General features: G+C 35.9%; 45 protein-coding genes and 2 pseudogenes (1 of these 47 running past the window's edge). 37 read left to right on the forward strand and 10 right to left on the reverse strand.

Translation table 11 applies throughout. The features are described 5' to 3' along the window. Positions 1-180: pseudogene (locus tag G577_RS10860) on the forward strand (ISLre2-like element ISTeha1 family transposase); the annotation flags it as partial. A 202-nt stretch (positions 181-382) separates the two neighbouring features. Then, the gene (locus G577_RS0101685) at positions 383-1,024 is read left to right on the forward strand and encodes a hypothetical protein (protein ID WP_028789664.1); all 642 of its coding nucleotides are present in this window, start codon (positions 383-385) and stop codon (positions 1,022-1,024) included. Positions 1,025-1,073: 49 nt separating this feature from the next. Here G577_RS0101685 and helD read toward each other — a convergent pair whose 3' ends face one another. Continuing rightward, on the reverse strand, positions 1,074-3,365 hold the full coding sequence (gene helD, locus G577_RS0101690; RefSeq protein ID WP_028789665.1) for an RNA polymerase recycling motor HelD: 2,292 nt from the start codon (positions 3,363-3,365) through the stop codon (positions 1,074-1,076). A 203-nt stretch (positions 3,366-3,568) separates the two neighbouring features. On the opposite strand from helD, the gene G577_RS0101695 reads away from it, so the two are divergent. Beyond that, positions 3,569-4,834: a carboxylate--amine ligase gene (locus G577_RS0101695; RefSeq protein ID WP_038023040.1), complete on the forward strand. Its 1,266-nt coding sequence runs from the start codon at positions 3,569-3,571 to the stop codon at positions 4,832-4,834. Between the two features lie 6 nt (positions 4,835-4,840). Further along, positions 4,841-5,560: an aspartate/glutamate racemase family protein gene (locus tag G577_RS0101700; RefSeq protein ID WP_028789667.1), complete on the forward strand. Its 720-nt coding sequence runs from the start codon at positions 4,841-4,843 to the stop codon at positions 5,558-5,560. Between the two features lie 33 nt (positions 5,561-5,593). On the opposite strand, the gene G577_RS11695 is transcribed toward G577_RS0101700, so the two are convergent. Next, a complete protein-coding gene (locus G577_RS11695) occupies positions 5,594-6,619 on the reverse strand; it encodes a GNAT family N-acetyltransferase (protein WP_081675711.1) in 1,026 nt (341 codons plus the stop codon). A 16-nt stretch (positions 6,620-6,635) separates the two neighbouring features. After that, positions 6,636-7,234 (reverse strand): annotated as a pseudogene (locus tag G577_RS10870) (NUDIX hydrolase N-terminal domain-containing protein). Between the two features lie 82 nt (positions 7,235-7,316). Between G577_RS10870 and G577_RS0101715 the strand changes: the two are divergent. The 10 genes from G577_RS0101715 to ribF all read left to right on the forward strand — a co-directional run bounded on the left by G577_RS0101715 (position 7,317) and on the right by ribF (position 17,576). Then, positions 7,317-7,691 carry a DUF488 domain-containing protein gene (locus G577_RS0101715; protein WP_028789668.1) on the forward strand — a complete coding sequence of 125 codons (375 nt, stop codon included), beginning with the start codon at positions 7,317-7,319 and terminating at the stop codon, positions 7,689-7,691. Between the two features lie 472 nt (positions 7,692-8,163). After that, on the forward strand, positions 8,164-10,101 hold the full coding sequence (gene thrS, locus G577_RS0101720) for a threonine--tRNA ligase (protein WP_038023044.1): 1,938 nt from the start codon (positions 8,164-8,166) through the stop codon (positions 10,099-10,101). Between the two features lie 238 nt (positions 10,102-10,339). Continuing rightward, on the forward strand, positions 10,340-10,813 hold the full coding sequence (gene rimP, locus G577_RS0101725; protein WP_028789670.1) for a ribosome maturation factor RimP: 474 nt from the start codon (positions 10,340-10,342) through the stop codon (positions 10,811-10,813). Between the two features lie 20 nt (positions 10,814-10,833). Continuing rightward, positions 10,834-12,021: a transcription termination factor NusA gene (nusA, locus tag G577_RS0101730; protein ID WP_028789671.1), complete on the forward strand. Its 1,188-nt coding sequence runs from the start codon at positions 10,834-10,836 to the stop codon at positions 12,019-12,021. Positions 12,022-12,033: 12 nt separating this feature from the next. Then, on the forward strand, positions 12,034-12,330 hold the full coding sequence (gene rnpM / locus G577_RS0101735; protein ID WP_028789672.1) for an RNase P modulator RnpM: 297 nt from the start codon (positions 12,034-12,036) through the stop codon (positions 12,328-12,330). Beyond that, positions 12,323-12,625 carry a L7Ae/L30e/S12e/Gadd45 family ribosomal protein gene (locus G577_RS0101740; protein ID WP_028789673.1) on the forward strand — a complete coding sequence of 101 codons (303 nt, stop codon included), beginning with the start codon at positions 12,323-12,325 and terminating at the stop codon, positions 12,623-12,625. The genes rnpM and G577_RS0101740 overlap by 8 nt, the downstream gene beginning before the upstream one ends. 12 nt (positions 12,626-12,637) lie before the next feature. Continuing rightward, positions 12,638-15,148 (forward strand): translation initiation factor IF-2, encoded by a 2,511-nt coding sequence (infB, locus tag G577_RS0101745; protein ID WP_028789674.1) that lies wholly within the window; start codon positions 12,638-12,640, stop codon positions 15,146-15,148. Between the two features lie 31 nt (positions 15,149-15,179). Further along, positions 15,180-15,533 (forward strand): 30S ribosome-binding factor RbfA, encoded by a 354-nt coding sequence (gene rbfA / locus G577_RS0101750; protein WP_028789675.1) that lies wholly within the window; start codon positions 15,180-15,182, stop codon positions 15,531-15,533. Between the two features lie 154 nt (positions 15,534-15,687). Beyond that, on the forward strand, positions 15,688-16,614 hold the full coding sequence (gene truB, locus G577_RS0101755) for a tRNA pseudouridine(55) synthase TruB (RefSeq protein ID WP_028789676.1): 927 nt from the start codon (positions 15,688-15,690) through the stop codon (positions 16,612-16,614). 14 nt (positions 16,615-16,628) lie between these two features. Further along, positions 16,629-17,576: a riboflavin biosynthesis protein RibF gene (ribF, locus tag G577_RS0101760; RefSeq protein WP_028789677.1), complete on the forward strand. Its 948-nt coding sequence runs from the start codon at positions 16,629-16,631 to the stop codon at positions 17,574-17,576. A 216-nt stretch (positions 17,577-17,792) separates the two neighbouring features. Here the strand turns inward: ribF and G577_RS0101765 are convergent, their stop codons facing one another. Continuing rightward, a complete protein-coding gene (locus G577_RS0101765; protein ID WP_028789678.1) occupies positions 17,793-18,035 on the reverse strand; it encodes a hypothetical protein in 243 nt (80 codons plus the stop codon). Positions 18,036-18,388: 353 nt separating this feature from the next. On the opposite strand from G577_RS0101765, the gene hrcA reads away from it, so the two are divergent. From hrcA to dnaJ, 4 genes are all read left to right on the forward strand, one after another. Beyond that, positions 18,389-19,429: a heat-inducible transcriptional repressor HrcA gene (gene hrcA, locus G577_RS0101770; protein ID WP_028789679.1), complete on the forward strand. Its 1,041-nt coding sequence runs from the start codon at positions 18,389-18,391 to the stop codon at positions 19,427-19,429. 45 nt (positions 19,430-19,474) lie between these two features. Further along, positions 19,475-20,050 (forward strand): nucleotide exchange factor GrpE, encoded by a 576-nt coding sequence (gene grpE, locus G577_RS0101775; RefSeq protein ID WP_028789680.1) that lies wholly within the window; start codon positions 19,475-19,477, stop codon positions 20,048-20,050. Positions 20,051-20,102: 52 nt separating this feature from the next. Continuing rightward, on the forward strand, positions 20,103-21,944 hold the full coding sequence (gene dnaK / locus G577_RS0101780; RefSeq protein ID WP_028789681.1) for a molecular chaperone DnaK: 1,842 nt from the start codon (positions 20,103-20,105) through the stop codon (positions 21,942-21,944). 168 nt (positions 21,945-22,112) lie between these two features. Then, entirely contained in the window at positions 22,113-23,276 is a 1,164-nt protein-coding gene (dnaJ, locus tag G577_RS0101785) for a molecular chaperone DnaJ (RefSeq protein ID WP_028789682.1), read from the forward strand. A 144-nt stretch (positions 23,277-23,420) separates the two neighbouring features. Here the strand turns inward: dnaJ and G577_RS0101790 are convergent, their stop codons facing one another. Beyond that, positions 23,421-24,158, reverse strand: coding sequence for an amino acid ABC transporter ATP-binding protein (locus tag G577_RS0101790; protein WP_028789683.1), 738 nt, complete (start codon positions 24,156-24,158; stop codon positions 23,421-23,423). Between the two features lies 1 nt (position 24,159). Continuing rightward, positions 24,160-26,295, reverse strand: coding sequence for an amino acid ABC transporter substrate-binding protein/permease (locus G577_RS0101795; RefSeq protein WP_231556770.1), 2,136 nt, complete (start codon positions 26,293-26,295; stop codon positions 24,160-24,162). 349 nt (positions 26,296-26,644) lie between these two features. Between G577_RS0101795 and uvrB the strand changes: the two genes are divergently transcribed. Together uvrB and uvrA are read left to right on the forward strand one after the other, a co-directional pair. Beyond that, positions 26,645-28,636 (forward strand): excinuclease ABC subunit UvrB, encoded by a 1,992-nt coding sequence (gene uvrB, locus G577_RS0101800; protein WP_028789685.1) that lies wholly within the window; start codon positions 26,645-26,647, stop codon positions 28,634-28,636. Between the two features lie 17 nt (positions 28,637-28,653). Further along, a complete protein-coding gene (uvrA, locus tag G577_RS0101805) occupies positions 28,654-31,470 on the forward strand; it encodes an excinuclease ABC subunit UvrA (protein ID WP_028789686.1) in 2,817 nt (938 codons plus the stop codon). A gap of 98 nt (positions 31,471-31,568) precedes the next feature. On the opposite strand, the gene G577_RS0101810 is transcribed toward uvrA, so the two are convergent. Continuing rightward, positions 31,569-32,984, reverse strand: coding sequence for an SLC13 family permease (locus tag G577_RS0101810; RefSeq protein ID WP_028789687.1), 1,416 nt, complete (start codon positions 32,982-32,984; stop codon positions 31,569-31,571). Positions 32,985-33,444: 460 nt separating this feature from the next. Between G577_RS0101810 and rapZ the strand changes: the two genes are divergently transcribed. Genes rapZ through whiA form a run of 3 tightly spaced genes read left to right on the forward strand, consistent with a single transcriptional unit; the run spans position 33,445 to position 36,284 of the window. Next, positions 33,445-34,329 (forward strand): RNase adapter RapZ, encoded by an 885-nt coding sequence (rapZ, locus tag G577_RS0101815; protein WP_028789688.1) that lies wholly within the window; start codon positions 33,445-33,447, stop codon positions 34,327-34,329. Then, positions 34,326-35,327 carry a gluconeogenesis factor YvcK family protein gene (locus G577_RS0101820; protein WP_028789689.1) on the forward strand — a complete coding sequence of 334 codons (1,002 nt, stop codon included), beginning with the start codon at positions 34,326-34,328 and terminating at the stop codon, positions 35,325-35,327. The genes rapZ and G577_RS0101820 overlap by 4 nt, the downstream gene beginning before the upstream one ends. Before the next feature lie 21 nt (positions 35,328-35,348). Beyond that, entirely contained in the window at positions 35,349-36,284 is a 936-nt protein-coding gene (whiA, locus tag G577_RS0101825) for a DNA-binding protein WhiA (protein WP_028789690.1), read from the forward strand. Between the two features lie 33 nt (positions 36,285-36,317). On the opposite strand, the gene G577_RS0101830 is transcribed toward whiA, so the two are convergent. Continuing rightward, a complete protein-coding gene (locus G577_RS0101830) occupies positions 36,318-36,833 on the reverse strand; it encodes a thioredoxin domain-containing protein (RefSeq protein WP_028789691.1) in 516 nt (171 codons plus the stop codon). Between the two features lie 194 nt (positions 36,834-37,027). On the opposite strand from G577_RS0101830, the gene cdaA reads away from it, so the two are divergent. The 5 genes from cdaA (at position 37,028) to G577_RS0101855 (ending at position 41,765) form a co-directional block, all read left to right on the forward strand. Continuing rightward, positions 37,028-37,924, forward strand: a complete 897-nt coding sequence (cdaA, locus tag G577_RS0101835) for a diadenylate cyclase CdaA (RefSeq protein WP_028789692.1) — start codon at positions 37,028-37,030, stop codon at positions 37,922-37,924. Continuing rightward, entirely contained in the window at positions 37,924-39,138 is a 1,215-nt protein-coding gene (locus G577_RS10875; RefSeq protein ID WP_051176585.1) for a CdaR family protein, read from the forward strand. Before cdaA ends, G577_RS10875 begins: the two co-directional genes overlap by 1 nt. Before the next feature lie 7 nt (positions 39,139-39,145). Then, complete coding sequence (gene glmM / locus G577_RS0101845) at positions 39,146-40,504, forward strand: phosphoglucosamine mutase (RefSeq protein WP_028789693.1); 1,359 nt, start codon at positions 39,146-39,148, stop codon at positions 40,502-40,504. 104 nt (positions 40,505-40,608) lie between these two features. Further along, complete coding sequence (locus G577_RS0101850) at positions 40,609-41,133, forward strand: DUF308 domain-containing protein (protein ID WP_028789694.1); 525 nt, start codon at positions 40,609-40,611, stop codon at positions 41,131-41,133. Between the two features lie 149 nt (positions 41,134-41,282). Further along, positions 41,283-41,765, forward strand: coding sequence for a hypothetical protein (locus tag G577_RS0101855; protein WP_028789695.1), 483 nt, complete (start codon positions 41,283-41,285; stop codon positions 41,763-41,765). 55 nt (positions 41,766-41,820) lie between these two features. Here the strand turns inward: G577_RS0101855 and G577_RS0101860 are convergent, their stop codons facing one another. Then, on the reverse strand, positions 41,821-42,417 hold the full coding sequence (locus tag G577_RS0101860; RefSeq protein ID WP_028789696.1) for a nitroreductase family protein: 597 nt from the start codon (positions 42,415-42,417) through the stop codon (positions 41,821-41,823). Positions 42,418-42,605: 188 nt separating this feature from the next. Here G577_RS0101860 and G577_RS0101865 point away from each other — a divergent pair, with 188 nt between their 5' ends. The 5 genes from G577_RS0101865 to pheT all read left to right on the forward strand — a co-directional run bounded on the left by G577_RS0101865 (position 42,606) and on the right by pheT (position 54,006). After that, positions 42,606-46,163: a PD-(D/E)XK nuclease family protein gene (locus tag G577_RS0101865; RefSeq protein WP_028789697.1), complete on the forward strand. Its 3,558-nt coding sequence runs from the start codon at positions 42,606-42,608 to the stop codon at positions 46,161-46,163. Next, on the forward strand, positions 46,156-49,833 hold the full coding sequence (gene addA / locus G577_RS0101870) for a helicase-exonuclease AddAB subunit AddA (RefSeq protein ID WP_028789698.1): 3,678 nt from the start codon (positions 46,156-46,158) through the stop codon (positions 49,831-49,833). The genes G577_RS0101865 and addA overlap by 8 nt, the downstream gene beginning before the upstream one ends. A gap of 61 nt (positions 49,834-49,894) precedes the next feature. Continuing rightward, entirely contained in the window at positions 49,895-50,239 is a 345-nt protein-coding gene (locus G577_RS0101875; protein ID WP_028789699.1) for a winged helix-turn-helix transcriptional regulator, read from the forward strand. Between the two features lie 296 nt (positions 50,240-50,535). After that, a complete protein-coding gene (gene pheS, locus G577_RS0101880) occupies positions 50,536-51,579 on the forward strand; it encodes a phenylalanine--tRNA ligase subunit alpha (RefSeq protein WP_028789700.1) in 1,044 nt (347 codons plus the stop codon). Between the two features lie 3 nt (positions 51,580-51,582). Then, positions 51,583-54,006 (forward strand): phenylalanine--tRNA ligase subunit beta, encoded by a 2,424-nt coding sequence (gene pheT / locus G577_RS0101885; protein ID WP_028789701.1) that lies wholly within the window; start codon positions 51,583-51,585, stop codon positions 54,004-54,006. A gap of 71 nt (positions 54,007-54,077) precedes the next feature. On the opposite strand, the gene trpS is transcribed toward pheT, so the two are convergent. Further along, complete coding sequence (trpS, locus tag G577_RS0101890) at positions 54,078-55,085, reverse strand: tryptophan--tRNA ligase (RefSeq protein ID WP_028789702.1); 1,008 nt, start codon at positions 55,083-55,085, stop codon at positions 54,078-54,080. A gap of 251 nt (positions 55,086-55,336) precedes the next feature. On the opposite strand from trpS, the gene G577_RS0101895 reads away from it, so the two are divergent. The 4 genes from G577_RS0101895 to G577_RS0101910 form a co-directional block, all read left to right on the forward strand. After that, positions 55,337-56,074 carry an amino acid ABC transporter ATP-binding protein gene (locus tag G577_RS0101895; protein ID WP_028789703.1) on the forward strand — a complete coding sequence of 246 codons (738 nt, stop codon included), beginning with the start codon at positions 55,337-55,339 and terminating at the stop codon, positions 56,072-56,074. A gap of 69 nt (positions 56,075-56,143) precedes the next feature. After that, positions 56,144-56,959, forward strand: a complete 816-nt coding sequence (locus G577_RS0101900) for a transporter substrate-binding domain-containing protein (protein WP_028789704.1) — start codon at positions 56,144-56,146, stop codon at positions 56,957-56,959. An 11-nt stretch (positions 56,960-56,970) separates the two neighbouring features. Beyond that, a complete protein-coding gene (locus G577_RS0101905) occupies positions 56,971-57,612 on the forward strand; it encodes an amino acid ABC transporter permease (protein ID WP_028789705.1) in 642 nt (213 codons plus the stop codon). A gap of 23 nt (positions 57,613-57,635) precedes the next feature. Continuing rightward, positions 57,636-57,671: the 5' end (the start) of an amino acid ABC transporter permease gene (locus tag G577_RS0101910; RefSeq protein ID WP_028789706.1), read on the forward strand. The gene runs 621 nt beyond the window's last position; 36 of the gene's 657 nt are visible here — the first part of the coding sequence; its start codon is at positions 57,636-57,638; the stop codon falls past the right edge of the window.

Raw genomic sequence — 57,671 nt, forward strand, 5'->3', positions numbered from 1 at the left:
GTCGTCGCTCAAGAAAAGCGTTGGCAAGCTATGAAACGCTGGGTACAGAAAAAACCTCATTTTCAAGCTCATGAAGGTGCGTTTAAAGGGCAAATGGGCGAAGGAAAAGCGAAAAGTGCCCCTTTAGGCCAATTCGCCAAAGGATTAAACCAATTAATAATGACCCCGAATTATCTCTAATAAAAACTTGTTTTTGTTAGAGATAATGAGGGCAAACCGAACGAAAGTGAGGTTGAAAATAACTTCGTGTCTGCCCCAAAAGACGGTTTTTTTATTCAACCTCAATAAACTTGACACATACATATTTCATTTGTTATAAGCCAATTTTAAAAATTTGTGTTATGATTACTTCTAAGAAGTGTTTAAAATAGGGGGTTGAGTAGTGGATAAAGAAATAACTTTAAAGCCCTTTCAGCGAGTTTTAAGTGGATATGAAACTTTGTCCAAAACGGCATTGTCTATTTCGGATTGTTCTGAACTTGCTGAAAAGTATAAGTCACTTGGGGTAGATGGTTATCGTATTGGGGATTACAGTGGTCCTAGTTATTTAAATCGGTATTTGGAATGTTCGATTAAAAGTGCTCCGATGTTAGTGTATAAAAGAGATATCTTTATTCCGATGGTTTTTCGTAGCGCTAATGAATCACAAAAGTTATTTAGTGAATCAAGTCGCATGCCGGGATTTTTCGTCCTATTAGATTGGTTGATTAATAATCGTCCGGAAAAAGCGATCGTCAGTTATCGTGCACCAACCGAGACTTCTCCTGGCAAAATGTACGTGGATAGTGCTTATGTAGCTTTCCGTTTATCTGAAATTTTAGATGGCGGCGGCTTTCCTATTAGTCAGTTTAAAACTTTAGAAGAGTTTGTTGTATGGAATCGAATTTATCGTTTAATCGAAAGTGGACAAATTGGACGTCATAGTCGCATTTTTGATGAAGATAATCCGATCAACGTTTCTGAATTGCGGATGATCTTACAAGTAGTGCAATTGAAGTATCCCGAAACGACATTTTTTATTTAAAAAAGGCTGAAACGTTCGTAGAATTGACGAGCGTCTCAGCCTTTTTAAATTACGACCATTCTGTTGATAGATCTGTCTTTTGATAGGTGTCTGGTGAAAGTTTTTCCAATAATGGACTGCCTTGTTCATAAGTAATGACATTGAGTTCATGCATAGCACGGCTAGCGATCGTATAAAGAATAAGCTGGTCATTTACTGAAAAGTTTTCTGCGACATGCCAAGCATATACACGATCAAATTCTAGCCCTTTAGCTAAATAGGCAGGAATAATGATAATGGAACGTTTCATAAACTCATCTTCAGAAGTAATCAATTGAATTTGTTTTTTAGTAGAATCTGCCAGTAATTCATACAATGCTTCACACTCTTTTGTTGTTTTTCCAATAATAGCACTACGCCACTGTGTTTTTTGCTTAGAATGATCAAATAGATCTTTCATCAGCCAATCAACTGCTTGAGTTTGATTGGAAGCATTAACAATTAAAGGCTGTTTCCCATTTCTTGCCGTCGTTTGTACTTGATCTTCTTGGGATAAAAATTGATTGGCAAAAGCAGTAATTTCTTTTGTCGAGCGATAACTGGTTGTTAACTGGTAGCGAGTCACTTCTTCTTGATCAAATAGTTCATCAAGTGAATTGACAATCGTTTCATTACCAAAAACTTTCTGATTTAAGTCCCCGCACAATGTTATTGATGCTCTTGGGAAAAGTTGTTTTAAAAGAGCTGCTTGTGCAGGAGGAAAATCTTGCATTTCATCAATGAAAATAAAACGAACATTATGCTCAATGTTTACGGGATAGATATCCTTTAAAAGGGAAAAGTATAGCAGAGCATCCTCTTGCAGTATTTCTTTATTTTTCATTTGTTGACGAATCACTTGTATACTGTCTTCCCAATTCTTTGCCGAAATGTTGTATTTTTGTAAAATTTCGGACGGAAATTGTTTTAAAAAGTGGATATATTGTTTGGCAAAATTGATAAACCGATAATGATTGACTTGCTTAACTAATGGTCGAAATTTATTTTTGACTAGATCCTGTTTGACTTGTTTCGTAAGTTGCTTTTCTTTTTCCTCTGAGTCCTCTAGATCAGGATTATTTTCGTATATTTCATCGATTTTTTCTGACGCACGTTCTTTCACCCATTCTTTTTTTGCTTCCTCTTTTTGTAGCCCGCCGATTTTTTTCAATATCTTTGTTTGCAAAAGTTGTATCCGTTGATAAAGCGGCAGTATTGAATTTGTTTCTTTATACCATTTACGGATTTGTTTTTTTGGAATATAAACTTGATCATTTACCTTTAAATCACGGAAAATAGGACCGAAATCGGTAATAGAATCAATGTAAGATGGGATCTGATCTAAAGCAGTTAGACCATTTTTTAATTTTTGAATAGGATTGTTTTCTCCGTTTAGAAATTGCTCTTCTTCTTGCGCTACATTTCGAATGGTGTATCTAGGAACTAAAAGTTGTAAAAAATTGGTAAAGGTCTGAGTTGGTGCTTCACTTTCTCCTAGAGAAGGTAAAACCATGGAAATATAATCTGAAAATAAATGATTAGGAGAAAATAGTAGCACTTGATCAATATTTAACCAATTCCGGTGGTGGTACAATAAAAAGGCGACACGTTGTAGTAAAGCAGATGTTTTCCCACTCCCTGCAATCCCCTCAATCACCATATATTTACTTGAAGTATCTCGAATAATTTTATTTTGAGCTTTTTGGATGGTTGAGACGATATTTTTCATTTGTGGAGAAGACGTTTCGTCCAAAATATCTAGTAAGAAATCATCATTAATCATTTCTGAGGTATCTACCATCGAAAGGAGCTGTCCGTTTTGAATTTTAAATTGTCGTTTTAATAATAAATCAACATGAAACGTTTCTTTATTCGCCTTATAATAAGCCTCTCCTAATTCTCCTTCGTAATATAGATTAGCAATTGGAGCACGCCAGTCAATAATAATGGTATTATCATTTTTATCTCGTAACGAAGCAATCCCTAAGTATAATGTTTCTGTCGGTTCTTGATCTTCTCTAAAATCAATGCGTGCAAAATAAGGAGATTGTGCCATCGTTTGTAGTGTATTTAGGCGTTTAGCTTTTGCTTCTGCGCTTTGATAACGTAGTGTTAATTCATGTTCGTGTTGACGGTATTCAACCACGGATTCATAAAAAGATTCTTCTGTTGCGGTATTGATCGTATTTTCGGCAACTTCTTTTAGTTGACTTTGCATTGATTGTTGTAGTTCGTTTTGTTGCTCTTTTAATATTTGGTTTTCATTTTTAATTAAAGAAATGGTTTGTGCTAAATGTTTTTCTTCATATTGCCGTTCGTTCATGAACTTACCTCCAATGATAAGTTTGTCTTTTTCTCATAGAAATTCCATCATAAAATTATAGCATAAATCAAGGTGTTATGTGAAAGAATAGAACTACTTTCTATTTTCTTTTAAAGGAAAAATTAGTAAAACATTATAAAAATAATGGCTGCATTTGTTGTTTTATTTATGGTATACTTTCAAATAAATATAAATGGATGAAAATGTCTAGAAAGAAAGTGATTTTAGCTGTGGATACAAAAGTAAACGAGCAATTTTTACCTCTTTTATTAGGAAGCGACATTAATGTTTATGGAATGGCGCGTTCATTTCATGAAGCATATGGTACGGTTTCAGAAGCTCATGGTGCGGGTCAGCTTGCTCCTACAAAATATAGTAAAATTGTCAATGTGCATACACACCCTGGTTTTTCTGAACCAGAAGGCTTTATGAAAGTCATGCGAGAATTGATGGCACAGTATAAAGACGATCCTCGAAAGATTATCTTAGTACCTTGTGGCGATGGATATACTGAATTGATTACTCATAATAGAACAGAGCTAAGTCAACGCTTTATTTGTCCAACGGTAGATGCTAAGACCCAAGAAACTTTAGAAGATAAAGCGGCTTTTTATCGAACATGTGAAAAATATGGTCTGCCTTATCCAGATACGTTAATTATTACGAAAGAAATGGTAGAAAATCAATCCTCAGTTGAATTACCTTTTGGTTTTCCTGTTGCTTTAAAACCTTCAGACAGTGTTGAGTATTTGAATGTTGAGTTTGAAGGACGCAAAAAAGCTTTTATTCTATACTCTCAAGAAGAAGTTGATGACATTTTAAAAAAAGTCTATCAAGCTGGTTATACTTCAGAAATGATTTGCCAAAATTTTATTCCAGGCGATGATTCACGTATGCGTGTGTTAAACGCTTATGTGGACCAAAACCACAATGTACGAATGCTTTATTTAGGTCACCCATTATTAGAAGACCCGACGCCAGAAGCAGTAGGGAACTATGTAGCTATCATGCCAGATTATAATGAAAAAGTTTTTGATCAAATGAAAAACTTTTTAGAAAAAATCGAATATGTTGGTTTTGCTAACTTTGATATGAAATATGACGAAAGAGATGGCGAATATAAATTATTTGAAATTAATTTGCGCCAAGGAAGAAGTAGTTTTTGTGTGACATTAGGCGGTTATAATTTAGCCAAGTATTTAGTGGAGGATTATGTATTAGAAACGCCTTTTACTGAAACAACTTATGCTAGAGGAGATAAATTGTGGATTGGTGTCCCAGAAAAAATTCTAAAGGAATATATTGAAGAAGGACCAGATAAGGATCGCGCTTTACAGTATTTGACAGATAAAAAGTATGGGAATACGTTATATTACAAAGAAGACATGAGTCTAAAACGCTATATACTTGTCAAACGCATTTTTTATTTATATCATGATAGGTATAAAAAATACTTTAGAAAGAAATAGATAATAATGAAAAATTTTTTTACAATTTTAGGCGGTATGGGGACGTTAGCTACCGAAAGTTTTATCCACGTATTAAATGAACGAACGCCCATTCATGCGGATCAAGATTACTTGAATTATCTTTTAGTTAACCATGCGACTGTACCTGATCGAACCGACTATATTTTAGGAAATTCAGAAGATGATCCTTCCCTTGCTATAAAAGAAGATATTCAACAGTATAGCCGTTTCGAACCGGACTTTTTTGTGCTTACATGCAATACGGCGCATCATTTTTTTGATGAATTACAAGAAGAAACGGATATTCCGATCCTACACATGCCAAGACTTGCCGTAAAAACGGTAAATAAAACATTTGCCAAAAGTACTGGAAAGACTCGTGTAGGTTTATTAGCTACGGAGGGAACGATCCAAACAAAAGTTTATGAAAATGAATTAACGAAATTTGGTAATTTAGAAGTGGTTTTACCTGATGCTGCTTTACAACAAGATGTTACAAATTTGATTTATCGAGATGTTAAAGAAAATCACTTTTTCAATGAAGAGTTATTTTATCAAATTCTGCGTAAAATGTCTGAGGAATTTTCTTGTGATGTGATGGTTTTAGGATGTACTGAATTATCTTTGGTACAAGAATTTACACAAAATACAAAATATCCTGTTGTTGATGCTCAATCAGAATTAGCCAATGAAACAATTCGACGAGCTTTAGACAATCGGTCCTAAAAAAGAGAGCGAAATTTTTTGTTCGCTCTCTTTTTATATATCTATATATTTTGGTGTGTGATTAATTTGACTAAGAAAAAACAAGAAATCAGAAAAACTAAAAATGAATGTTTTATCATTTTGATTTGGATGAAAGCCAATATTTTCTCTTGGATCAATCTGACTGTCCATCATTAACTGGACTTGTTGTTTTGTATCAAACAATAAACCTAAAGGAGAGACCGCGCCTTGAGTTGAGTGTAAAATTTGACTCATTTCGTTATCAGAGGCGAAAGATAAATGATTTTCTTCTACTTCATGAGCGATTTTTTTCAGAGGTGCTCGTTGACCTTCTGGTAAAATAATGAAATAAAAAGATTTTTTTCCTTTTAAAAATAAATTTTTGACTTGAGTAGCAGGGAGCTCAAAATCAATTTCTTTTACTGTAGAAACGGCTTTGTGTCGTAGTAATTCATAGGAAATCGCTGATTGGTTTAAAAATCGACTAATTTGCTGTTCAGCTTTTTTGCTTGTATAGTCTCTTTTTAAAATAGCATAGCAAGACTCATCTACAACACCACGGTTATTCACAAGTCTTTGATGAAATGTTCCTTCATAGGACATGCCTGCTTTTTGCATGACTTTTCCTGAAGCAGGATTTTTTGTATCATAGAGACCTTCTATTCTTTCAAACCCGTTTTTTTCAAACAGATAAGCAATCACTTTTTCCAAACTTTCGCTAGTATATCCTTTATTCCACCAATGTTGACCAATACAATAGCCAACTTCTGCAGTTTTACTTGCTTTATTGGCGATACTTGCCGAAATGGTCCCGATGAGCTGTTGCGTTGATTTTTCTTCAATCCCCCATAAAAAATAATCGGGATCAATATAATTTTTTTGATACTCACTTAAATTATTTTCGACATCTTGAACTGTTTGATAAGGCTTCCATGAAAGAAACTTTGTCACTTTAGAATCGGCTCCCCAATGATTAAACATTTGATAGGCATCTCTAATGGTTAATAAGCGTAAGGTGAGTCGGTTTGTCTGCAACTGTATCGTGCCAATATTTTCCATTTTCTCATCTCCTCGACTATTCAAACTTGCTAAGCCCTTCTTGTTGCCTTAATTGTATGAGTTGTTCTTTGGTGGTTCGTTTTTTAGAGAGTACGGGAAGGTTGTCGAGGGAGAAGTAATCCATTTGACTTGTTTCCAGACTTTCAGTAAAAGAACCACTCAAGATTTCACAAGCAAATACGAATTTGTAGTATTGGAAAGCTTGTGGAATATCTTTGCGTAAGTTTGTATCGAAAATCGCTTTTAGCTGTTGAACATCCACATGAAGACCTGTTTCTTCATAGACTTCTTTGCGAATGTTTTCTTTAGGAGAATAACCGACATCTGCATAACCCCCGGGTAAAGACCATTTGTGGGTTTTATGATCTTGTACAAGCAATACCTTATTGTCTTGTATTATCCACGCTCGAACATCTACTTTAGGTGTTTGGTAACCCGTTTCATGAGAGAATAAATCATCTATTATTTCCTGTGGTTCACCTCCAAGACTTTGAATTAACCGTAAAGCCAAATCATTAGTTCCTGATAACGAACAAGATCAAATGAGTCATTGCCGTAGTGCAATCCTGCTTGTGCGATAGATAATAATTCTTTATAGGTCGCTAGATAATCCATGCATGCCATTCTTTTTTAATATTTGCTTTTCATTTTAGCATCAAGTTATAATAAAGAAAATGGGAAAAGGAGCCGGTTTTTTATGGGACAGTTACAAACAAAGCGTGCTTACGAGGATATTGAAACTTCAGATGGAAAACGAGTTTTGGTCGATCGGATGTGGCCACGAGGGGTAAAAAAAGAGAAGTTGCAGTTATCTTTATGGGAAAAAGAGGTGGCTCCGACTAATGAGTTACGCAAAACCTTTGGCCATGATCCCCAAAAATTTTCTTGGTTTAAAAATGAATATAAAAAAGAATTAGACAATAACGATAAAACACAAGCATTTGTGAATCAAATTGCCGAGTGGTTAAAAAAAGATAACGTGACACTTATTTATGGCGCTAAAGACAAAAAAGAGAATCAGGCGGTCGTTTTAAAGGACTATCTTTTACAAAAAATAGGAGACCATCAATGAAAGATTACGAATAAAAGACACAAAAATTTTACAGCTGAACCACTATTATATATATCCAGGACTTGTTGGTTTTACCTAGATAATTGGTTTTGTTTTGATTGATTCAAAAAAACGAATAAAATCCATCGATAAGCTTGCAAAATTTTTTAAGAAGTGGTTAAATGAAGCCATAATTGATTGATGAAAAAGACAACCGGACTTGTGCGTCCTTTTATCAGAGAGGAAAAGCTAGGCTGAAACTTTTCTAAAAGCAACCCAAGTACGGACCACTTTGGAAACTCTTGACAAAACAAGGGCGGGCGCTCCGTTACAGCAAATGAGGAATGCAGTAATGTATTCAAAATTAGGTGGAACCGCGAATAAACTCGTCCTAGTATCAGTATGATGCTAGGGCTTTTTTTATTACAAAATAAACAGGAATTTGTAATAAAACGACTTTTTTATCAACCAAATCATTAACAGGAGGAATAATATGTTAAAAATCACTTTTCCAGATGATTCTATAAAAGAATTAGAATCTGGTATTACACCTAAAGAAATTGCTGAAAGCATTAGTAATAGCTTGGCAAAAAAAGCACTAGCTGGGAAATTTAATGGACAATTAATCGATTTAGACCGTCCTATTACTGAAGATGGGGCAATTGAAATTGTGACACCCGACCATGAAGATGCTTTAGGAATTTTGCGCCATTCAACAGCTCATTTGATGGCCAATGCGATGCGTCGTTTGTACCCTAATATTCATTTTGGGGTAGGACCAGCTATTGAAACAGGTTTTTATTATGATACAGATAATGGCGAAAGTCCAGTAACATCAGAAGATTTGCCTGCAATTGAAGCGGAAATGATGAATATTGTTAAGGAAAATAATCCAATTTCTCGCAAAGTTTTAACAAAAGAAGAAGCTCTTAAACTTTTTGCAGATGATCCTTATAAAGTCGAATTAATTAATGATATGCCAGAGGATGAACAAATTACTGCTTATGATCAAGGCGATTTTGTGGACTTATGTCGTGGTCCTCATGTGCCTTCAACGGGTCGTATCCAAGTCTTTAAACTTCTTTCTGTTGCTGGTGCTTATTGGCGTGGAAATTCAAGCAATCAAATGATGCAACGTGTTTATGGTACAGCTTTCTTTAATAAAAAGGATCTAAAAACATTTATTAAAGAAAGAGAGGAAGCTAAAGAACGAGATCACCGTAAACTAGGAAAAGAGCTTGGTTTATTTATGGTCTCCTCTGAAGTTGGTTCAGGTTTACCTTTTTGGTTGCCCAAAGGAGCTACTATTCGTCGAATCATTGAAAGATACATTGTAGATAAAGAAGTTAGTTTGGGGTATCAACATGTGTATACACCCATTATGGCTAATGTTGATTTTTATAAACAATCTGGGCACTGGGAACATTATCATGAAGACATGTTTCCTCCAATGGATATGGGCGATGGAGAAATGCTGGTTTTACGCCCGATGAACTGTCCTCATCATATGATGGTTTATAAAAATGACATTCACTCTTATCGTGAATTACCAATCCGAATAGCTGAACTTGGACAAATGCATCGCTATGAAAAATCTGGCGCTTTATCTGGTTTACAGCGAGTACGTGAAATGACCTTAAATGATGGGCATACTTTTGTACGTCCTGATCAAATTAAAGAAGAATTTAAACGAACATTGGAACTAATGACTGCGGTATATAAAGACTTCAATATTAACGATTATCGATTCCGCTTAAGTTACCGCGACCCTAACGATAAAGAAAAATACTTTGATGATGATCAGATGTGGGAACATGCGCAATTTGTTTTAAAAGAAGCATTAGATGAGTTAGGTGTACAATATTATGAAGCTGAAGGTGAGGCTGCTTTTTATGGCCCTAAACTAGATGTGCAAGTCAAAACTGCGTTAGGTATGGAAGAAACATTGTCAACAATCCAACTTGATTTCTTAATGCCAGAACGCTTCGATTTAACCTATGTAGGTGAAGATGGCGAAAATACACATCGTCCAGTTGTTATTCATCGAGGGATTGTATCCACCATGGAACGTTTTGTGGCTCATTTAACCGAAGTGTACAAAGGGGCGTTTCCTACTTGGCTAGCCCCTATCCAAGCGACGATTATTCCAGTTTCAGTTGATTTGCACGCTGATTATGCTTATGAGGTTAAGGAGCGTTTGCAAGAACAAGGGATAAGAGTTGAAGTGGATGAACGAAATGAAAAGATGGGCTATAAAATTCGAGCATCACAAACACAAAAAATTCCTTACCAAATTGTCGTAGGAGATAATGAAATGGCAGAATCTACTGTTAATGTGCGTCGATATGGCAGTAAAGAAACAGAAGTTCAACCTACAAATATGTTCATTGATGCTATCGTTTCAGATGTAAATAATTATAGTCGATCGTAAGAAAAGACCGAGGTTTCAGCGAGTACTCTGGAACCTCGGTCTTTTTTCTTACCTAATTTTTATTGTTTGAAAGAAATCGATCATACTTTTTCAAAAAAAGTGCATGAGACTTGAGTTTAAGCAAATTATATGCTATATTGAAAAAGTATTGATACGAGAGGTGAGTGAGGGCAGAAAATTCCCTCACTCTTTTTATGGAAAAAAGTTATTATAATTAGCTAAAGGAGGGGGATAACTAGTGAGTGCAGTCGTTGATACTGTAAAAGATATGGTGATGCCCATATTAGAAGAAAACAATTATGAATTGGTTGATTTAGAATTTGTAAAAGAAGGAAAAAGTTGGTATCTCCGTGTTTTTATTGATAAAGAAGACGGCATTGATATTGAAGAATGCGCTTATGTTAGTGAACGTTTAAGTGAAAAGTTGGATAATGCAGAACCTGATCCAATTCCTCAAGCGTATTTTCTAGAAGTTTCTTCTCCTGGAGCAGAACGGCCTTTAAAAAATGAAGAAGATTATCAAAAAGCAGTGGGAAACTATATTCATGTTTCTTTATATGAACCGATAGATAACCAAAAACAATATGACGGATTTTTGCAATCTGTGGATACCAATCAAATTGTTTTAAAAATTCGTATCAAAACTAGAGAAAAAGAGATCACAATTGATCGTAAGAAAATTGCAAAAGCTCATTTAGCTGTTCAAATATAAATACGGGGGAATCAAAAAGAATGAGTAAAGAAATGTTAAATGCATTAGATACCTTAGAAGCAGAAAAAGGAGTTTCTAAATCTATTGTTATTGAAGCGCTGGAGTCGGCCCTAGTTTCAGCTTATAAACGTAACTATGGGCAATCACAAAATGTGGAAGTAGATTTTGATGAAAATGAAGGTGACATCCATGTTTTTGCGGTAAAAGAAGTCACAGATGAAGTTATGGATTCGCAATTAGAAATCTCGTTAGAAGAGGCTACCGAAATTAACACAGCTTATGAAGTAGGGGATAAGATTCGTTTTGAAGTAACCCCTAAGGATTTTGGTCGCATTGCAGCTCAAACGGCTAAACAGGTGATTTTACAACGAGTTCGAGAAGCGGAGCGTTCCATTATTTATGAAGAATTTTCAGCTTATGAAAATGAAATTATGCAAGGGGTTGTTGAGCGCCAAGACCATCGATACATTTATGTGAACTTAGGTAAAATTGAAGCTGTGCTATCAAAACAGGATCAAATACCTAATGAACATTTTCAAGCTCATGATCGCATTAAAGTATATGTAACACGAGTTGAAAATACGTCAAAAGGCCCACAAGTATTTGTCAGTCGAACACACCCAGACCTAGTACGTCGTTTATTTGAGCAAGAAGTACCAGAAATTTATGATGGTACAGTTGAAATTGTAAGTATTGCACGTGAAGCTGGAGATCGTGCAAAAATTGCTGTACGTGCTGCAGATCCTGATATCGATCCAGTAGGCACTTGCGTTGGACCCCAAGGCCAACGTGTTCAATCTTTAGTGAATGAACTCAAAGGGGAAAATATGGATATTGTTGAATGGAATGAAGACCCAGCAATCTATATTGCTAATTCTTTGAACCCTTCAGAAGTTAGTGACGTTATTTTTGAGGTAGAAAATCCCAAAGTTTGTACTGTAGTTGTACCGGATCATCAATTATCACTAGCTATAGGAAAGCGTGGGCAAAATGCTCGTTTAGCAGCAAAATTAACTGCCTATAAAATTGATATTAAATCAGAATCTGACATGGAAGAATTCTACGCTCAATTAGATGAGGAAGAGGATACACCTTCAGATGAAGAAGTAACAGAAACAAAAGATACCTTATCGGATGAAAATGAAAACAGTCCTTCTGAAGAAGAGATCGTTTCGAATGAATCAGATGACTCTGAAACAGAACTATAGGGAGGTCTTTAAATGAAGAAAAGAAAAATTCCTTTGCGAAAATCTGTTGTATCTGGAGAAATGATACCTAAAAAACAACTATTACGCATTACTCGTTCAAAAGAAGGTGAAGTTTCGATTGATCCAACAGGGAAAAAACCAGGACGTGGGGCTTATATCGCAGTTGAGCCAGAAGAAGCTCAATTAGCTTGGGATAAACGAATTTTAGATCGAGTATTAGAAACAAAATTAAGTGATGAATTTTATCAAGAATTACTTGATTATGTTTCGCACCAGAAGGCTCGTCGTGAGTTGTTTGGCAATGAGTAAACAAAAAGCTTTGAACATGCTAGGATTGGCTATGCGGGCTGGTAAACTTGTAACAGGTGAAGAGATGACACTTCAAAAAATACGTGCTCGCAAAGTAAAATTAGTTTTAGTGGCTGAAGATGCTGGTGAAAATACCCAAAAGAGGGTCAAAGATAAAAGTACTTTTTATCAAGTTCCATTTGTTAACTGTCTGTATTCGGAAGAGATAAGCCGAGCAATTGGTAAGAACCGAATGGTTATCGGTGTATTAGATAACGGGTTTGCAAATAAAATTAAGGAACTAACATCAAGTTAGGAAGGTGATTGCATGGGAAAAAAAAGAATATATGAACTTGCAAAAGAAATGAACAAACCAAGTAAAGAAATCGTTGAAACAGCACAATCACTAGGATTTGACGTCAACAACCATATGGGTTCGCTCTCTGAATCAGAGGAACAAAAAGTCCGCCAAAGCGTGAGTGCCTCAGCACAAGATAGTCAATCATCAAATCAAAAGCCAGCAAATAACAAACAAAGTACGAAAGAAAAGAAATTTCAAACACAAAGAAACAATTCGAAATTTCAAAATCGTCAGAAACAAACGACTCAATCAGGAAAAGCTAGACAACAAACCCAGGCGCAAGGTACACAACAGACGCAAAGTGCAAAAAGCACTTCTCAAACAAGCCAGTCTAACAAGCAAAAAAATGCGCAAAATCAACAACAAACTGCGCAATCCAATGAGCAAAAGCAACGGCAAGATAAAGCACAAAATCGTTCACAAAAACAAGAGTCAACGCATAAAACGGTGGAAAAAAGTCAACCGCAAAAATCTGCTAAAACGCAAGCTTCAGAACAACCTAAACAACAGGCTAAAAAGGAACAAGAAAATAAAGGGAAACAAGGCAATACCGGTGAGCAACGTAAAAACCGCACGCGCAATAATAATGAAAATAAAGGCAATAACAATAACTACAATAATAAAAATCGGAACAAGTCAAATAAAAAAGGGAAAAATAAGCAACAGCAACAAACTAAAAAACCTGCAGCTTCCCAACGTAAGTTCCATGAATTACCTGAAGTATTAGAATATACGGAAGGGATGAATGTAGCAGAAATTGCTAAGAAAATCCGTCGTGAACCAGCAGAAATTATCAAAAAACTATTTATGCTTGGCGTCATGGTGAATCAAAATCAGCCACTTGATAAAGATACGATTGAACTCTTAGCAGAAGATTATGGCATTAAACCCGAAGAAAAAGTAGAAGTTGATATTGCAGATATTGATAAATTCTTCGAATCAGAAGAAGTCAACGAAGAAAACCTTGTTTCACGTCCACCTGTAGTTACTATCATGGGACATGTCGACCATGGAAAAACCACATTACTTGATAATTTGCGTCATTCTCGTGTAACTAGCGGAGAAGCAGGCGGGATTACCCAACATATCGGTGCTTATCAGTTGAATATTGATGATAAACCAATTACCTTTTTAGACACTCCTGGACATGCGGCTTTTACTAGCATGCGTGCAAGAGGAGCAAGCATCACAGATATTACCGTGCTAGTTGTAGCGGCTGATGATGGTGTTATGCCACAAACGATTGAAGCAATTAACCACGCTAAAGCAGCTGAAGTACCACTTATTGTGGCAGTTAATAAGGTTGATAAACCTGGAGCAAATCCACAAAAAGTTATGCAAGAACTGAGCGAGTATGAATTAGTTCCTGAAGCCTGGGGCGGCGATACGATTTTTGTAGAAATTTCAGCGAAGTTTAATCAAAACATTGAAGAATTATTAGAAATGATTTTATTGGTAGCTGAAGTTGAAGACCTAAAAGCTGATCCGACAAAACGGGCTATTGGTTCAGTTGTTGAAGCTCGATTAGATAAAGGAAAAGGTCCAGTAGCTACCTTATTAGTACAAGAAGGAACGTTACAAGTTGGCGATCCAATTGTAGTAGGCAATAACTATGGTCGTGTACGGGTAATGACTAATGACTTAGGTCGACGAGATAAATCAGCTAAACCTGCAACACCAGTTGAAATTTCTGGACTAAATGGAGTACCACAAGCTGGCGATCGTTTTGTCGTGTTTGAAGATGAGAAAAAAGCGCGGCAAGCAGGAGAAGAAAGAGCGAAACGAGCTTTAATGGAACACCGTGCAAGTAATTCACGGGTTACTTTGGATAATTTGTTTGAAAGTCTTAAAGAAGGCGAATTGAAAGAAGTAAATGTAATTATTAAAGCAGATGTACAAGGATCAGCCGAAGCATTGAGCGCTTCTTTGCAAAAAATTGAGGTCGAAGGTGTAAAAGTAAATATTGTCCATGCAGCAGTTGGCGCGATTAACGAAAGTGATATTACTTTAGCGGCTGCTAGTAACGCAATTATTATTGGTTTTAATGTAAGACCAACTTCACGCGCAAGACAACAAGCAGAAACAGAAGAAGTAGACATTCGTTTGCATCGTGTCATTTATCAAGCCATTGATGAAATTGAAACAGCAATGCAAGGGATGCTTGATCCTGAGTATGAAGAAAAAATTACGGGTCAAATGGTCGTTCGTGAAATTTATAAAGCTTCTAAAATAGGAATAATTGCTGGTTGTTACGTGATGGAAGGCACGATTTATCGTGACAGCGGTGTGCGTGTGATTCGTGATGGTATTGTTATTTTTGAAGGTAAACTAGCAAGTTTGAAACGCTTTAAAGATGATGCTAAAGAAGTTAAATCTGGCTATGAATGTGGAGCTACCATTGAAAAATATAATGATCTCAAAGTAGACGATACTATTGAAGGATTTGTTATGGAAGAAGTTAAACCGAAACAATCATGATGTTAGATAATTGATATAGGAGGGCAATTTCATGGCAAATTATCGAGACCGAAGAGTCGCTCAAGAAATACTAAAAGAAGTGACTCAGGTCTTACAAAAGAAAATTCGTGATCCACGAGTACAAGGAGTAACTATTACTGATGTAGATGTTACTGGGGATTTACAGCAAGCAACAATCTATTATAGTATTTTATCTAGTGCTGATTCGGAAAAAAAAGAAGCACAAGCAGGACTAGAAAAGGCAAGCGGACTTTTTCGGCGTGAAGTAGGCCAGGCCTTAAGCACCTACAAAACGCCTGAACTTTTCTTTGAACTGGATGAATCGATTGAATATGGGGAAAGAATTGATGAAATGATTCGCGAATTACATGAAAATGAAGAGTAACAGATAATCAGATATCGATCTGTCGTGATCCTTTAAAAGTTAAATTACCCTTTGACTTTTTGGGTCATAGCAGAAGGTATCTGTTTTTTTGTGAAAAATTCATAAGTTTGTTAAAAAAGTTATGTTATAATAATAAAATAAAAAAGGAGAGACTATGGACGGAATTTTACCTTTATGGAAAGAACGTGGAATGACAAGCCATGATTGCGTGTCTAAGTTAAGAAAAATTTTACATACGAAAAAGGTTGGACATGGAGGGACACTTGATCCAGATGTCGATGGCATATTACCCATTTGTATCGGGAAGGCAACAAAAGTGGTTGAATTTTTAACAGATTCTGGCAAAGAATATGAAGGAGAGATTACTTTAGGATACGCGACAAATACCGAAGATGCTGCCGGAGAGGTTATCCAACAAGATGCTCTCCCAACCCCCTTTACAAATGAAGCCATTGATCAAGCAATACAAACCTTGGTCGGTCAAATTGTTCAGACTCCTCCGATGTATTCAGCTGTTAAAGTTAATGGCAAACGTTTATATGAATATGCTAGGCAAGGAGAAGACGTAGAACGTCCTCAACGTAAAGTCATGATTCACTCTTTTTTTCGTACGGACGCCTCCGTTTATAATGAAAAAGAGCAACTACAATCTTGGCATTTTAGAGTAGCTTGTCAAAAAGGGACCTATGTGCGAACTTTAGCTGTTGATACGGGGAAGGTACTTGGCGTAAGTGCCCATATGTCTGATTTGACTCGTACTAAAAGTGCTTATTTTACAGCAGAACAAGCAGTTACATTAAATCAAGTAAAAGCAGTGATGGAAAAAGGAAATATTGAGAATATATTATTTCCGCTAGAATACGGCGTTCAGCGTTTTCAAAGAATCGACATTTCTGATGCGTTATGGCAAAAAGTAAAAAACGGCATGCGTTTACCTTACCAAGCTTTTCAACTAGAAGAGCTGCCCAAAAAACCTGTGGCTGTTTTTTATAAAAATCAGGTAGTTAGTCTTTATGAGCCAAATAAAAATGAGAAGGACGGCTTGAAGCCGTTAAAAGTATTAAAGAACGAGATTAGTTAGGAGCTTAGTGTTTTATGGAAGTCATCGAATTACGTCATCCTTATACAAAAGAAACTATTCCTGAAGAAGAAGTTGTTTTAGTATTAGGCTTTTTTGATGGTGTGCATAAAGGACACCAAAAAGTAATTGAAACTGGAAGAAAGATTGCCAATAAACAAGGATTAAAGCTCGCGGTAATGACCTTTAACCAACATCCTTCAATTGTTTTTAAAAAGACCAATCCAAATGATGTAAAATATTTAACTAGTTTGGAACAAAAAGAACGGTTAATGAGTCAGTTAGGCGTAGATTATTTATACATTGTTGATTTTACTTCCTTATTTGCTAGTTTAAGCCCTCAAGAATTTGTAGATAAATATATTATTGATTTGCACGCAAAATATGCTGTTGCAGGATTTGACTATACTTATGGACTCGCAGATGTGGCAAATATGCAGCGGTTACCGCAATATTCTAGGGGATATTTTGAAGTAGTCACAGTTTCTAAAAAAACACAGGATAGTGATAAAATTAGTTCAACCCGTATTAGAGAATGCTTAGATCAAGGAAATATGGAAAAAGCCGCTGATTTGTTAGGCTATACTTATGAAATCGATGGAATTGTAGTGCATGGCGATGCTAGAGGTCGTACTTTAGGATTTCCGACCGCAAACATTAAAGTAGATAGTAATACGCGTTTACCTAAGGAAGGCGTATATGCAACAGAAATTAAAATAGGAGAAACATGGTACCCTGCAATGGGTTCGATTGGTCACAATGATACCTTTGAACAAGGAAGACAATTAACTGTTGAAGTATATATTTTAGACTTTACTCAAGATGTTTATGGCGAGCAGGTTAGCGTGCAATGGAATCATCTTTTACGAGATCAGGTGGCTTTTAATGGTGCAGAAGAACTCATTCAACAATTAAAAAAAGATGAAGAGGATACACGGCAGTATTTTGCAGCGATGAAACGTTGAGTTTGTTGTGAAAGTATTAAATTAATGGCTTTATAATTAAGGTGATTAAGCACATAAGTAAGCGAAACTAGTGTGCTAAAAAAGAAATAAGCACATAAGATTGTTAAACTTATGTGCTTAATACATAATAAGCCCACTAGTTTGTTAAACTTATGTACTTAATTTAAAAAAAAGAGACAACAAAAGTTCATTCAACGCTTTTGTTGCCTCTCTTTTTTATTCAGATGTTTCCTCATTTTCGATCACTTGTTTTACTTGAAATTCAGTAGCATGTTCGTTTTTAGAGTCAACATCGGAAAAATCAAACAATAAGTATTCATCGTTATCATCTTGGACCACAACTAATTTGTTAGTCAATCCGCGTTTATCTTTTTCAATTTGCACTTTTTTCATCAATTCTTCCTGGTCAACATCAGATGTTAAAGCATTACCGCGGTTAAAAAAGACTGTTTCTTCCATGATCGCTCTCTCCTTTTTTGATAGATGTTACTTTTATCCTAAGCTATAGTAACTATCTTGTCAAAAATTACCATAAGTCGATTTTGTAGTATCTATGATCCCATGAGAAAATAGAGTATGAAAATATTGTAATTAAGAGGATCAAAATGTAGATAAAGAAGATAACTACTTGAAAATACTGGCAAAATAACTACTCCAATAAAGCATAAAAAGGTATATAGGAAAAATTAGCACTCTAGCATAAAGAGTGCTAATTTTTTAAGCATTTCCTCTTGACTTCTTTTGGATTTATGTTATATTAATAATTGTGTTAGCACTTAGAGATAAGGAGTGCTAATTAGAAGGTGATAAATTTGTTAACGCAAAGACAAGATGATATCTTGCATTTGATTATTCATAATTATACAAATTTAGGAAAGCCAATTGGATCTAAAACGCTGATGGAAGAAGGGATCGCAGCCAGCTCAGCCACGATTAGAAATGAGATGAAGACTTTAGAGGAATACGGTCTTATGGTCAAGACACATTCTTCTTCAGGTCGTATTCCTTCGTTAAAAGGTTATCGTTATTATGTTGATCATCTGTTAGAACCGGAAAAGTTAAACCAAAGCGAAATCGACATGATTCGTGAAGCTTTTGGGAGAGACTTTCATGAGATTAATGATATTATTAAACAATCAGCTGAAATTCTTTCTCATTTGACAAGCTATACAGCGTTGTCGATTGGTCCGGATGTCAGAAATAGAAGGTTAACAGGTTTCAAAATGGTTCCGTTAAATAATCGACAAGTGATCGCAATCATTGTAACGGATAAAGGAAATGTGGAAAATCAAGTCTTTTCGATCCCTCGCGATGTAGATAGTGACGATCTTGAAAAAATAGTTCAGATCATCAATGATAAACTAATTAATGAGCCCTTATTGACAGTTTATCAACGTTTGCGGACTGAAATTCCAATGATTCTTCATAAGTATTTCCAAACAACAGAAGGAATTCTTGAACTATTCAATAATATGTTGAATGAGGCTTTTGAAGAAAAGATTTTTGTTGGTGGTCAAATGAATCTATTAAATTCCGATCAAGTTCAAGATGTCGATCAGTTTAAGGCGATGTACTTATTTATGAAAAATTCACAACGATTGAATGAATTATTGAGTGCAAAAGATCAACCGATCCAAATACGAATTGGTTCAGAACTAGGGAACGATTTATTAAGTGATATGAGTTTAATCCAAGCTAATTACGAAATTCAAGGGCATGGTAATGGAACAATTGCTATTTTAGGTTCAGCTAGCATGCCATATTCGAAGATGTTTAGTTTGCTTGATGTGTTTCGTAGAGAATTAGCAGGGACCTTAAATGAATATTATCGTTCGATTGATTCATTCGGGTAGTCCGCGTGAATTGTCAATTATTTATATAGAAGGGATGTTAGATCATTGTCTGATAAAGAAAAAAATTCGGAAGAAGTAGAAGAAACTTTTTCTGCTGAATCTGAGGAAAACGAATCAGCGAAAGATGAAGAAACAGTAGAAGAGATCAATGAAGAAGGTGTGCAGCCTGTTTCTGAAGTGGAGGATTTAAAGACTCAACTTAGTGAAATGGAAGATAATTATCTTCGAGCTTCTGCTGAAATTACAAATATGAATAATCGTTTTCGTAACGAGAGAGAAACATTGCAAAAATATCGTTCACAAGACTTAGGGAAAAAGTTACTCCCAGCGCTTGATAACTTAGAGCGGGCTGTAGCTACTGAAGTTGAAGGTGAGCAAAATGAGAATTTGAAAAAAGGCGTAGAAATGACCTTAGAAAGTTTACGTTCAGCGATGCAAGAGGAAGGAATTGAGGAAATTCCTGCTCAAGGCGAAATATTTGATCCTACGATGCATCAAGCTGTACAATCGGTTCCGGCGACAGAAGATCAGCCAGCAGAAACGGTTGTCGAAGTTTTACAAAAAGGTTATAAACTTTACGACCGTGTCCTTCGAGCCAGCATGGTTGTTGTCGCACAATAATTAAGCTCATTTCAATATTAATTAATAACATATTTACAAAGGAGATCATAACATGAGTAAGGTAATTGGTATAGACTTAGGTACGACAAACTCTGCCGTTTCAGTGTTAGAAGGCGGCGAATCAAAAATTATTACAAACCCAGAAGGCAACCGTACAACACCTTCTGTTGTTTCATTTAAAAATGGTGAAATCCAAGTAGGGGAAGTTGCAAAAAGACAAGCTGTTACTAACCCAGACACTATTACTTCTATTAAACGTCATATTGGCGAAGAAGGCTATAAAGTAGAAGCAAATGATAAATCATACACACCTCAAGAAATTTCTGCAATGATCCTACAACATATCAAAGGATTTTCTGAAGACTATCTAGGTGAAGATGTGGATAAAGCAGTTATTACAGTTCCTGCTTACTTTAACGACTCTCAACGTCAAGCAACTAAAGACGCTGGTAAGATTGCTGGTTTAGAAGTTGAACGTATTGTCAATGAACCAACAGCTGCTGCTTTAGCTTACGGCTTAGATAAAACAGAACAAGATGAAAAAATCTTGGTATTTGACCTAGGTGGCGGTACTTTTGACGTTTCTATTCTAGAGTTAGGCGATGGTGTATTTGATGTATTGTCCACAGCCGGTGATAACAACTTAGGTGGGGACGACTTTGATGAAAAAATCATTGACTACATGGTTAGTGAATTCAAAAAAGAAAACGGCATTGATCTAGGTAAAGATAAAATGGCTCTACAACGTCTAAAAGACGCTGCTGAAAAAGCGAAAAAAGATCTATCTGGTGTATCAAGCACACAAATTAGTTTACCATTTATTACAGCAGGCGAAGACGGTCCACTTCATTTGGAAATGAACATGACTCGCGCTAAATTTGATGAATTAACAAGTGACTTAGTGGATAAAACTAAAGAACCTGTTCGTCAAGCATTAAAAGATGCTGGTTTATCTAAATCTGATATCAATCAAGTAATCTTAGTTGGTGGATCAACACGTATTCCAGCTGTTGTTGAATCAGTACGTAAAGAAACTGGCGCAGAACCAAATAAATCTGTAAACCCAGACGAAGTTGTGGCTATGGGTGCTGCTATTCAAGCTGGCGTTATCACAGGTGACGTTAAAGATGTTGTTTTACTTGACGTAACACCACTTTCATTAGGTATCGAAACAATGGGTGGCGTATTTACCAAGTTGATTGATCGTAATACGACAATTCCAACGAGCAAATCGCAAGTATTTTCAACTGCAGCTGATAACCAACCAGCAGTAGATATTCACGTATTACAAGGTGAACGTCCAATGGCAGCTGATAATAAGACACTTGGTCGTTTCCAATTAACAGATATTCCTGCTGCACCACGAGGCGTACCACAAATTGAAGTTACATTTGATATTGATAAAAACGGTATTGTAAATGTTTCAGCTAAAGACTTAGGTACTCAAAAAGAACAAAAAATTACGATTCAATCTTCTTCAGGTCTATCCGACGATGAAATTGATCGTATGGTTAAAGATGCTGAAGAAAATGCCAAAGCCGACGAAGAACGTAAAGAAGAAGCAGATCTACGTAACGAAGTAGATTCATTGTTGTTCACTGTTGATAAAACATTGAGTGATCTTGATGGTAAAGTAGACGAAGAAGAAGTCAAAAAAGCTGAAAATGCTCGTGACGAATTGAAGGCTGCTGTTGAAGCGGATGACATTGAAGAAATGAAAACTAAACGTGATGCATTAAATGAAATTGTACAAAACTTGAGCGTGAAGATGTATGAACAAGCATCACAAGAACAACAAGGTGAATCAGGTTCGGATGATTCTTCTAATACTTCTGGTGACGATGATGTGGTAGATGCAGATTTTGAAGAAGTAAATGACGACGATAATAAATAAGATCGTTGTTTATGAAAAGGCCAAAGTCATCCGCTTTGGCCTTTTCTTTTGAAATTTTGGCTATAAAAGAATGAATCAGTTCTTAATTTTAAGTAAAATAATGTTGCTTCTGCATAATTTATGATAAAATACCAAAGACTGTTAAAGTATTAGATGGAGGGAAAGCCAATGGCAACAAAACGTGATTATTATGAAGTCCTAGGTGTAGATAGAGGGGCTTCAGATGATGAGATCAAAAAGGCATATCGTAAGCTTTCCAAACAATATCATCCAGACGTGAACCAAGAATCCGATGCAGAAGAGAAGTTTAAAGAAATTTCAGAAGCCTATGAAGTCTTAAGTGATCCGCAAAAACGTGCAGCTTATGATCAATATGGTCATGCTGGTGCAGATGCCAATTATGGCGGAGGCGCTGGTGCTGGCGGCTTTGGCGGTTTCGGCGGCGGTGGATTCTCCGACGCCGGAGGCTTTGGTGGCTTTGAAGATATTTTTGAATCTTTCTTCGGTGGTGGTCGTTCTGCAGATCCTACTGCACCTCGCCAAGGTGACGACTTACAGTATTCGATTAATTTAACTTTTGAAGAAGGAGTTTTCGGAAAAGATACCGAAATTTCTTATAAGCGAAATGAAGTTTGTCATACCTGTGGTGGTAATGGTGCAAAACCAGGAACTCAACCTGAAACTTGTCAGAAGTGTAAGGGAAGCGGAGTCCTCAACGTTGAACGGCAAACGCCACTTGGTCGCGTTATGACACGCCAAACTTGCGATGTATGTCATGGAACTGGTAAAGAAATTAAAGAAGTTTGCGAAACTTGTCAAGGTACAGGCCATGAAAAGAGAACGCATAATGTAAGTGTTTCTGTTCCTGCAGGTGTTGAAGATGGTCAACAAATGAGATTAGCTAATCAAGGAGAAGCTGGCATAAACGGTGGTCCTTATGGTGATTTATATGTCGTTTTCCGTGTTGCTGAAAGTGATATTTTTGATCGTGATGGTTCAGAAATTTATTATGAATTACCGCTTAATTTTGTACAAGCTGCTTTAGGTGATGAAGTTGATGTTCCAACAGTGCATGGAAATGTTAAACTGAAAATACCAGCCGGTACACAAACAAGCACGAAATTCCGTATGCGTGGAAAGGGTGCACCTCGTTTAAGAGGAAATAGCACTGGAGATCAACAGGTTACAGTAAAAATTATTACTCCTAAAAACTTAGACGATGAACAAAAAGAAGCCTTACGAAATTTTGCTGAATTAACTGGACAAAAAACACAGGAGCAGCAATCTGAGGGTTTTTTCGATAGGATGAAAGATGCTTTTGGAAAAAAGTGAGAAACAAAAAATGGAGGTCAGTTATAAGCTGACCTCCATTTTTTGTTTAAGCAACTATAAAATATAAAAATAGTGTTTATTCAATTATTGAATGAAGAATATGAATTGAAAAATTTCTTCATTATCCAGAACCTCTTGCTTTTATTAAATATTTAATACTTTTGTTAAAAAGCTTTTCGTACGCTCGTTTTTAGGATGATTAAACACTTCATCAGGTTTACCATCTTCTAAAAAGTAACCATCATCAATAAACATTACACGGTTAGCTACTTCTTTAGCAAACCCCATCTCATGGGTAACAATCACCATAGTCATTCCTTGATCTACCAGTTTTTTCATAACGTTCAAAACGTCGCCAACCATTTCAGGGTCTAAAGCTGAAGTAGGTTCGTCAAATAACATAATATCTGGATTCATTGCTAATGCACGAGCGATTGCTACTCGTTGCTTTTGTCCACCGGAAAGATTTTCAGGATAGACGTTTTTTTTATCGGATAAGCCAACAGTTTCCAACAATTCTTCTGCCCGTTTTTCTGCTTCATGTTTACTTTCTCCCTTTACATCTAGGGGGGCTAAGGTAATATTTTCTAAAACAGAAAGGTGAGGAAATAAGTTGAAATGTTGAAAAACCATACCAATATGTTGTCGTGTTTGGTTAATGTCGGTATTTTTATCTGTTAATTGGTCACCATCAATAATTATTTGGCCACTACTTGCTTCTTCTAAACGATTAAGACAACGTAAAAAAGTGGACTTACCTGAACCAGAAGGGCCAATTACACAAACTACTTCGCCTTCTTGTATTGTTGTAGAGATATCGTTTAATACGATATTATCATCAAATTTTTTTACTAAATGTTCAACGGATATCTTTTCCTTCATTTTATTTCATCCTCTTTTCTAGTACTTTTGCTAACTTCGTTAGGGCAGTAATAACAATTAAGTACATGATGGCAATAATTAAATAGACATAAGTACTTTGCATTGTGCGAGCTACAATAATTTTTCCTGTTTGTAGTAGTTCCACAACGCCAATAACCGAAATGATCGTCGTATCTTTTAACGAAATGACGAATTGGTTTACAAATGATGGAATCATAATTTTTATTGCTTGAGGCAAAATAATTTTTTGCATTGTCCGATTATACGTAAGACCTAAACTACGTGAGGCTTCCATTTGTCCTGTTGGTACGGCGTTTATTCCTCCACGGACAATCTCTGCAATGTAGGCACTGGCATTTAAAGTTAGTGTAATAATTCCTGCGGTAAAATCAGGAATTGTTATGCCAATAGCATCTGATAAACCAAAGAAAATAAAGAAAGCTAATACCATCATAGGAATTCCTCGGATAACATCAACATAAAAAGAAGCAATTCCGCGCAATGTTTTGATAGGCGCTACGCTGAAGAGTCCAATAATGATCCCAATAATTAAAGCTAAGGCAAAGGAAATTAAGGCTAGAGCGATTGTCTGCCATAGACCACTTAGTAATACTCTATAGTTATTTCTAAGTAAACCGACAAGTGAAGATTCATCTGTAGATGATTCGCTTGCAGTGGCGCTATCGCTATCCTCAACATAACTTGAAACGATTTGATCGTATTCACCTGTGCGCTCCATTTCTTGCAAAGCCTCATTAAACATTTCCAATAACTCAGGATTTTGCCCTTTTTTAACAGCAAATCCATAGTCTCCACCTGTTTCACGATCTATAGGAGTTTCAAGCTCTTGACCTTGTGCAATAGCATAACCAATTACAGGATAATCGTCCATTAAAGCATCAATGGCATCGACACGAACTGCCTCATATAATTGATCTGCATCGTCATATAATTTTACGTTAAAGCCATATTCATCTTCATGTTCGTCTAAAAAGTCCGCACTTTCCGTACCTACTTTGGCTCCTACTGTTGTACCTTCTAGATCTTCGTAAGAAGTAATATCCTCATTACCTTCTTCTACAGCTAGTTGAATACCACTTTCAAAATAAGGGTCAGCAAAATCAAAGTTTTCTTCTCGTTCGTCAGTAATCGTCATTCCTGCAATCATACCATCTGCTTGATTTCCTTCGACAGCTTGGACTGCCCCCGAAAAACCAATATGATTAAAGGTAATATTAAAATTTTGCATTTCTGCTGCTCGTTCCATTAAATCAACGTCGATACCTTCATATTCATTTTCTGCGTTTTGAAACTCAAAAGGAGCAAACGCCGTATCACTGGCGATAACGTATTCATCTTTTTTAGGTTCTACTTGTTTCATTTCACCTGATTCTTGGCTATTATCGTCGGCTTCAACGTAAGTATTGATGATTTCATCATATTCACCCGAGTCTTTTAATTTTTGTAGCCCCGTGTTAAATGCTTCTAGTAATTCTTCATTTTCTCCCTTTTTAACAGCAAAACCATAAGGGTTACCTTCTTCTGGGTCATCTACTAAAGATAAATCTTCACCTTGTTTAATCGCGTAGCCTAAAACAGGAGCGTCGTCAAAAATCGCATCAACAGTATCATTTTTCACAGCTCCGTATAAGCCGGGGGCGTCGTCATAATTTTTAACATCAAAATCGTAAGTGTCCTTGTTTTCCTCTAAAAAATCTGCGCTTTCAGTACCAACTTTAGCACCAACAGTTTTTCCTTCTAGGTCATTGTAAGATTTTATCTCATCATTATCTTTGGACACTGCCATTTGTATGCCACTGTCATAGTACGGCTCAGAAAAATCAAAACTTTGCTTTCGTTCGTCTGTGATTGTCATGCCAGCGATCATGCCATCAAGTTGGTTAGATTGGACTCCTTGAATTGAACTATCAAATCCCAAAGGGCGTAATTCTACATTAAACCCTTGATCATCAGCAATAGCATTTAATATATCAATATCAATACCTTCATATTCATCGTTATCATTTTGGAACTCGAATGGAGCAAAAGTCACGTCAGTTCCAATTTGATACGTCTTTTCTTCGGCAGAACTTGTTTTACTTCCGAAAAATAAAAAAGCACTGAAAACAAAAACCAAGATATAATTAACGAATTCTTTTTCATTTAATAATTCCTCCTTTAAGACTTTAAGTAATGGAACATTAGCTTAATTATGATGAAAAGTCAGTTTCCAATTTTTTTCTTAAGTCGTCCATTTCATTACCTTAATAAGAAGAATTATATAATAAACTTTTCTGACAAAGCAAGAGAATATGTAAAAAAAGTTGGGAAATGTCCAAAAAAACAACATTTTATGTAAGAAAATTTTACATAAAAAGAACGATTGAACACTATTTAAAAAAATAGCGAAAATACGTTCGGTATGTTAGAATAGGAAAGTAAACATTTAACGAGGATAGGTTTATCCAGAAAGAAGGAAGACGTTTATGATTGAAAAAGAATTATCACATCAATTTGAACTTGTTTCAAATTACCAGCCGTCAGGAGATCAGCCCGAAGCAATTGAAGCATTAACTGATGGGGTGTTAGATCATAAAAAAGCTCAAATTCTTTTGGGTGCTACTGGAACAGGAAAAACATACACGATTTCAAACGTTATTCAAAATGTAAATAAGCCGACATTAATTATTGCTCACAATAAGACATTGGCAGGACAATTATACGGTGAATTTAAAGAGTTTTTCCCAAACAATGCTGTTGAATACTTTGTAAGTTATTATGACTATTATCAACCTGAAGCCTATGTGCCATCGAGTGATACTTATATTGAAAAAGATTCTAGTATCAATGATGAAATTGATAAGTTACGGCACTCAGCCACTAGTTCTTTGTTAGAGCGTAACGACGTTATAGTGGTGGCTTCGGTATCATGCATCTTTGGTTTAGGTTCTCCGATGGAGTATCAAAAACAAGTTGTTTCCTTACGCCAAGGAATGGAGATTTCTAGAGATGAATTATTGCGTTCGTTAGTTGATATTCAATTTGAACGTAATGATATTGACTTTCAACGTGGACGCTTTCGCGTGCGAGGCGATGTGGTTGAAATCTTTCCAGTATCACGAGCTGAGCGAGCATTACGCATTGAATTTTTTGGTGATGAGATTGATCGCATTCGTGAGGTGGATGCACTTACAGGAGAAGTCTTAAGTGAAACTGAACATGTATCTATTTTTCCAGCAACGCACTTTGTTACAGACGAAGACCACATGGAAACAGCAATTGCTTCAATAAAACAAGAATTAGAAACACGTTTAGAAATTTTGAAAAGCGATAATAAATTGCTAGAAGCGCAACGTTTAGAACAAAGGACCAATTATGATATTGAAATGTTGCGAGAAATGGGATATACATCAGGAATTGAAAATTATTCAAGACATATGGACGGAAGAAGCGAAGGCGAGCCACCATTTACGCTTTTAGACTTTTTCCCTGAAGACTTTTTAATGGTAGTGGATGAATCTCATGTAACTATGCCGCAAATCCGAGGGATGTATAATGGCGATCGTGCTAGAAAGCAAATGCTAGTGGATTATGGATTTCGTTTACCTTCAGCTCTGGATAATCGTCCATTAAGATTAGAAGAGTTTGAAAAACATGTCAATCAGATCATTTATGTTTCGGCAACGCCTGGCCCCTATGAAAAGGATCAGACAGATACAGTTGTGGAACAAATTATTCGGCCAACGGGGCTTTTGGATCCTCTTATTGAAGTGCGACCGATTATGGGACAAATTGATGATCTTGTCGGAGAAATCAATGCTCGGATAGAAAACGATGAGCGAGTTTTTGTCACTACTTTAACTAAGAAAATGGCAGAAGACTTAACAGATCATTTCCGAGAATTAGGAATAAAAGTGAAATATTTGCATAGTGATGTTAAAACATTAGAACGAACAGAAATTATTCGAAATTTGCGTTTGGGAGAATTTGATGTTTTAGTAGGGATTAACTTATTAAGAGAAGGCCTAGACGTGCCAGAAGTTTCTCTAGTGGCTATTTTAGATGCTGATAAAGAGGGATTTTTACGTAGTGAACGTTCTCTTGTCCAAACCATGGGACGGGCTGCTAGAAATGCGGAAGGTAAAGTGGTCATGTATGCTGATCAAATTACAGATTCTATGCAAAACGCGATGGATGAAACGAGTCGTCGTCGTAAAATCCAAGAAGAATATAATGAAAACCATGGGATTGTGCCACAAACAATTAAAAAAGACATTCGCGATTTGATTTCGATTTCTTCTGTTTCTGAAGAAGGAGAAGGACAAGACAAAGAACAGGTGTCTTATAAGGATCTTACTCAGGATGAAAAAGAAGACCTAATCGAAAAATTAGATGCAGAAATGAAGGAAGCTGCTAAATCATTAGATTTTGAAAAAGCAGCTAATTTACGTGATTCAATTTTAGAATTGAAAGCTTAATGGTTCGGGGGGAGAATATGGCAAGTGATAATATTGTAATTCATGGCGCACGCGCCCATAATTTAAAAAATGTAGATGTGACCATTCCCAGAGATAATCTGGTAGTGGTCACAGGTTTGTCTGGTTCTGGAAAAAGTTCTTTAGCTTTTGATACTTTGTACGCTGAAGGACAAAGACGTTATGTTGAAAGTCTGTCTTCTTATGCCAGACAATTTTTAGGGCAAATGGATAAGCCCGATGTTGATAGTATTGATGGACTGAGTCCAGCGATTTCTATTGACCAAAAAACAACTAGTAAAAACCCTCGTTCAACAGTAGGAACAGTTACGGAAATCAATGACTATTTGCGTTTGTTATATGCTCGAGTGGGCCATCCTATCTGTCCAAATGATCATATCGAGATTACTAGTCAATCACCGGAACAGATGGTCGATCAGGTCCTTGAATTACCCGAAAGAAGTAGAATTCAACTTTTTGCTCCAGTTGTTGTACAAAAGAAAGGCCAACATAAAAAGACATTAGAAAATGTTCAAAAAGAAGGTTATGTACGAGTTCGAGTAGATAATGAAATTTATGACATAACAGAAGTTCCAGAATTAGAAAAAAATAAAAAACATGATATAGCGATTGTTGTTGATCGAATTGTAATTAAAGAAGGTGTTCGTTCTCGTCTATTTGATTCCTTTGAAGCAGCTCTTCGTTTGACAAGTGGTTATGCAATTGTCAATGTAATAGACGGAGAAGACATGCTATTTAGCGAGCATTATTCTTGTCCTTATTGTGGATTTACAGTGGGAGAATTAGAACCACGTCTTTTTTCTTTTAACGCACCTTTTGGGGCTTGTCCAGAATGCGATGGTTTAGGGATAAAGTTAGAAGTAGATACTGACTTGGTGGTCCCTGATGCAACAAAATCTTTACATCAAGGAGCTATTGTACCGTGGAACCCGATTAGTTCACAGTATTATCCACAGATGTTAGAGCAGGCATGTCAAGAGTTTGGTATCGATCTAGATACTCCTTTTGAACAATTGCCTAAAGACCAGCAGGAGATTGTATTACATGGTTCAAATGGGAAACACTTTCATTTTCATTATCAAAATGACTTTGGTAACGTTCGTGATGTAGATACGCCTTTTGAAGGTGTTGTGCCTAATATTAAACGGCGCTTTCATGAAACCAATAGTGATTTTACTCGTGATCAAATGCGTTCATATATGACGGAATTAACTTGTCAAGCGTGTCATGGATACCGGCTAAATGACCAAGCACTTTCCGTAAAAATTAATAATAAACATATTGGTGAAGTAAGTGATCTAGCAATTAACTATACGTCTAATTTTGTTGAAGGATTAGTTTTGTCCGAACAAGAACAAATGATTGCTCAACCTATTGTAAAAGAAATTGATGATCGCTTGAGCTTTTTACAAAACGTAGGCTTAAATTATCTAACACTTAGTCGTTCAGCAGGGACACTTTCTGGTGGCGAAGCGCAGCGGATACGTTTAGCAACACAAATTGGTTCTAACTTATCAGGTGTCTTATATATCTTGGACGAGCCCTCTATTGGCTTGCATCAACGGGATAATGAACGCTTGTTAGGGTCATTGAAAAAAATGCGCGATTTAGGAAATACGTTGATTGTTGTTGAGCACGATGAGGACACGATGCGTTCTTCTGATTATTTAATCGATGTGGGACCGGGCGCTGGCGATTATGGGGGAGAAATTGTTGCTTCTGGTACGCCAGAACAAGTAGCAGCAACTCCTGATTCTTTGACAGGGGCTTATCTTAGTGGAAAAAAAGAAATTCCTGTGCCTGAAAAACGTCGAAAAGGAAATAAAAAAAATATTTCTATCACTGGGGCTCAAGCCAATAATTTGAAAGATATTCATGTGAAATTCCCTTTAGGAAAGCTTATTACTGTAACGGGGGTTTCTGGTTCAGGTAAGTCGACATTAATCAATGATATTTTGAAAAAAGCTTTAGCGCAACGCTTGAATAAGAATTCAAAAAAACCAGGGAAATTTAGAAAAATTAGTGGTTATGAAAATGTCGAAAAAATCATTGATATTGACCAAAGTCCTATTGGACGGACGCCTCGGAGTAATCCAGCTACTTATACGAGTGTATTTGACGACATTCGAGACTTATTCGCTCAAACAAATGAAGCTAAAATACGTGGTTATAAAAAGGGGCGTTTTAGTTTTAATATTAAAGGCGGGCGTTGTGAGGCTTGCAAAGGTGATGGTATTATCAAGATAGAGATGCATTTCTTACCTGATATTTATGTTCCTTGCGAAGTTTGTCATGGGAAACGCTATAATTCTGAAACCTTAGAGGTTCATTATAAAGGAAAAAATATTTCAGAAGTGTTAGATATGACGGTGGATGATGCTTTCGACTTTTTCCAAAATATTCCTAAAATCCGTCGTAAACTTCAAACAATCGTTGATGTAGGTCTTGGTTATGTTAAATTAGGACAACCAGCAACTACCTTATCAGGTGGTGAAGCTCAACGCATGAAATTAGCTAGTGAGTTGCATAAAAATTCGAATGGGAAAAACTTTTATATTCTTGATGAACCAACCACTGGTCTACATTCAGACGATATTCTTCGATTATTACAAGTGTTAAATCAGTTGGTAGATGCTGGAAATACAGTCTTAGTTATCGAGCATAACTTAGATGTGATAAAATCAGCGGATCATGTGATTGATTTAGGTCCAGAAGGGGGAGAAAATGGGGGGACAGTGATTGCTACAGGTACTCCTGAAAAAATCGCTGCTAATCCTGAGAGTTATACTGGACAATACTTGAAAAAATTAATTTAATTTTTTTCTTATCTATTAATAATAAAAAGCTCCATTGGATAACTTTTTAAGGTGTATAATCACTTATAGTTCATCCAAGGGAGCTTTCTTCTATTGGGTTAAAAACTTAAAAGTATCGGTTGTAGTAGGTAGACCACCAAAACAATGATTACAACGCTAAATATATTTAGCCAAAGGCCAGTTTTTACCATATCATTAATTTTTAATTCTCCTGAACCGAATACAGCTGCATTTGGAGGTGTTGAGATAGGTAACATAAATGCACAGCTTGATGCAAGAGCTACAATAGCCATAATGCCATAAGGCTCAACCCCTATTCCAGCGGCTAACCCCACACTAATCGGCATTAACATATTAGAAACAGCCGTATTTGACATAACTTCTGTCATGAATAATATTGCTATGGTCAAGATAATAATGATAAATAAATAATTAAATTGTTCAAGGTTGGTTAATAATTCTCCAATCCAAGAGGCAAGTCCTGAGTCTTCAAAGGCTGCTGCTAAAGATAACCCACCACCAAAGAGAAGCAATATTCCCCAAGGGAGCTTTTTCATATCTGGCCATTCTAAGACTCGACCACCGTTTGTACTTGGTATTAAAAACATAACACTAGCTCCCAAAATTGAGATGGTTGTGTCCGATAATGACCATGGAAGTAACCCTCCAAAAACCCACATAAAACCAATGATAAAGAAAATAACTAAAACATATGTTTCTTCTCTAGACATAGCTCCTAATTCTCGTAACTGTTCACGAGCAAATTCTGAGGAAATATTTTTGTCTTGTGCTATTTTGAATTGGACCTTTGTAATATAAAAATATAAAAAGGTCATTAAGAGCACTGTAACAAACAAACCAAATACAAACCAATCAGCAAAGGTGATCTCCACATCTAACATGTTATTAGCGACAGCAACAAAAGCTGCATTAGGAACAGAACCTATAATCGTAGCTAAACCGCCGATTGATGCCGAATAAGCTACAGTTAATAATAGTCCTTTTGAAAAATTGTCGAAAGATTTTTCATCCAAAAGTTCTTTTTCTTTAATTTCGGTAATCAGGGCTAAAGCAATAGGAAGCATCATTAACGCTGTTGCAGCATTAGAAATCCACATAGATAACACGGCTGTTGCTACTCCTAGGGCAAGAATAATGCGCGAACAACTTTTTCCGATAAGTGCAATAATCAACATGGCAATTCGCTTATGAAGGTTCCATTTTTCAATCGCCAGTGCAATAATAAATCCTCCCATATACATAAAAACAATGGGGTCTCCATAAGCCATTGTTGCAGTTTCTTGATCTGTTCCACCAGTAAGGGGTAACAAAAAGACAGGAAGAAGAGAAGTTGCAGGAATTGGCATAGCTTCTGATATCCACCATATAGCTACCCATGCTGTCACTGCTAACACCGCACGTGGTTCATCTGTTAGATTTGTTAATCCTTCTATGAAATAAATCACAGAAAATAATAAAGGACCTAAGATTAATCCGAATTTTTGAAAGTTCATTTCCTCATCTCCTATCTATTCATACTACATAAAATTAGTTGAAAACCCTTTTCAATAAATATAGTTTTTATCGTGCTATATTTATTTTAGTGAAATAGTTTTTAGTAATATTAAAGGTTTTAAATATTAGAGTCAAATTTATTTTAATTCAAAAAAAAATTAAAAATTAACTTTCCCTTATTGAATACACACGATTTACTTTTCAAGAATGGTCGTTTTTGGCGACATATCAAGCAATGTTTTGCTAATTTGTAAAAAGATTGGAGGTATGAATATATAGCAAAAGTAAGAATAAAAAAAGCTTTTTATTAAATTCTTCTAATAAAAAACTCCTATTATTTTTGTGAGACTAAACTCCCTTTTATTCAAGATGAACAATATATCCAAAAAAGCATTCGAAAAGATACGCCAGGAGTGATATAATTAAAGAAATAGAAAAGATTGAGCAAGGAGAAGAAAAATGTCTGATAATTTAGATTTAGTGGTTATTACTGGAATGAGTGGGGCAGGAAAAACAGTAGCCGTGCAAAGTTTTGAAGATCTAGGCTATTTTTGCATTGATAATATGCCCCCCAATTTGATCCCTAAATTTTGGGAGCTCATTAAAGAATCTGGTAAGATTACCAAAATTGCTTTAGTTGTTGATTTACGGTCAAGGGCGTTTTTTGAGGAAATTCAGGCGATGTTAGCAGAAATTGAAAATACTGCTTTTGTTAATACACGTGTATTATTTTTGGACGCTTCTGATAGTGAGTTAGTTTCCCGTTATAAAGAAACCCGTCGTACACATCCTTTAGCGATGGACGGCTTAATCACTGAAGGTATTCGAAAAGAACGTGCGATTTTAGAAGAATTAAAAGCAGATGCCTCGTTTGTTATAGATACTACCCAACTGTCGCCTAGACAGTTGCGCGAAAAAATTAATGAGGAATTTCGTAGTTCAAATGATACAGGTTTTCGAATTGAAATGGTGTCCTTTGGATTTAAGTACGGATTACCGATTGACGCAGATATTGTCATGGATGTCCGCTTTTTACCTAACCCTCATTATATTGACGAGTTGCGCCCTTTATCCGGTCTGGAAAAGCCAGTTTATGATTACGTCATGGGTTCTTCTGCAACTGAAGGTTTTTACCAACAATTTTTGACCTTACTACAGACGATTATGCCTGGTTACGTAGACGAAGGCAAAAATAATGTGATGATCGCTATAGGCTGTACTGGCGGTCAGCACCGTTCAGTGGCCCTATCTCAAAGGGTTGGGGAGGCTTTGTCTGAGAATTATAAAGTAAATATTACGCATCGGGATAAAGATAAACGGAAAGAGACGGTGAATCGCTCATGAAAATGAAGACCTACCGGATTAGACGTCCAAAAGTTGTCGTAATGGGCGGTGGTACAGGTTTGCCAGTGATTTTGAAAAGTTTACGAAACCAAGGTGTTGATATTACGGCAGTAGTAACGGTAGCTGATGACGGCGGTAGTAGCGGACAACTGCGAGACTCAGTAACTTCAGTCACGCCGCCCGGAGATTTGCGTAATGTACTTGTGGCTCTTTCGGATATGCCTAAACTTTATTCAGATATTTTTCAGTATCGTTTTAATGAAGAAGATAAGTTTTTAGCTAACCACGCTTTAGGTAATCTAATTATAGCTGGGATGTCCGAAATGCGTGGTAGTACCTATGAGGCCATCCAATTATTATCGAAAATGATGCATGTAAAAGGGAATATTTACCCTTCTTCTGATGGTTCATTAGTCTTACATGCTGTATTTAAAGACGGAACAACGGTTCGTGGAGAATCTAAAATAGCGTTAGATCGTAAAACGATCGATCATGTTTATGTCAAAAACCAAGCAAACGATGATGAACCTAAAGCTGCTAGAAAAGTCGTTTCTTCTATATTAGAAGCAGATATGATCGTTTTGGGACCAGGAAGCTTATTTACCAGTATTTTGCCAAATTTAATGATTTCAGAAATTGGTGAAGCTATGCTGCAAACGCAGGCAGAAACAGTTTATATCTGTAATATTATGACACAAAAGGGAGAAACTGAACGTTTTACCGACGCTGATCATGTAAGGATTCTTCATAATCACTTAGGAAATGCTTTTATCGATACTGTTTTGGTTAATACTGAAAAAGTACCAGAAGGTTATATGGACTTTGATACATATGATGAATACTTATTACAAGTGCAACATGATTTTAAAGGGTTGAGAAACCTAGGATGCCGAGTAGTTTCCACTGATTTTCTAGAATTAAGAGATGGCGGAGTTTTCCATGACGGCGATAAAGTAGCAGAAGAATTATTACGAATTGTTTATGAAGCAAAAAATTAATCTTTGAAAGGTGATGTGTTTATGTCTTTTGCCGCTGAGGTAAAAAAAGAATTAACCGGCTTAGAAGTTCATCGTGAACACGCTAAGGCAGAACTCGCCGCTTTAATTCGTATGAACGGTTCATTAAGCTTATTTAATCAGCAATTTATACTAAATATACAAACGGAAAATGCTGCGATTGCTCGTCGTATTTATTCTCTGTTAAAAGATCATTTTCATGTGCGTAGTGAGCTTTTAGTGAGACGAAAAATGAAACTAAAGAAAAATAATGTCTATATCGTTCGTCTAAAACAAGATACCAAACGTGTTTTAGATGAATTAAATATTATGGATAAAACCTCTTTTAATACACAAGTAGATAAAGAGATCATGGGCAATAAGCAAAAAATGCGTTCCTATCTTCGAGGTGCTTTTATGGCTACAGGGTCTATTAATAACCCAGAAACAAGCCGTTATCATTTAGAGATTTATTCGGTTTATGAATCTCATAATCAAGATGTATGTAAGATGTTAAACTATTATGATTTGAATGCACGGACATTAGAACGGCGAAATGGATATATTTCCTATTTGAAAGGCGCAGAATACATTGCTAATTTTCTGACTTTGATTGGAGCAACAAATTCAATGCTTAAATTTGAAGATGTACGGATTGTCCGTGATATGAGAAATTCCGTGAATCGATTAGTTAATTGTGAAACAGCCAATATGAATAAAACAATTGATGCTGCCACAAAACAAGTGCAAAATATTCAACTAATTGAAGATCGAGTGGGCTTATCTGCTTTACCAGATAAACTACAAGAAATTGCAGAGTTACGCTTGGCTCATCCTGAGATTAGTTTAAAAGAACTAGGTGAAATGATACCTACAGGCGCAATTTCTAAATCAGGTATTAATCATAGGATTCGTAAGATCAATGAATTCGCAGATAAATTAAAAGAAAAAGCGGGATAAAAAAACTGGGAAATAAACAATATTCCCAGTTTTTTATTCGTTGATATAGTTTTTTAATATGGATGGTTCAATGTTTTCATCAAAAATATGGTCTTCGAAAATAATTGTAGGGACAAGAGTAATATTGGCTTGTTTTGTTTCTTTTACAATTTCTTCGGCAGTGTCAAGATGTTGATGTTCAGTTAAGCCAAGCTCATTTCTAGCATAGTTAGCTACTTCTTGTAAGGACAGATCGCCCCATTCGTCTTGAGAATTAAAAATACGAGTGATATCTGAAATTGCTTGTTTAGGATCGTTATCTGTTACAAAACGATGCATAACGTTTCCGCGTTGTAATGATTCTTTAGGATGATCCCATAATTTTATAACGCGGTTGATTTTACCATCAACAACAGCTTGTTCAAGGATATCTTTTGACTCAGTAAACCATTGCCTACAATAAGGACACCGTAGATTGATAAACTCAATCATTGTTTTAGGTGCTGTGCTTCCGATGTGAATACCATATTTAGTATTTGTTTCTTCTTTTTTAATAGCTGAAATATCCATACAAGTATTCCTCCTTCTTTGTTCCCAGTGTAACGTTTTTTTGAGGCAATGTGAATCAATTCGGTTTTAAATAAACAATTTAGTATTTTTTGAAAAAGTATGAAGGAAATAACTTTTTTATCAACAACAGAAAAAAGCTATGCTATACTGTAATAATGAAGGGTAAGTAGTCTTAGAGTAAAGGAAGGCTTTATATGTCGTTTAACATTGCAGAACTTTTTGATTTAGAATATTGGAGGCAGTTACTATCGGTAGATTTTTTTTCTGTCCCCTTTTTTGTTAATATTTTAGATGTCCTAGTTGTTTGGTATCTAGTTTATAAATTAATACAGATGGTTCAAGGTACCAAAGCAATTCAGCTATTTAAAGGCGTTGTAATATTCATTGCGATTCGTTTTTTAGCCGAAATTATTGGGCTTAATACTTTGTCGTGGCTGATGGATCAAGTCATTACATATGGAGTTATCGCAGCGATTGTCATTTTTCAACCAGAAATACGACGAGGACTAGAACATCTGGGCAGAACAACTTTCTTTAGCCAGACCAAAGCCGAAACAGATCAAGGGGAAACGATGGTACAAGCCTTTGATAAGGCGATTCAATATATGTCCAAGCGTAAAATAGGTGCATTGATTACAGTCGAACGAAATACTGGTTTGGAGGAATATATTGAAACAGGAATTACTCTTGATGCAGATATTACTGGTGAACTTTTAATTAATATTTTTATTCCCAATACACCTTTACATGATGGTGCAGTGATTGTTAGAAATGGAAAGATCGCAGTTTCTAGCGCTTATTTGCCACTATCTGATAGTAATATGATTTCAAAGGAATACGGAACTAGGCATCGAGCAGCTGCTGGCGTTTCTGAAGTGAGTGATGCCTTAACTATTGTGGTTTCTGAAGAAACAGGCGGAGTGAGCTTGACTCTAAATAACCAGCTATACACTGAATTGAGCCAAGATGAATATTTAAAGGTGCTTAGAGATAATTTGATTGTAGAAACCCCTGAAAGAAATAAGAATAGGAAGAATTTTTTCAGAAATTTCTTAGATGAATTGAATAAGCTGAGTAAAGGAGGCAAGTGATGCTTACGAAAAAGAAAAAAAGCAACATTGTCTATGGGCTTTTGGCTTTGTTTTTCAGTTTAGTTCTTTTTTTCAATGCAAATGGTTCAAATTTTCAAAATAGTATTGCCACCTCAGAAGTTCATGAAGAAACTGTTCAGGATGTTCCTGTTTCGATTGAATATGATTCGGATGAGTACTACATTCAAGGATATGAGGATACAGTAGATGTCGCTTTAAGTGGTGCTAATCGTGTACAATTAAATGCTGAAACTAACGAAGAGACAAGAAACTTTGAGGTGGTTGCTGATTTAACCAATTTAGACGAAGGAACACATGATGTGCCGTTAGAAGTTGAAAATTTGAGTAATAGTGTGGATGCTAGTGTGGAACCAGACACTTTAACAGTAACAGTCGAACGAAGGGTGACTAGGAATTTCCAAATTGATACACAAGAGTTTGAGGATAGATTGCAGGATGGATTTGAATTAGATGAAGCCTCTATTTCTCCGCAAGAAGTAGAAGTTACTTCAGGGGAAGAGACAATGGAAGAAATTTCTCGCATTGCGATTGTCTCAAACTTAGAAGTAATTAATGAAAATATTTCAGATACTTTTTCTTTACAAGCTGTAGACGAAAATGGAGAAGAGTTATCTACTAGTTTAAGCCCACAAACAGCAGATGTACAATTAGAAGTTTCGGCGCCTGAAAAAGAAGTAAGTCTTTCTCCTTCGCAAGTTGGAGATACACCAGAAGGAATTTCTGACTTCGATTTTCAATTGAACGAAAATAGTGCTACAATTACGGGGGCACAACATTTATTAGATGAAGTAGATTCTTTGGAAGTGCCGGTGGATGTGACAGACGTTACTGAACCTACAACCAGAAATGTTAATGTGGAGATCCCTTCTCAATTGAGTTCAGATGTTAATACAGTTTCTGTAAATATCACACCGGAATTTGAAGATACAGAAGAAAATAACGATAATACCGAAGAAACTGGGGATATGCAGATACCACCGGAGACAAATAATGATAATAATGGTGGAATAGAGGGAAATGAAGAAAATCCAGAAATGAATACACCGGAAACGTCTTCTGCTCAAGAAGAAACAGAAGCTACAGAGGAAAGTCAGGAACAAACTGAAGAAACACAAGAATCACAAGAAACACAAAGTTCAGTAGATGAACAATTAGAAGCAACACAAGAAAATGAAGAAGAAACAGAAAGGTAAATTGATTATGGGAAAATATTTTGGTACGGATGGTGTCAGAGGAATTGCGAACAAGGAGTTGACACCTGAATTAGCATTTAAACTAGGTCGCTATGGTGGGTATGTGTTGAGCCGTCACGAAGAAGAAAATACACAACCTAGAGTGTTAGTAGGTCGTGACACTCGTGTGTCTGGTCAGTTATTAGAAAATGCGTTGATTTCCGGTTTGCTTTCGGTAGGCATTGAAGTTTTTCAACTTGGTGTAATTTCAACGCCAGGTGTTGCTTATCTCACACGTGTACAAAAAGCAAGTTCTGGTGTTATGATTTCTGCTTCTCACAATCCAGCAGAGGATAATGGAATCAAATTTTTCGGCAATGATGGTTTTAAACTTGAAGATGAAAAAGAGCTAGAAATCGAAGCTTTATTGGATGCTAATGAAGATGAGCTTCCGCGACCGTCTGCTGACGGTTTAGGTTCATTAGAAGAATTTCCAGAAGGGTTATTGAAATACTCTCAATATTTACAACAGACGATTAAAGATGACTTATCTGGACTTACTATTTGTGTAGATGCTGCTAATGGAGCAACTGCTTCTACAGTTAATCGTTTATTTGCTGACTTAGAGACAGATTTTTATACGATAGGGACTTCACCGAATGGTGTGAATATAAATGATGGCGTAGGATCAACGCATCCTGAAAAATTAGCTGACTTTGTTGTCGAAAAACAAGCAGATGCAGGTATTGCTTTTGATGGCGATGGAGACCGTGTAATAGCAGTAGATGAAAACGGTCAAGTGGTTGATGGTGATAAAATTATGTACATTTGTGCTAATTATCTAGCAGATAACGACTTGTTAAAACAAAACACTATCGTAACAACTGTGATGAGTAATTTAGGTTTTCATAAGGCAGTAGAAGCTGCTGGTTTAAATGATGTAGTAACCAAAGTTGGCGATCGTTATGTTGTCGAAGAAATGCGTAAAAATGGCTATAATTTTGGTGGTGAACAGTCAGGGCATATGGTGTTTTTTGATTTAAATACCACAGGCGATGGCATGCTTTCTGGTATTCAGTTACTTAATATTATGAAACAAACTGGAAAAAAACTCTCGGAATTAGCAGCTGGTGTAACAATTTATCCGCAAAAATTGGTTAATATCCGGGTCTCCGACAAATATGGCGCGATGGACGTTCCTGAAATTAAAGCTGTTATTGACGAGGTAGAAGAAAAATTAGGCGATGAAGGGCGTATTTTAGTTAGAGCTTCTGGTACAGAGCCTTTATTACGAATCATGGCTGAAGCACCGACAGATGAAGAAGTTGATTATTATGTTAATAAAATCGCTGATGTCATTCGAAATCAAATTGGGTTAGAGGAGTAACTCATAAAACGATCGTTCTGTTTTGGAGCGATCGTTTTTCTTTTCTTTGCTAAATTAAGTCAACCTGTGTCATAATATTTTTTAGTGATGAAAGGAGGGAAATGATGGATAAACAAAGATCTGTTAATTGGTCTGGACTTATTTTAGGGATTCTATTTATTTTAATTTCTTTATTAGCATTTAATAATCCGCAAGGGAGCCTATCTGCAATTGTCTTCTTTTTTGCAGTATTAGCGATTACCAATGGTATTTTTAGTATCGTTATTCGTAACCAGATAAAAAATATGACAGGATTCCGTGTAACTATATTTTTAATATTAGGAATTATTGAATTACTTCTTGGGATCGTACTGCTATTTAATCTTAGTGCTGGAATTATTGCAGTAACCTATGTTTTTGCCTTTTGGTTTATTGCGGGAGCGCTTCGGAATTTGTTTTTCCTAGATCATGCACGCACATTTGGTAATGGACATTATTGGTTCACATTAATTACCAACTTGATTGGTATTGTGGTTGGTTTTATGTTATTTTTCGATCCGATCGTATCAGCACTTACCATTTCGTTTTTGGTTGGTCTATACTTGATGTTGATCGGCATATTTTATATTATCAATTCTTTAGACCATTAAACTTAACCAATTATAGAAGAACTTCTGGACGGTTTGCGGAATTGTTCAGAAGTTTTTCTATGAAAGACTTCTAGATTAAAGTTTTCTCTTTGTAGATAACACAGATTTCTGATAAAATAGAAGAAAGGAAAAAAAGGATGGTGTTTGTCATGACAGTATTTACATTATTATTTGTTGCTTTTACAACTGTCTTATACCTTTTTTTGTTTTTAGTAAAAAAAGAACTCGTTTTTACTGCAAAACACCAATCACTTTTCTCACTTATTTTCCCCATTTTGTTTGGGATTTTCGCTGGAACTTTATTTATAACGACAGGAACTTTAGACGAAATTATAAGAGGCACTGCGGTTGGGCTAGCTATTATTAGTTATGCTATCAATGGCAGAGGGATTACTGACGATCGATTTGTTATCCACCCCTTAGATAATCGAGGAATTAAATTTGATGAAGTGGATCGGGTAGTGTTATTTCGAGATAAAAAGAAAAATGAAGTGAAAATGAATTTTTTTAAATTTGGTTTACGTGGTCCATTAATGAAGTTTAGTGTTCCAATGGATGAATTAGTTAAGTTTTTGTCTAAGCACTTAAAAGAAGGCACTCCTATTGATGTTGTTACGGAAACTAATGAATAAAAAACAGCTTGTTTTGCTTTAATAAAGCACAAGCTGTTTTTATCTTTAGTTACTTTTATTTAAATACAAGAAAACGTTCATCGTCAGCTAAAAAGTCTTTAGTACCTGCTTGTTCTTCTGGAGATCCAAATACTAACTGTGCACGTAAATGCCAATTCTTAGGGACATCCCATTCTGCAGCAACTGCTTCATCAATTACTGGATTATAGTGTTGTAGGTTCGCTCCAATTCCTGCTTCGGATAAAGTGGTCCAAACGTTTGCTGTAGCAATACCATTGGCTTGTTCAGCCCAAGTAGGGAAATTATCAGCATATAATGTAAATTGTTCCTGTAGTTGCTTGGTAGTGTCCACGTCATTGAAGAACATAGCTGTTCCAAGCCCAGCTTTAAATCCGGCTAATTTTTGCTTAGTATTTTCAAAAGCTTCTGCAGGTGTTAATGGTTCTAACAATTGTTCAGTAATGTCCCATAGCTTTTCATGAGATTCTCCAAAAAGAGTGATGACACGTGGTTCCTGTGCATTAAAAGCACTTGGACTTTGCTTTACTGCCTCTTTAATTAACTCTGTAATTTCTGATTCAGATAAAGAAGTATTACGTCCTAAAGAATAAATGGAGCGACGATTTTTGATAATATCTAAAAAGTTTGACATATAAACATCCACCTTTGATTTCTATTTTTTTTTACGAAATAAAGTATACATTCTTACTAAATGTTAGTAAAGAGAATGTTTATTTTTTTATATGACCCTAAACTTGCTGTTTCTATGTGTTAAACTGGTAAATAGAGTAAATTAACACTTATACATATTACATACTAAGACGAAGAGGAGCGAGGTTTTTGAGCTTACAATTTATAACTGGTGACGGAAGTTGCGATCATGAAAAAATGATCCTAGATCTTGCTTATGAGTGGTTGGAAAAAGAACACAATGAAGTCTTTTTCATAGTTCCTAATTATAATAAATTTGAACGTGAACAAGAAATTTTATCGCAATTAAAAAATAGACAAGCAAAAGAAAACTTTAGTACCATTCGGGGGCAAGTTTATAGTTTTAACCGTTTAGCATGGTATTTTCTACAAGATAGTGGTCAAATCAATGGTCAGAGCATTTCTGATACTGGTTCAGCTATGATTATGCGTAAAGTTTTAGATGCATTAACAGAAGAACTTCTCATTTTTCGAGGAGAAGTAAAAAAAGAAGGTTTTATTGCAAAATTATTGGAGCTTTATCAAGAATTTCAATTAGGCAACATTTCCTCTGATAACCTGGACTTTTCTTTAGACAATCAAACGACTAGCAAAAGAAAAGATTTTGAGTTAAAAATGTATGAAATCAAACGCATCTTTGCAGCTTATGAAGAAGAACTAGCGAAAAGGAAATTGCAAATAGAGCAGCCACTGACAATGTTAACTAATTTTTTAGCAAGTGAAAATTCACAAGAAATGGCTAAACTAGAACAAAAACTTTTCATCGTTACTGGTTTTTCTAATTTCAATATGCAAGAGCAGGAACTTTTAAAAGTCTTGTTTGGTAAGAGCCAGGTCTGTATTGATTTATATATTGATTCTATCTATGCTGATAATGGACCGTTGGATTTATTTTTTGATCCTAAGCAAACTTATCATCTCTTAAAAGACTTTGCCCAGAGCCAACAAGAACGTGTGTTGTTTGATAAAAAAGCTCCTCAATTAACTCAAGTATCTGCCAGTTATTTGGAGCTAGAACGTTGCTTTAAACAAACAAGTGTTGGAAGGTATAAACAAGAGCATAATTTGGATGATTTTGTAGAAATTTGGAAAGCAGAAAACCCAGAAGAAGAGGTGAAACAAGTAGCTACTGAAATTCGACGTCTTGTTGTTGATTCTTTTACAAAAGAAAACGAGCAACTTTACTATCGTGATATTCAGCTATTAACTTTAGATCCGGAACTTTATTATCCGTTTATTTCATCAACTTTTGAAGAGCTAGACATTCCTTTTTACTTGGACCAAGATCGTACGATGGAACAACATCCTTTAGTAGAGTTTATCCATGCGTTATTTGCCTTAGATGACTATTATTATCGCACTTCTGATGTTTTTCGCTTTTTGCGTACCGAGCTTTATATACCTAACGATTTACAAGAAGAAACGTCCGATTGGAAAGAGGCACGTAATAGATTTCGTTGGATGGTCGATTTAACAGAAAACGAGGCCTTAGCCCATAATTTTCATGGAGTTGATTGGACTCGTCAAGAAGATTGGCATTTGTTTGACTTTGATTTTGAACAAGAAGAAATTATTGAAACGAAAAGTACTGAAAAACTGAGTAATCACGTCAGAAATGATTTTCGTAATGACATTGTAAGTTTTTTCCCGCGTCTAAAATCGGCTTCTAGCACAAGAGAAGCCATTGTCATCTTTTATGAGTTTTTGCAAGAAATTGGAGTAGAAAAACAGTTACTTTGTTGGCGAGAACAAGAACTTGAATGGGGAAATCTTGAGTATGCTCGCGATCATGAACAAACCTGGGCATCGTTAATGGACCTATTGGATGAATTTGTAGAGATTTATGGATCAGATTCTTTTGATTTTGATCTGTTTAAGGAAATCCTCTCAAGTGGGCTAGAAAACTTAACTTTTGGTAAAATTCCAACTGCAATTGACCAAGTACAAATTAACTCTTTGGATTTAACACGTCCTTTACAAGCTAAGGTGACTTTTGCAGTGGGGTTAGATGAAACAAGCTTTCCTCGCACTACTGAAAATAAGAGCTTGATTTCTACTGAAGAAAGACAACAATTAAATGCGACTTTACAAGAAGGGCAATATTTAAAGGATCAAACAGAAGAAACGATCCGCAAAGAACCTTTTGTCGCTTATAATATGTTATTATCAGCTTCTGAAAAACTGTATTTGAGCTATCCAAGAAATGCTGATTCGAAACAAAATATGAAAGTTTCTCCTTATCTTGCTCGTATCTTAAATTGGACAAATCTGTCTGTACAAGATCATTCTAGTTTAGATTTAACTTATGAAGCGCGTAATTATGTAGGCACGTATAAAAGCTTGATTCGACAATTAAATGGACTTTATCGTCAAGCGCAAGAAGAAAAAAAGACACTTCCAGTCGTATGGCAGTCGTTAAAAGACTTGCTACTGGCTTCTGACTACCGTTTTTTGGCACAAAGAGTATTTGAGAGTCAAACGCATCGCAATACCCCTGTGAATATTTCACCAGAATTAGCAGAACAACTGTATGGAAAAGATATTTATAGTTCCATATCGCAGATAGAAACCTTTTATGATTATCAATATGATTATTTTCTTAAGTTTGGTTTGAGATTAAAAGAAAGAGAAATTTACGGTTTGAATTCAGCCGTTACCGGTGAAATCTTCCATGAGGCTTTAGATAATTTCTTAAAAGCTATTTTTCAAGAAAATCTTTCTTTAACGCAAATGAGCGAGGAACATCGTCAATTGTTAGTTGAGCATGTACTAGAAAACATGTTTGGCCAAGAACGTTATGCGTTTATGCAAGGGAATGCGCGTATGAGTTTCATTCGTTATCGTTTAAAAAAAACGATCGCACGTGTTTCTTGGGGATTAAAAAAACAAGCAGAAAAAACGCGATTAACGCCTGTTCAAACGGAAGTTTTATTTGGAGAAATTGCTGGAAATCAAGGAATTCCTGGCTTGCAGATCCCTTTATCAAATGGGGGGAACCTATACCTAAGAGGAAAGATTGATCGAATCGATACGACAACAGTAGATGGCAAACCATGGCTTGCAGTGGTTGATTATAAATCAAGTGCCCATAAGTTTGACATTACCGATAGTTATTATGGTCTTGCTATGCAATTACTCACTTATCTAGATATTGCTTTACAAGATGCGGTCGAACTTATTGGTCAAAAAAATGTTCATGGGGCTGGCGCCTATTATTTTCATGTTTATGACCCTGTTATGGATCCTAAAAAAACCGGTGAAAAAGAACGTTTAAAACGATATAAATATGACGGTCTTTTTGCAGACGAACCTGAAGTATTTGAAGCATTTGATGAAACATTAAATAAATCGCAATATTCTTCTGTATTTCCCATTCAAATGGACAAAAATGAACAGTTAAAAAAATCAGCTAAAAGTAAAGAAAAATTTTATACAGCAGAAGAAATGAATGTGTTAATGGCACACAATCGAAAAAAATTAAAAGAAGCAGCAGAAAGGATTCTTTCCGGGGAAATAAAGATGAATCCTAGTTATAAAATGAAGGATAAACGACGGGCTACACAATACTCGCCCTTTCATAGTATTTCTGCTTTTGATCCGATGTTAGAAGAAAATGATTATTATCGGATCCATCCTCTATCAAAGGAAGAGATTATGAAACGTTTAAAGGAGGAAAATGATGGTTGATATTCCTTTAAAACCTAAAAATGAAACTTTTACCGATAAACAATGGCAAGCCGTTTTTGACTCGGGAGATAACTTACTTGTTTCAGCTTCGGCAGGATCAGGAAAGACCTCTGTTTTGGTTCGTCGCGTGATTGAAAAATTGAAAAATGGGAGTAACATTGACGAGCTACTCATCGTGACATTTACTGAAGCTGCAGCTCGTGAAATGAAAGAACGTATTCAAAATGCCTTACAAGATGCGATTAATAAAGAAAGTCAGCAAGAAAGGCGCAATCACTTTGTAAAGCAGTTGACGTTGTTGCCACGAGCTTCTATTTCAACTTTGCACGCGTTTTGTCTAACGGTTATTCGTCGTTTTTATTTTTTGATTGATTTGGACCCTGTCTTCCGTATGTTAACGGATGATACGGAACGCTTATTGTTAAAAGAAGAGGTTTGGGAAGAATTACGTGAAAGTTATTTTGATTCTTCTGACCAAGATTTTTATCGTTTAGCAGAAAATTTTTCTAATGATCGTTCTGATGATGGTTTTACTGATCTAATTATGTCTTTGTATGATTTTGCTAAAGCCAATCCCGATACTATTGATTGGTTAAACCAACTTCCGCAAAGCTATGATACAACTCAAGGTTTAGCAGGAAACCAGATGTACCAAACTCAAGTTAAGCCACTTATTCTAGCTAATTTACAGACAGCTATTGGACAACAAAAAACTGCTCTAGAAGTAGCACAAAATACTGGTTCGATGGAAAAAGCAGAATCACTATTAGATAGCGAGCTCGAACAAGCTCGTCGTTTATGGACTTATGTTAATGAAGATAAAGTACAACAAGCTTATGAGCAGTTAGCTGCTTTTGATTTTAAGCGGTATCCGACGTTTAATAAGCAAGAAGAGGTTAAAGAAATTTCTGAGGAGGCTATTAAACCACGTCGAGATAGTGCTAAGGAGCTTATAAAAAATACGGAGACGTTCTTTGCCCAACCTCCTGAAAAAATGTTGGAGTTAATGAATCATGCTAGACCCTTAGTCAAAAAGATGGGTGAAGTGACTTTAAATTTTATTGAAAAATATCAAAAACGTAAGCAAGTTAAAGGTGTATTGGATTTTAATGACCTTGAGCATTTCGCTTTAGATATTTTGCAAGGAAATGGTGAAGGAAGTGAAGCTTCGGAATATTATCGAGATCGGTTTGAAGAAGTTTTGGTCGATGAATACCAAGATACAAACCGCTTACAAGAAGCAATTTTATTTTGGTTGTGCAATCCAGAATCTGAATATGGCAATTTATATATGGTAGGAGACGTAAAACAATCTATCTATGCTTTTCGGTTAGCAGATCCTACATTATTTGTAGATAAATATTCAGCTTTTGCTCATGAAGAAGGCGGTAGACGTATTATTCTGGCTGAAAACTTCCGTTCTAGAAAAGAAGTTCTTCAATTTACCAACTTAGTTTTTGAACAATTAATGGATGAAACTGTCGGTCAAATACCTTATGACGAAGATGCTCAATTGGTTCCAGGATTTTCGTCTTTTCCTGCAAGCGAGAATTTTAATACAGAGTTGCTTTTATATGAAAAAGAAGTTGAAGAAGATCCAACGGTTGTAGATGATAAAACTGAAGGTGAGCTTTACTTAGTGGCTTTAAAAATCAAAGAATTGGTCGAAAACAAGTTTATGATTTATGATAAAAAGCAGAAAGAAAATCGACCGATCACTTATGATGATATAGTGCTACTTACACCGACACGAAAGAATAATTTGGTGATTATGGATGTGTTTAAGCAATTTCAAATCCCTTTGGAAGTTAATGACGCACAAAATTATTTTCAAGCAACTGAAGTACAAACCATGATTTCCTTATTGGAAATTATTGATAACCCTTATCAGGATATTCCTTTTGTGGCAGTATTACGATCAGCCATTGTCGGACTTAATGAGGAAGAATTGGCCAAGATACGCTTAGCTCAAAAAGAAGGATATTACTATGAAGCCTTTTTATCTTACTTAAAAAATCAGGACGAACTTTCTGTTCGTTTACGCTCATTCCATGAGCAATTAGAATCCTGGCGTTCTCTTGCTAGAAGACGTGCTCTTAGTGAATTAATATGGACAATCTACCAAGAAACAGCGTATTTAGATTATGTCATTGGTTTAGCATCTGGCAGGCAACGTTATGCTAATTTAGTTGCGCTAGCCCATCGAGCTGAATCTTATGAGCAAAGTAGTTTTAGAGGGTTATATCAGTTCATCCGTTTCGTTGAAAAGATGCAAGAAAAAGATAAAGACTTGGCAGAACCACTTGCTTTATCTCAAGAAAATGCTGTAAGAGTAATGACAATTCACGCTAGTAAGGGGTTAGAGTTTCCTGTGGTTTTTCTTTTAGATATGACAAAACAGTTTAACTATAGTGATTTAACTACACGTTATATCTTTGAAGAAAAGTTAGGGGCTGGTATTCAATACATTGATAACGAGCAAGTGTGTTATGATACTTTGCCTTATCAAGCGATTAAACAACAACGTATTAAAAAGATGCTATCTGAGGAAATGCGTAAACTTTATGTCGCCTTAACACGTGCAGAACAAAAGCTTTATCTAGTTGGTTCATATAAAACAAAAGAGGAAGCATTAAAAAATTGGGGGAAAGCTTTGGACCAAGAAAATACAGTATTAGATCCTGCACTCCGATTAAAAGGGAAAGCCAATTTAATGGACTGGGTTGGAATGACCTTGATGCGGCACCCAGATATGCAGAATGATATGCAGACGTCTGAAAGTAAAAAAACGATAGATCACCCTGCTCATTTTGAAATTCATTGGAGTAACCAAGCACAGCTAGCAGAAGCTATAAAAGATTATCAACATCCAACCGTTCAAAATCAACGATTAATTTCTCCAGAAAAAACAGAGATAAGAGAGTTACAACAAAGACTAGATTTTGTTTACCCAATGCAGAAATCAACAAAAACGACAAGTTACCAGTCGGTTTCTGAAATGAAACGTTTATACAATGACCCTGATGATCAACAGCTAAATAAAATTTCTTGGGAAAGCACTTTAGAACAACAACAAAATCGCCATTACCGCTATGTCACAGAAGAATTAGCTAAACCTAAGTTCATGCAAGAAGAAAAAGTTGATTCAATTGTTATAGGTAGCGCAACGCATAACCTATTACAGTTGCTTCCGTTAACCACACCTCCTACATTCGATAGTGTAGAACAAAAGCTTTCAAAGTTAATAGAGCAGCAACAAATTGACAATCAGGTAGCAGAAAAAATTGATATATCTGCTATCTTATGGTTTTTTCAAACAGAATTAGGGAAAAAAATACTTGCTGCACCTGAGCGAGTGCATAGAGAACAACCTTTTTCGATGTTAAAGGATGCTCGAGAGGTATTTTTAGATTTTGATGAAGCGGATGCTGAGTTACTCATTCATGGAATTGTTGATGGATTTATCGAATATGAGGATTATGTTATTTTATATGATTTTAAAACAGATGTTGTGCATAATGAGCAAAGGAAACAAAACTTGTTGGATAATTATCAAGGACAACTGCGTTTGTACCGGGAAGCATTGGCACAAGCTTTAAACAAACCTGTAATCAATACTTTTTTAGTTCTTTTAAATCATAAAGAAATTATTGAGATGACAACTGAATGAAGTAACTTTTGGCAAGAATTTGCATAAGTGTGTTATACTTGGAAAAAGAGTGGGGGTTATGATGGAAACAAAAGAAACAACTTATACACTTTGCCCAAAATTTGAAAAAGCTTTTTCTATCTTAGGAAAAAAATGGAATGGTTTGATTATAGATGTCTTACTACAAGAAAATGAGCAACGTTTTGTTGATATGGCTCATAAAATTCCTATGTTAAGCGATCGTGTTTTAGCGGAACGTTTAAAAGAATTAGAAAAAGAAGGAATCGTTAGTAAAACTGACGGCTTATACCAACTCACGGATAAGGGTATAGGTCTCAAAGAAGTGTTGAATTCAGTACGTCATTGGAGTCAAGATTGGTTGACAGAAAAAGAATGTAATTTTAGTCGTTCAACAGATAGTTGTTGATTTTGTTGCTATTTTTTAGTAAACTAAAAACAATAAATAGTAAAAAAGCGTTGATAGAAGAGAGTAATTTGGTTGAAATAGTAAAGGGAGAATTGCCATAGACTGAAAGCAAGGACTGTTTTCGAAAAATGAAGTTCACTTCTGAAGCTTGCTTGAATTCAAGCCGGTAATGACTATCGTTAATTAATTAAGTGCGCGATGATTGTCGCGAATTAGGATGGTAACACGAGACCTCGTTCCTTTTTATAGGAAACGAGGTTTTTTTATGTTTAATTTAAAAAAAGGGGGACGTTTGTATGTCTTTACAAGAACAGTTGGAAACACTAGAAAATGAAACATTACAACAAATTCATCAGACTACGGATTTATCTACTCTGAACCAAATTCGGGTGCAGACACTTGGGAAAAAAGGTCCAATCACTGAAGTGTTACGTGGAATGAAGGAACTAACACCTGAAGAACGACCTAAGGTAGGAAGCTTTGCTAATCAAGTAAGAGATAATTTAACACAACAAATCGAAGAAAAAAGAGCGCAGCTGGAAGAAGAAGCGCTAAATCAATCGCTAGCAGAAGAAAGTATTGATGTCACTTTACCTGGTAAAAAAATTCCACAAGGGACTCGACATATTTTAACGAAAATTTTAGAAGAAATTGAGGATATTTTTGTTGGGATGGGCTATCAAGTTATTGAAGGTTCAGAAGTTGAACAAGACTATTATAACTTTGAACGGATGAATATTCCCAAAAATCATCCTGCTCGTGATATGCAAGATACCTTTTATATTTCAGATGAGTTATTAATACGTACTCATACCTCGCCAGTCCAAGCAAGGACAATGGAAAAGCATGACTTTTCCAAGGGACCGCTTCGAATGATTTCGCCAGGTAAGGTGTTTCGTCGTGATACAGATGATGCCACTCATAGCCATCAATTTTATCAAATTGAAGGTCTTGTTGTTGATAAACATATAACTTTAGGAGATTTAAAAGGTACATTAGAAGAACTTATGAGAAAAATGTTTGGTGAAGACCGCGAAGTTCGTTTGCGACCTAGCTACTTTCCTTTTACTGAACCTTCTGTTGAGGCGGATGTTTCTTGCTTTAAATGTGGGGGTAAAGGATGTAGTGTTTGCAAAAATACCGGTTGGATCGAAATTTTAGGTTCTGGCATGGTACATCCGAATGTTTTAGAGATGTCTGGTATTGATTCTAAAGAATATTCTGGTTTTGCTTTTGGTTTGGGACCAGACCGAATTGCTATGCTACGCTATGGCGTGGATGATATTCGTAGTTTTTATTTAAACGATACTCGTTTTATCGATCAGTTCAAGGGGGAATAGTAAATGCTTGTTTCATATAAGTGGCTAAATGAGCTAGTGGATATGTCGAATGTCACTTCTCAGACGTTAGCCGATCAAATGTCGTTAACTGGAATTGAAGTAGAAGGTGTTTCTTATCCAAATGCTGGATTGAAAAAAATTGTGGTAGGAGACGTTAAAGGATGTGAACCACATCCAGATGCTGACCATCTATCGGTTTGCCAAGTGGATGTAGGCCAGGAGGAATTGCTACAAATTGTTTGTGGAGCACCTAATATTAAAGCTGGAATTAAGGTAATTGTAGCTTTACCTAGCGCACGAATTGCTGGAAACGCAAAGATAAAAAAAGGAAAAATCAGAGGTCAAGTTTCTAATGGGATGATTTGTTCTTTACAAGAACTTGGCTATAGTGAAAGCCTGGTACCTAAAGAATATGCAGAAGGTATTTATTATTTGCCAGACGAAGCTGTTCCTGGAGAAGAAGTATATTCTTACTTAGCCATGGATGATGCTATCATTGAGCTAGATATTACGCCTAATCGGGCAGACGCGCTGAGTATGCGTGGCGTAGCCTTTGAAACAGGAGCTATCTATAATAAGAAACCTACTTTTTTGAAAAAAGAACTCCGAGAAAGTTCTGCTAAGGCGGCGGATAAGATAGACGTGCAGGTGACTAATAAAGAAGAAGCCCCTAGTTATCAAATTCGTTTAATTGAAAATGTCAAAATTCAGCCGAGCCCACGTTGGCTGCAAAATCGCTTAATGAATATTGGTATTCGTCCGATTAATAATGTTGTAGATGTGACCAATTATATTTTAATGTATTATGGGCAACCATTGCATGCTTTTGACTATAACCGTTTATCTGGGCAAGAAATTGTGGTGCGTCGAGCACAAGATGATGAAAAATTAGTTACTTTAGATGGTGAAACACGTGCACTTTCTGAACAAAACATTGCTATTACAGATGGGCAAAAACCTGTTGCTTTAGCTGGAGTTATGGGAGGACTTGATTCAGAAATTACAGAATCGACGACAACGGTCGCTCTTGAGGCGGCATTATTTGACCCGGCAGCTGTCAGACATACTTCTCAAGAATTTCATTTACACAGTGAATCTTCCACTCGTTTTGAGAAGGGAATTAATGTAGCAACAATTGATGAAGCCTGTGAGCAGGCATGTGCTTTAATTGCTGAATTAGCTGGAGGAACTGTTCTCCAAGGAGCAGTAAAAGCGACTGAATTACAATCAAAAGATACAGAAGTGCCTATCACTTTACAACGTATGAATAATTATTTAGGCACTGAGCTAACGGTGCCTACAGTCAACAATATCTTTTCTGCTTTAGGCTTTGGATATCAGGAAAATGATGGGAACTATACTGTTGTGATTCCTCCTCGTCGATGGGATATAGCTATTGAAGCTGATGTTGTAGAAGAAGTAGCAAGAATTTATGGCTATAATAATTTACCTTCTACTTTGCCTAAAGGAGAAACCGTTGCGGGCGCATTGACGGAGGCACAATTAAAAACGCGGAAAGTACGTACATTATTTGAAGCAGCTGGGTTAAGTGAGGCTATAAGTTATGCATTGACTTCAGAAGAAAAGACGAAACAATTTACGAATGCAAGCTCAAAGTTAACGCGTTTAGATTCGCCGATGACAGCTGAAAGGACAGTGCTGCGTTTAAACTTAGTTACTGGGCTTTTAGACGATGTGGCTTATAATGTAGCGCGTAGAAACGAACAAGTGGCTCTATACGAAATTGGTCGTGTTTTTTATCAAGAAAACGAACAAAATCCTAAAGATGATCTTCCACAAGAAAACAATCACGTAGCTTTTGCTATTGCTGGGCAGTGGAAAGCGAGTGATTGGCAAAGCAAAGAAGAGTACGTTGATTTTTATCGTGCTAAGGGAATTTTAGAAGAACTATTTACTGAATTAAATTTAACAGATCTCATTATTTATGAAAAAACAACGCAATTAAAAGAAATGCATCCGGGAAGAAGCGCTGAAGTCTTTTTAAATGGACAAAGTATCGGTTTTATTGGACAAGTTCATCCTACTGTAACTAAACAGTACGAAATACCAGAAACATATGTAGCCGAGTTGGATTTGGATACGATTCTAAGTACGAAGCCTGAATTTACTTATGTTTCAGTCACAAGATATCCAAAAGTCACAAGAGATATTGCATTAATAGTCGAAGAAGATGTCGTTAACCAAACATTAGTGCAGACAATTGAAAAAGCTGCAGGTAGGTTTTTACAAACTGTTTCTTTATTTGATGTTTATCAAGGAGAAAATGTCACATCAGGATATAAATCAATGGCTTATCGTTTAACGTTTGTTAATCCAGAAGCTACTTTGACTGATGAGCAAGTAAATAAAGCAATGACAAATGTTGAAAAAGCTCTAACCGAAAATTTGGCGGCAACTATTCGTTGATGTAAAATCTATAGTGAAACAAAAAATTTCGAGTAAAAAGACTACCTTTTTACTCGAAATTTTTTTATTGTTTAACGGAAATAGTTGATTCCCATGGCTGTTTTTACTTCATCTAATGTTTGTGCGGCAATTTGCTCTGCTGCAAGACTTCCCTCTTTTAAAAGGTCCATTACGTATTGAGGATCTTGGGCAAATTTTTCACGACGAGTTCGCATAGGAGTTAATACTTCATCCAATACTTCTATAAGGTAACGTTTGATTTTTACATCTCCTAAACCACCTTGTTGATACTGTTCTTTTAATTCTTGAACATAGTTTTTATCTTTGGCAAAAACATCAAGATAAGTAAAGACCATATTCCCTTCTACATTTCCTGGATCTTGAACATGTATGTGGTTGGGATCTGTGTACATATTCATTACTTTTTTATCTACAGTTTCTTTAGAATCAGCAAGATAAATTCCATTATTTAAAGATTTACTCATTTTGCCTCGTCCATCAATTCCAGGCAAACGTCCCATTCCTTTTTCTGGAAGGACGCCTTTGGGGTTTATTAGGACCTCTTGGTAAGTTGAATTAAAAGAATGGACGATTTCTTGTGCTTGTTCTACCATTGGTTTTTGATCTTCACCTACTGGAACTAAATTGGCTTTAAAAGCGGTAATATCTGATGCTTGCGAAATAGGGTAAATAAAAAAGCCTGTAGGCACACCTTCGCCAAAATTTTTTTGTTCAATCTCTGTTTTTACAGTAGGGTTACGACGTACACGACCCACACTGACTAAGTTCAAATAATACATTGTTAATTCAGAGAGTTCAGGGATCTGAGACTGAATAAACAAGGTCGACTTTTGGGGATCCAAGCCCACGGCTAAATAATCTAATGCAACTTCTAACACATTGGAAGAAACTTTTTCAGGTGTTCTTGCATTATCAGTTAACGCTTGAATATCAGCAATCATAACAAATAAATTATTGTTTGGATCATCTTGCATTGTTTTTCGTGTTCTTAGTGAACCGACATAATGACCCAAATGTAGATTTCCCGTGGGACGGTCTCCTGTAAGAATTGTATTCACATTGTTCACCTTTTTCTAAATGTAGTCTATAGCAATCTTACCTTTTTTTTTTATGAGAAACAATCCTTAAGGATAAGTTATTATAAAATTTATATGGTAAGTTTCCTTACATTAAAATGTTAGAAACCGTTGTTTTTTGGCTTTAAAGTCAAAAAAAACTTTACAAAAGCAAAACTGTCTGCTTATAATAATGATTAGTTATCTATTAGAAAACTCTTATTAATTTTAAATAATAGAAGGTGTGTGAAGACATGGCAATGATTGAATTTAAAAACGTTGAAAAATACTTTGGTAATTTTCATGCTTTAAAAGATATTAATCTTACATTTGAAAAGGGTGAAGTAGTTGTAGTAATTGGCCCTTCTGGTTCTGGAAAAAGTACTCTGTTGCGCACCATTAATGGTCTAGAAACTATTTCATCGGGTAATCTTTTGATTAATGATCAAGATATACGAAGTAAACAAACAAAACTAACTGAAATTAGAAAGAATATTGGCATGGTGTTTCAACATTTCAACTTATACCCGAATAAAACGGTATTGGAAAATATTACGCTAGCACCTACAAAAGTCTTAAATAGAAATGAAAAAGAAGCCAAAGATGCAGCAGAAAGATTATTAGATCGAGTGGGGATGTTAGATAAAAAAGACTCTTATCCTTCAACACTTTCGGGTGGGCAACAACAACGTGTAGCAATTGCTAGAGGGCTAGCCATGCAACCGGAAATGCTATTATTTGATGAACCAACTTCAGCTTTAGACCCGGAAATGATCGGAGATGTATTAGATGTTATGAAACAATTGGCACGTGAGGGGATGTCTATGATTGTGGTTACGCATGAGATGAATTTCGCTCGCGATGTTGCCGATCGTGTCATATTTATGGCTGATGGGCAAGTTTTAGAAGATAGCTATGATGTTGAAGGATTTTTTGAACAACCGAGTGAAAGACGTGCTCAACAATTTCTTAATAAAGTTGTGAACCACTAAAGCCTTATTTTCACAGACAAGGTTCGTTGAAATGGTTTATAGGAAACGGACGAATAAGGAGGAAGAATTATGCTTAGAAAAAAACTAGTCTCCCTTTTGACCCTTTTGTTTGTCGTGTTTACATTATCTGCTTGTAGATCAGAAAGTATAGCAGATCAAGATGTTTTATCGATGAGTGAGGATTCAAATGAAATTACTTGGGGCGTCAAAAATGATACTCGATTATTTGGATTGATGGATATCTCTTCACAGGAGGTAAAAGGATTTGATATTGACATAGCAAAAGCGATCACTGAAAAAATATTAGGACGAGATGGTCATGCGACATTTGTTGAAGTAACATCTAAAACACGGATTCCTTTATTAAAAAATGGCAATATTAACGCGATTATTGCAACAATGACAATTTCTGAAGAACGTAGAGAAGAAGTAGACTTCTCTGATGTTTATTTTGACGCGGGTCAATCACTGTTAGTCGAAAAGGGGAGTCCTATTACAGATGTGGATTCTATTGGGCCGGATAATACAGTTTTAGCGGTAAAAGGATCCACTTCTACTGAAAATATCCGAGAACACGCTCCTGAGGCTAACGTAATAGAATTAGAAAATTACGCTGAAGCGTTTACGGCATTACAAGCTGGTCAAGGAGACGTAATGACAACAGATAACGCTATTTTATTAGGGATGGCAAGTGAAAATTCTAACTACGAACTCGTAGGAGGAACCTTTACAAACGAGCCTTATGGAATTGCAGTAGATAAGAATCAAGAAAACTTTTTAAACGCTGTGAATGAGGCTTTAGAAGAAATGCATGAAGATGGAACCTATGATGAAATTTATGAAAAGTGGTTTCCAAATGATGATGAAGGTCGAGTCCATGAATAGGAGGGAAAGAGATGTTAGCATTGTTTCAAAATTACTCGGGAATGTTTTTGGACGGGTTTAAAGTCACCATATTGTCCAGCTTAATTGCTTTATTTTTTAGCTTGCTGATAGGTACTTTGATGGCTATCTTTCAGTTATCTTCAAATAAAGTGGTAAGAGGATTAGCTAGAGGTTATGTTGAACTTTTTCGAAACATCCCTTTGTTAATTATCGCGATGTTTTTTTATGTTGTTTTACCTATGTACGGATTTCCCTTCACAGGCTTTCAGGCTGGTACGATTGGTTTAACCATTTATACTTCTGCCTTTATTGCTGAAACTGTGCGTTCTGGTATCCAAACGGTACCCAAAGGCCAAACAGAAGCCGCTTTATCATCAGGCTTTAGTTCTGTGCAAGTGATGCGCTATATTGTTTTGCCTCAGGCTTTTAAAATTGTGATTCCGCCTTTGGGAGGACAATTTATTAATTTAATTAAAAATTCGTCTATACTCGCAATTGTTGCTGGCCTTGATTTGATGTATCAAGGCGATCTAATTGCAAGTACCACGTTTATCACCTTTGATACGTATATCATTGTTGGTATTTTTTATTTAATTTTGACATTGCCGTTATCTTACTTAATGAACTATTTAGAAAAACGTTTGGATGTCTAGTCTAGAAAGGAGAAAAACAGCATATGGATTTTATAGGAGCATTTTCATTTGATAATCTG

This window comes from Tetragenococcus muriaticus DSM 15685 (genome assembly GCF_000423785.1).
Classification (GTDB): Bacteria; Bacillota; Bacilli; order Lactobacillales; family Enterococcaceae; genus Tetragenococcus; species Tetragenococcus muriaticus.

What these genes read in the sequence shown, in the direction of transcription:
- helD (WP_028789665.1), bottom strand. Translation starts at nt 3,365, where the DNA reads ATGAACGAACGGCAATATGAAGAAAAACATTTAGCACAAACCATTTCT.
- G577_RS0101900 (WP_028789704.1), top strand. Translation starts at nt 56,144, where the DNA reads ATGCTTAGAAAAAAACTAGTCTCCCTTTTGACCCTTTTGTTTGTCGTG.
- thrS (WP_038023044.1), top strand. Translation starts at nt 8,164, where the DNA reads ATGTTAAAAATCACTTTTCCAGATGATTCTATAAAAGAATTAGAATCT.
- G577_RS0101905 (WP_028789705.1), top strand. Translation starts at nt 56,971, where the DNA reads ATGTTAGCATTGTTTCAAAATTACTCGGGAATGTTTTTGGACGGGTTT.
- G577_RS11695 (WP_081675711.1), bottom strand. Translation starts at nt 6,619, where the DNA reads ATGGAAAATATTGGCACGATACAGTTGCAGACAAACCGACTCACCTTA.
- rnpM (WP_028789672.1), top strand. Translation starts at nt 12,034, where the DNA reads ATGAAGAAAAGAAAAATTCCTTTGCGAAAATCTGTTGTATCTGGAGAA.
- cdaA (WP_028789692.1), top strand. Translation starts at nt 37,028, where the DNA reads ATGTCGTTTAACATTGCAGAACTTTTTGATTTAGAATATTGGAGGCAG.
- G577_RS10875 (WP_051176585.1), top strand. Translation starts at nt 37,924, where the DNA reads ATGCTTACGAAAAAGAAAAAAAGCAACATTGTCTATGGGCTTTTGGCT.
- G577_RS0101875 (WP_028789699.1), top strand. Translation starts at nt 49,895, where the DNA reads ATGGAAACAAAAGAAACAACTTATACACTTTGCCCAAAATTTGAAAAA.
- G577_RS0101855 (WP_028789695.1), top strand. Translation starts at nt 41,283, where the DNA reads ATGACAGTATTTACATTATTATTTGTTGCTTTTACAACTGTCTTATAC.
- G577_RS0101810 (WP_028789687.1), bottom strand. Translation starts at nt 32,984, where the DNA reads ATGAACTTTCAAAAATTCGGATTAATCTTAGGTCCTTTATTATTTTCT.
- uvrA (WP_028789686.1), top strand. Translation starts at nt 28,654, where the DNA reads ATGGCAAGTGATAATATTGTAATTCATGGCGCACGCGCCCATAATTTA.
- ribF (WP_028789677.1), top strand. Translation starts at nt 16,629, where the DNA reads ATGGAAGTCATCGAATTACGTCATCCTTATACAAAAGAAACTATTCCT.
- dnaK (WP_028789681.1), top strand. Translation starts at nt 20,103, where the DNA reads ATGAGTAAGGTAATTGGTATAGACTTAGGTACGACAAACTCTGCCGTT.
- whiA (WP_028789690.1), top strand. Translation starts at nt 35,349, where the DNA reads ATGTCTTTTGCCGCTGAGGTAAAAAAAGAATTAACCGGCTTAGAAGTT.
- infB (WP_028789674.1), top strand. Translation starts at nt 12,638, where the DNA reads ATGGGAAAAAAAAGAATATATGAACTTGCAAAAGAAATGAACAAACCA.
- pheT (WP_028789701.1), top strand. Translation starts at nt 51,583, where the DNA reads ATGCTTGTTTCATATAAGTGGCTAAATGAGCTAGTGGATATGTCGAAT.
- G577_RS0101830 (WP_028789691.1), bottom strand. Translation starts at nt 36,833, where the DNA reads ATGGATATTTCAGCTATTAAAAAAGAAGAAACAAATACTAAATATGGT.
- G577_RS0101850 (WP_028789694.1), top strand. Translation starts at nt 40,609, where the DNA reads ATGGATAAACAAAGATCTGTTAATTGGTCTGGACTTATTTTAGGGATT.
- G577_RS0101765 (WP_028789678.1), bottom strand. Translation starts at nt 18,035, where the DNA reads ATGGAAGAAACAGTCTTTTTTAACCGCGGTAATGCTTTAACATCTGAT.
- addA (WP_028789698.1), top strand. Translation starts at nt 46,156, where the DNA reads ATGGTTGATATTCCTTTAAAACCTAAAAATGAAACTTTTACCGATAAA.
- truB (WP_028789676.1), top strand. Translation starts at nt 15,688, where the DNA reads ATGGACGGAATTTTACCTTTATGGAAAGAACGTGGAATGACAAGCCAT.
- uvrB (WP_028789685.1), top strand. Translation starts at nt 26,645, where the DNA reads ATGATTGAAAAAGAATTATCACATCAATTTGAACTTGTTTCAAATTAC.
- G577_RS0101790 (WP_028789683.1), bottom strand. Translation starts at nt 24,158, where the DNA reads ATGAAGGAAAAGATATCCGTTGAACATTTAGTAAAAAAATTTGATGAT.
- G577_RS0101700 (WP_028789667.1), top strand. Translation starts at nt 4,841, where the DNA reads ATGAAAAATTTTTTTACAATTTTAGGCGGTATGGGGACGTTAGCTACC.
- G577_RS0101740 (WP_028789673.1), top strand. Translation starts at nt 12,323, where the DNA reads ATGAGTAAACAAAAAGCTTTGAACATGCTAGGATTGGCTATGCGGGCT.
- G577_RS0101860 (WP_028789696.1), bottom strand. Translation starts at nt 42,417, where the DNA reads ATGTCAAACTTTTTAGATATTATCAAAAATCGTCGCTCCATTTATTCT.
- nusA (WP_028789671.1), top strand. Translation starts at nt 10,834, where the DNA reads ATGAGTAAAGAAATGTTAAATGCATTAGATACCTTAGAAGCAGAAAAA.
- dnaJ (WP_028789682.1), top strand. Translation starts at nt 22,113, where the DNA reads ATGGCAACAAAACGTGATTATTATGAAGTCCTAGGTGTAGATAGAGGG.
- G577_RS0101895 (WP_028789703.1), top strand. Translation starts at nt 55,337, where the DNA reads ATGGCAATGATTGAATTTAAAAACGTTGAAAAATACTTTGGTAATTTT.
- rbfA (WP_028789675.1), top strand. Translation starts at nt 15,180, where the DNA reads ATGGCAAATTATCGAGACCGAAGAGTCGCTCAAGAAATACTAAAAGAA.
- pheS (WP_028789700.1), top strand. Translation starts at nt 50,536, where the DNA reads ATGTCTTTACAAGAACAGTTGGAAACACTAGAAAATGAAACATTACAA.
- G577_RS0101820 (WP_028789689.1), top strand. Translation starts at nt 34,326, where the DNA reads ATGAAAATGAAGACCTACCGGATTAGACGTCCAAAAGTTGTCGTAATG.
- G577_RS0101715 (WP_028789668.1), top strand. Translation starts at nt 7,317, where the DNA reads ATGGGACAGTTACAAACAAAGCGTGCTTACGAGGATATTGAAACTTCA.
- glmM (WP_028789693.1), top strand. Translation starts at nt 39,146, where the DNA reads ATGGGAAAATATTTTGGTACGGATGGTGTCAGAGGAATTGCGAACAAG.
- rapZ (WP_028789688.1), top strand. Translation starts at nt 33,445, where the DNA reads ATGTCTGATAATTTAGATTTAGTGGTTATTACTGGAATGAGTGGGGCA.
- G577_RS0101695 (WP_038023040.1), top strand. Translation starts at nt 3,569, where the DNA reads ATGTCTAGAAAGAAAGTGATTTTAGCTGTGGATACAAAAGTAAACGAG.